Raw genomic sequence first — 57,671 nt, forward strand, 5'->3', positions numbered from 1 at the left:
ATTTACTCTGCGCTGGTCTTTGCCTGGGAACATGCCAAGCACATCGCAGCAGAAAGCAAAATCGATGAAAACGGCAGCAAGGTTTATCACCTCAATGGTCCGCTGTTCTTTGGTTCAGTTTCTCACTTCCTTGAGTTGTTTGATGCCAGCAATGATCCGAAAGATATCATCATTGATTTCGCTGATTCACGCGTTGCCGATCACTCTGCTATCGAAGCCATCGACACCGTTGCAGAGCGCTATGCCAAAGAAGGCAAAACCCTTCACTTGCGCCACCTGAGCCCGGAATGCCGTGGCTTACTGCGCAAGGCAGGTGATCTGGTCGAAGTGAACGTGATGGAAGATCCAACCTATAAAGTCGCCTCCGACACGCTGGGTTAAACTTTCACTTCAGATCCCCAAACGCCCGCAAATGCGGGCGTTTTTTATCGGCTTACAATCAAACCGAATTCAAACGGGCCAGAACGCCCTCTGCGGCTTGTTCAACCAAATCCAGCACATGCTCAAACCCCTGCGGACCACCGTAATACGGATCGGGAACTTCCGTTTCCGCAACATCTGCGTAATCAAGTAACAAGGCCAGTTTAGACACATATTGATCCGGACACATTGCTTGAAGGTCCGCCAGATTTTGCCGATCTGCTGCCAGAATCAGATCGAACCGCTCAAAATCTTCTGGGACCACCTGACGTGCCCGGATGCTCTGAAAACTGTAGCCTCTCGCCTCCCCTACAGCCCGTGCCCGACTGTCTGGCGGATTTCCCTGGTGATAGCCGATGGTTCCGGCCGAATCGATCTCAACCGCCATCCCCGCGGCTTGCGCTTTTGCCCGCAGCACCGCCTCTCCGGTTGGAGAGCGGCAAATGTTGCCCATGCAGACCACCAGCACCGAAGCCTTTTTGCTTGTGTTCATTGATGCCTCTTTCGTTGACTCAATTCATCATTCACAACAGACTATGTATTGAAGGTGCTGGATTGCAAGACAAGCAGACCAAACCTGATAGGTTGGTCTTGGTTCACTCCGTCTTCAGAGGCATCCTCACCGAATCCAACGCAGTGGTTCTATCCCACCGCTTTACTTATCTGACTGAAAAGTCGTGTAACTGTTGATCAGGTTTCGGTAATCCGGAATGTGATTTGAGAACAGATTCCCCAGCCCTTCAATGTCGTTCCGCCAGTCTCGGTGCAGCTCACAGGCCAGGCCAAACCACGTCATCATCTGAGCACCTGCCGCAGACATCCGCGCCCAGGCTGCATCACGGGTCATCGCATTGAATGTGCCTGAAGCATCAGCAACGACAAACACTTCATAACCCGCTTCAATTGCTGAGAGCACCGGGAAAGCAACGCATACTTCTGTCACCACACCCGCAACAATCAATTGTTTTTTGCCCGTGTCTTTAATTGCCTGAACGAAGTCTTCATTATCCCAGGCATTAATCTGGCCAGGACGGGCAATATAAGGCGCCTTCGGAAACATCTCTTTCAGCTCAGGCACCAGCGGGCCATTCGGTCCCTGCTCAAAGCTGGTTGTCAGTATGGTCGGTAACTCAAAGTAAAGCGCACAGTCCGCCAACGCTAACACGTTATTTTTGAACTTGTCCGGGTCGATATCGCGAACCAGAGACAGCAGTCCTGTCTGGTGGTCGACCAAGAGAACAACGGCATCATTTTTGTCTAAACGCACATATGGCTTGTTCATCGCCTTTCTCCTTGATGGGTGAGACTTCGCTATAAAGCCGACGTCAAAACTCATCCAAAAGTTTGCTCTACCGCGACTAAATTTACCTTAAAAATTATGTGAGATGCGTTTGCCGGATTCTCCTCATACACTTCAAGTCAGGCATTGGATGCCCACAGACGAGAACGAACTCAGAATCAGAACTGTATTGATGTCGCTAGATAAAGGAAGAATCAGACCGCGATTTCATCTGCGGAAGGGATCAGACATGCGTCATCAGCAGAATCAACAAAATGGAGGCGAACCTCCATTTCATTCATCTTTTCATTCACTGAACTGCCTAATGACTTTCTGCGGTCACCAGCAAGGCTTCGACCTGATTTGAAGTGCTGTAAACTCTCACTCCTTTTAAATCATTCGGAATGCTCTCCAGCAAATAATTGGCATCCACGGGTGAAATGACCTGCGGTGTCAGTCCGCTGGGGGGTGTTGCAACAAAGTCAAACTCATAAATGCCATCAGCGGGCGGCATTACATAGACAAACGGCACCAGTCGGGCATTTTCCCAACCTAAAGTGGTGGTAAATCCATGGGCGCGTATCCCGAGTTGCGGCGGGTGACTTTTCATCAAAGCAAGTTCAACATGGCTGACTTCAAATATCTTCTCTTCCATAGCAGGGCCCTTCGTGTTGAAGGCGATGACTACCTGACTATCGCGATGACTGTAAGCTGGTGCAGAAACCAGAATGAGTAGGACAGCCACCACATAACCCATCTGTTGTTTCAACCACACCAGCATATGAACCACTTCCCCAGCATAGTCAAAGATTGGCCTGACCATGGCTCAGAGCCCTCAGTCTGTGTTGCGGATCATAGAAATGGGCCGCCACAATTAAAGATGCACGGCCCGGTACACACGCAACGAAAACAAACGAGCTCAAGTGCCTATTGCGGTACCACCCTGGCCGTTCTGCCGGTGATATTAACCCGCACTTTCTGCCCGACGCTGAATAGCATATTCGGGTCTGCTTTCTGAACAATAGCAATGGTTTCACCCGAGTCCAGCCGGATTGTCAGGTTGACCCCGTTACTCTCCGAAAGGTTTTGTGACGCTTTGTTCCCGGCATAACCGCCCAGTACACCGCCACCAATTGCAGCAATATCCGAACCACTGCCACCACCGATTTTTGAACCGAGAATCCCACCAATTGCGGCACCGGCAAGCGTACCCACCACATTTTGCTCACCTTCGATCGAAACCGGATCAATCTGAATGATCGTGCCGTATTTCACCTGTTGGACCTGCTGCGCCTGAGAACGGCCATAGGTATTGCCATAAGGATTACTGCTGCATCCGCTAATGATCAGCGCTGCAATACACAGGGGTAAGAGTAAGTACTTCACAACATCACCTGCTCATTCACGTCATCTGAATCGCTCAAAGTATAGCAAGCTCCGAATTTCGCCAGTGACTAAACCTTGAGAGCCGTACAACCGGAACGGAACAATGCCTCACTTTCTCTGGCGCGATACCACTTCCTTCTGCAATGCTGCAATCAATGCGCTTAGCCCTTGCACCATCCACCCGCCTCCCTCAGAATCAGGGCTTTACTTTCCAACGGCAGTGAAGAGAGATTCATGGCAGACGAGCATCGGAAACAGGACAGATATAAAGCCAGACAGCAAAAAGTCAAAGATGAAGTGGACGCACGGGTCGCCGCAGCGAAAACGGAAAAAGGGCTGCTGCTGGTCATTACCGGCAATGGCAAAGGGAAGTCGACGTCTGGATTCGGCACCATTGCCCGTGCTGTGGGTCACGGCCAGAAATGTGGCGTAGGCCAATTTATCAAAGGCACCTGGGACAACGGCGAGCGCAATCTGCTGGCGCAGCATGAGGTCACTTTTGCCGTCATGGCAACCGGGTTTACCTGGGACACACAGGACAAAACGGCGGACACCCTCGCTGCTGAGAAAACCTGGGCAGCGTGCAAACACATGCTCACCGATGCCAGTTACGATGTGGTGCTGCTGGACGAGCTGACTTACATGCTGACCTATGGGTATCTGGATATTGATGAAGTACTGGAAACCATCGCCCAGCGTCCACCGGAACAGTCCGTGGTCGTGACCGGGCGCGGAGCACACCGGCGTCTGATTGAAATGGCCGACACCGTTTCCGAAGTGCGTAACGTTAAACACGCCTTTGAGAGTGGTATCAAAGCCCGCAAAGGCGTCGACTGGTAAGGATCAGGCGGGCGGATGTACCGCAGCGGTCTGGCAACCTTCAGAGACATGACACAAATCCGCATCAATATCCTGATTGCCAAGCAATCTCAGCCATAAAGAAGGCAAGTGCTTGATTCTGACGGCGGGTCTGTCTAACTGAACTGGCGGCTGAAGCTGCCAGTCAGTTTCAGACGTTTTGCTGGCGAACACAAACCGGAACGGCAGATAATCCACCATTCCCAACCTCAAATCGGTGGCAATCAGCTGGTCTTCCTGTACTTCGTATCGTACAAACTGATGCGTAAAGGTTTCCAGAGACTGCAATGTTGTCGGTTTATCCACTTGTACCGGCCACTCCCCACGGGGTTTGGCAATGAATGTCACTTCGCCAGTCTCATCCAGCAACGACGATAACCCTTCCCAATAATGATCGTCCCCCAGCACCACAATGCGCCAGAGCACGGTATTGAACGGCGTCGGCGTGAGAAACACAGGACGGCCTTCCAGCGCTGTACCTGCCAGCTGTTTTTCCACCCGGTGATCAATCCACTGCATTGCAACCACAGACCAGGCCAGATACAGGCTGGACACTATCAGTCCGGCCCTACACAGCCGGGCCATCCGATCCCGCCAGATCAGCGACGCAATCAGCACAATCAGCAAGGGCAACGTATAGAGCGGATCAATGATGAAGATACTGGCGACGGACACCGGCATTGGGAGCGGCCAGAACAGCTGCGTGCCATAAGCTGTGAAGGCATCCAGAATCGGATGAGTGATCAGACAGGCCGCAATCAGAAACCACAGATGACCAAAAGTGAACGATGATGTTCGCCATCGCTGCCAGCATAAGGTCAGCAAAAACGACAGCGGAAAGAGAACAAACAGTGAATGACTGAACCCGCGGTGTTTCACCATATCTGAAACCGGATCGCCATAATCAACCAGCACGTCCAGATCAGGAACCGTCCCGATCATCGCACCAGCCAGCAGCACTTTTGGCGAAGCCTTTTTTCCGGCAATCATGCCGGCAACCGCAGCGCCAAGGGCTGCCTGTGTTACTGAATCCAATGTCAATTCTCCGCAAAATTTTCACAGATTGTACCAGAAGAAACGGTCCCACAAGGAGCCTGCATTCAGCTCTTGATACAAAAACGGCCAGTGGCAGACACCACTGGCCGTTCAATCCCTGAAAAATCAGGTAATTAGTTAAACAAACCTTTGAGTAATTTATCTGCGGCATCTTTAACTTTGTCATCATCCGCTTTATCACCCAGCAGCTTGTCTAAACCACGCTGAACCTCTTTATTGGCTTTCTCTTCCAGGCGGTCTGCTTCTTTTTTCGCTTTCGCCTCAAGCTCTTTCGCGCGTTTGTCCAGTTCACTGTTCCGTTTAACCAGCTCTTTGAAATTAATGGCGTAATCCGGCGCTGACCAGGTGCCCTTAATATCCAGTGGCACGGTAATATCAGCGACTTCATCCACCGATTTACCGCCTTGTCCTTTACTGGTCGCCACCACAGCGGTGTCAATCTGGAAAGCCAGTGTCTGCTCAATGAAATTGGTATTACCTTTTCCATCAACACGCAGCAGCGGCGAGGCCAGATACATGTTATTGGTAGACGCTTTGCCATCTTTCAGCATGAAGGTCGCTGTCAGTGCAGAGAAATCGGTTTTCTTCGCTTCATCATTCAGCGTATCCGATTTGCCTTTCAGCTTGGCTTTAGCTTCACGAATCACCTTCGGAATATTAATGCCATTCACAGCACCATCGGCAAAGTTGATCGCCACCATTCCGTCCAGATTTTTCTTCAGACGAGATTCAGCCAACCCTCGACCGGCAATTTCGACGTCAATATTCCCCGTTCCCGCCAGCATGTCATTCTCGGCCACATCGACCAGCAGCGGCTGAACCTGCACGCCTTTGATCGACTGACTGACCTGATAAACCGGCAGCTTACCTGTTGCGTCCAGTTTGGCTTTTGCCATGATCGAACCGTCGTACAGATTCGCAGCAAATTTGTTCAGGCTGAACACACCGTTTTTGATTGCAATGGCCAGATCGACCTGACTCAGTTTGGCATTCGCTGCAATGAATCGGCCCACTTTCACGGTGCCAGCCACATCGAACTGTTTCAGCACCGACAGATCCGGCTCCACATCACTGGGTGCCGATTGCGCCGCAGGCGCCGACGCTTTTTCGTCATTTGCAGGTTCCGTCGCAGTCTCTTGCTTGGCTGCATCTTCCCCACCCGTCCAGCGATCCACATTGATTTCATCACTTTGCAGGTTGAAGCGGATCACAGGCACGGTTGCCAGCTGATACGATGCATCACCATTCAACGCCAGTTCATCCGCTTTCAGCGTCAGTTGGCTGAGTTTCGCCAGACTGGTTTGCAGATCGTAAGATGCATCTCCCGCAACAGAGACTTTCATTTCCGGACGCGGCAGCGCTGCACCTTTCAGATCGGTTGCCAAATCCAGCTCCTCAACGGAGATCTGGTTTTTAGCCTGATTCACTTTCAAACGAAGTTGTCCCTGCGCGTCAAAGGCTAAGTCCGGTATTTCCCCTTTTGCCGATAAGCTCAGATTTCCCCAATCGCCCAGTACAAATTGATCCAGTTTTATGGTGACATTGTCCAGTTGGGTGCCCGCCTGCGTCAGTCCCGCCGTCAGTTCAGTCTCGCGCAAGGCCGCATCATCCAGGGTTTCAGCAATACGCAGTCCGGTTTGCCCTTTCGCCGTAAAACGCATCCCGCCGTTCTGTCCGGCCAGATCAAAGCGCAGATCCGCCCACTCCCCCGGGGCAAACTGACTCAGATTCAGGTTCAGTGCATCCAGCGCGGTCACCGTACCGGCTTGATCGTCTCGAATGGTCACACTGGCATTCTCCAGCGCAATCCCCGCCAGACTGATCACCCATTTCTCACCAGTTGCCGTTTCACCTTCTGCAACCACCTCGCCCTGCTCCGAGGACGCCGTTTCGTTTTGCGGCAGATTCTGTGCTGGCGATGGCGGCTCAGCAGCAGCCTCTCCGGTCAGCCCATCAAGGTTGCTGACCCCGTCTTTGCGCGTCTGAATAAACACACGGGCATCTTTCAGCGTCACCTGTCCGATTTCCAACCGGTTCGACAGTAACGGCAACACAGAAACCGACACACCCGCGTCGTTAAACTGAACCAGATTGGATTCTGCAAATCCTGCCGGGTTGCGAAATTCCGTCCGGCCAATGCTAAACCCGATACTCGGGAAAAAACGCCAGCCGATATCCCCTTCAATCACCAGATCACGACCCGTCGCTTTTTTAACCTGTTCAGCAATCAAAGGCTTGAACTGATTCGGATCCACCAGCGTGACCAGCACGCCAATCCCCACGACGATCACCAGTACGATCGCCAGCAGTATATAAAGAATTTTCTTCATGATGTCCTCGGAAGCCTGCGCTTGCGTGTCAGATTGAATGGCTGATGACACAAAAAATGCCAACAAAAAAGTCATAACATTGGCTTCATTAAAGCAAAAAATCAGGCCACCGTTAAGGTGGCCTGATAAAACTGGATGCGATTTAAAGCCAATTTTACAAACTCAGCTGTGTTTTTTCTCGTCTTCGTTGATTCGGCTGGCGACTGCGCCCTGCTGATTCTTATATTTCGCGTTCGCTCGCTTGTTATACGGCTTCTCCGCCGAGCCCGACAGAATTTCGAAACTCAGCGCGCCAATTGGCATATGCGGGCGTAAAGCCAGCGGCAAACGACCACTGTTGTAAAATTCCAGTACAATCCGGCCTTCCCAGCCCGGATCAATCCGATGAGCGGTTACATGGACCATCAGCCCCAGACGGGCCAGTGATGAACGACCGTCCAGCCAGCCGACAATATTGTCCGGCAGCGTTACCGACTCATGAGTGACTGCCAGTGCCAGCTGGCCCGGATGCAGAAAGAACGCATCGCCATCGTTCACTTCAATTTCATCGCTCATGACTTTTTCAAGTTGGGTAGCAACATCTTCTTTTTTCCCGGACAAGTCGATGTATGGCGCACCATGATCATTAAAAATCCGGAACTTATTGCCCAGCGTTACATCGACAGTCAAACCACTGATCACATCGTTTGACGGACGGGGTTCAATACTGATTTTACCTTCATCAAGATAAGTCTTGATGTCCTTGTCACAGAGTCTCATGTTGCGGATTATCTCCAGGGCGAAAATCAAAATCTTTACAAATCTCAGGCGGAACGCCTGCTTTGCCGACACTATAACCAGCAGCATCCGTTCCGTCTATCTTTCAGGCGGTTCGCTGAAGCTGGGTCGCGCTTTCTGCTGAACCACCAGAAAAAGAGACAAAAAAGCTGATCTCAGTCAGCCTTTTGGAATCATTAAGCTTTCAGCAGCCGGGCGATGTGTGCTTTGAGCACATCAATGGCAATTCGGTTTTTGCCACCGCGAGGTACGATAATGTCCGCATATTGCTTAGAAGGTTCAATAAACTGCATGAACATCGGGCGAACCGTTTTCTGATACTGCTGCAGTACAGATTCCATGGTGCGGCCACGCTCAGCCACATCACGCTGCAGGCGGCGCAGTAAACAGATATCCAGTGGGGTGTCCATAAAGACAGTCGCATGCATCAGATTGCGAAGGCGCGGGTCGGTCAGCAGCAGAATCCCTTCCAGAATGATCACTTTTTTCGGGGTCAGTGTGGTGGTTTGCTGCGTACGGGTGTGTTCACTGTAGCTGTATTGCGGTACTTCAACGGCTTCGCCACGGATCAGTGTTTCCAGATGATCGCACAGCAAGTCGTGATCCAATGCATTGGGGTGATCGTAATTCGTTTTGACCCGCTCTTCCATGCTCAGGTGACTTTGATCGTTATAGTAGCAATCTTCCGTAATAACACCGATCTGTTGATCGCCCACTTTTTCTTTCAACTCATGGTATACGGTTCTGGCGATCAGGCTCTTACCGGATGCAGAGGCACCTGCAATCCCGATAATAACGCACTGGTGTGAATGTTCAGACATATCAGAAAGCACCTGTAAGATTATCTAGCGGGTCTTTTACTCAAGTCGGTTCATACCGGACAATTTTTGCCAGCACTATACTGCAAGTAAAAAATAAACCGCCTGATTATAAGGAGTTGATGGCTGGGATGCCAGAGTAAATGCGATCTTAATCGCAATACATTGTGTAAATGCAACGACACCCCAGCCAAAAACAGTTAAATCAGCTGCATTTACAGGGTCGTGATACGGATTTGTTCTGCCACAGGTTGCCCATGCCAATAGAGTCGGCTGGCGACTCGGCCTGCCAGTTCAAGATAAGCCTGCGCATGTTCACTGTCTGGCGCAGCGGCGACGGTCGGCACTCCCTGATCAATATCTTCACGAATCCGGATGTGAAGCGGCAATTGGGCCAGTAAGGGCACAGCATAGTCACGCGCCATTTTCTCTGCCCCCCCTGTGCCGAAAATTGCTTCATGATGCCCGCACTGGCTGCAAATGTGATAGCTCATGTTCTCGACCACACCGACCACAGGAACATGTACTTTCTGGAACATATTTACGCCTTTAATTGCATCTGCCAGCGCAAGATCCTGAGGCGTCGTAATCACCACCGCGCCGGTGACCGGCATTTGCTGCGACATCGTGAGCTGGATATCCCCGGTGCCCGGCGGCATATCCACCACCAGATAATCCAGATCCGGCCACAGGGTTTCATTCACAATCTGCGACAAAGCTTTGGATGCCATCGGCCCACGCCACACTGTCGCATTCTCGGCTGGCACCAGATAACCCACTGAGTTTGTATAAAGGCCATGAGCCGCCACGGGCGACATCAGCTTCCCGTCCGGTGATGTCGGTTTTTCTTCCGCCGCGCCCAGCATTAAAGGGACTGAGGGGCCATAGATGTCTGCATCCAGTAACCCGACTTTCGCGCCCAGCGCCTTTAAGCCAAGCGCCAGATTCACGGCCGTGGTCGATTTTCCGACCCCGCCTTTCGCTGAACTGACCACCAGCACATTCTTCACGCCTTTCAGCAAGGGCTTGTCACCCGCAGCCAGCGGCGACACCCGCACGGCAATGTCGACACTCAACTGTGGGACCAACTGCCGGGCTTGCTGATCCGCAATCCAGTCGGCCAGTGTCTCCGCCAGCGATGCCGCAGCAAAAGGAATCGTAATTTTCAGTTGCGTGGTGTCCTGCTGCCATTGGACGATACCAGGGGTATCAGCCCATTCATGTTGCAGCCAAGGGTGCGAAAACTGATTCAGCCACGCGCAAACAGCGGCCTGACTCTCGAATGGACCTGCTGCAGAAATATTGGCCATTGGAATTACCTGCTCCGTTCAATGATATACGCTGCATTTATCCTAACACTTTCCATCCCGGACAGCGCCACTTGTCAGACTATGAATCACGTCGGCCTTGGGGTAGTATTCAAGGCTTATCATCTTTTTTACCCATCATGAGCGAATAGAGAAAATATGGCTGCAAACCCAAGAAAAATTCTGGTGACCTGCGCCCTGCCGTACGCAAACGGTTCTATCCACCTTGGCCACATGCTTGAGCATATCCAGGCGGATATCTGGGTGCGCTATCAGCGCCTTCGCGGCAACGAAGTTCACTTCATCTGTGCGGACGACGCACACGGCACACCAATCATGCTGAAGGCCCAACAGATGGGAATGGAGCCAGAGCAAATGATTGCCGAAGTGAGCAAAGAGCACCAGGCGGATTTTGCTGGCTTCGATATCAGTTTCGATAACTATCACAGTACGCATTCCGAAGAGAACCGCGAACTGTCTGCATTTATTTATACCGAACTGAAGAAAAACGGCTTTATTACCAGTCGTACCATCTCTCAGCTGTTCGACCCTGAAAAAGAAATGTTCCTGCCGGATCGTTTCGTAAAAGGCACCTGCCCGAAATGTAAAGCAGAAGATCAGTACGGTGACAACTGTGACAACTGTGGCGAAACCTACAGCCCGACTGATCTGATTCACCCAAAGTCTGCAGTCTCTGGTGCGACACCGATCATGAAAGACTCGGTGCACTTCTTCTTTGATCTGCCTCAGTTTGAAACCATGCTGCAAAGCTGGACCAAATCCGGTGCGCTGCAGGAAGAAACAGCCAATAAAATGCAGGAATGGTTCGATGGCGGCCTGCAACAGTGGGATATCTCCCGTGATGCGCCTTACTTCGGCTTTGAAATTCCGGGGGAAACCGGCAAATACTTCTATGTTTGGCTGGACGCGCCGATCGGCTACATGGGCTCATTCAAAAACCTGTGTGACAAGCGCGACGACCTGAACTTTGATGAGTTCTGGCAGAAAGACAGCCAAACCGAGCTGTATCACTTCATCGGTAAAGACATTGTTTACTTCCACAGCCTGTTTTGGCCAGCGATGCTGGAAGGTGCGGGTCTGCGTAAGCCGAGCAATGTTTTTGTGCACGGCTATGTCACCGTCAACGGTGCCAAGATGTCGAAATCCAAGGGCACGTTCGTGAAAGCGAGTACCTACCTTGATCATCTGGATCCTGAATGCCTGCGCTATTACTACGCAGCGAAGCTCAACAGCCGCATTGATGATCTGGATCTGAATCTGGAAGATTTCAGTCAGCGTGTGAACAGCGATGTAGTGAACAAGATCGTCAACCTGGCTTCCCGAAACGCTGGTTTCATCACCAAACGTTTCGACGGCAAACTGGCGGACACATTTGCCGAACCTGCGCTGTATCAGGAATTTGTCGCCGCCGCAGACCGAATCGCAGACTTGTATGAGAGCCGTGAATTTGGCCGTGCGATTCGTGAAATCACAGCGCTGGCTGACAAAGCGAACCAGTATGTTGACGAAAAAGCACCTTGGATCGTCGCCAAGGAAGAAGGTAAAGATGCAGAACTGCAAGCGATCTGCTCTGTGGGCCTGAACCTGTTCCGCGTGCTGATGACCTACCTGAAGCCTGTGATGCCGAAACTGGCGGAACGTGTCGAAGCTTTCCTGAACGAAACACTCACCTGGGAAGGCATTGCACAGCCGCTGACGGGACATGAGATTTCTAAGTTCAAGGCCCTGTTCAACCGTATCGACGGTAAGCATATTGAAGCCATGGTGGAAGCCTCTAAAGAAGATGCTGCCGCCGAAAAAGCCGCGGTTGCCAAACCTGCTGCCGGACCATTAGTGGAAGAGCCAATTGCAGATGAAATCGAGTTCGATGACTTTGCGAAAGTGGATCTGCGCATTGCGAAAATCATCAGTTGTGAGTCTGTACCAAAGGCAGACAAGCTGCTGAAATTCCAGCTGGATATCGGTGGGGAAACCCGTCAGGTGTTCTCTGGCATTAAGTCGGCATACAATCCGGAAGATCTGGTCGGTAAACTCACCGTTGTTGTGGCTAACCTGAAACCGCGGAAAATGAAATTCGGGATGTCCGAAGGCATGATTCTGGCCGCTGGCCCTGGCGGTAAAGATCTGTGGCTGCTTGAACCACATGACGGTGCACAACCGGGCATGCGTGTGATGTAACCCATCGGCTGGACAGTCTGAACCTCTCATCTGAAAAAGGAGCGAAAGCTCCTTTTTTTTATGTATCGGACACACGCAGCACTTTTTCATGCCCGCCCTACCCAAGACGTATCCAGACGCGTATAAAGTCTGCCTGTATCCCAAAGGTCAGACGATATCACTAAAAAATGCTTGCTATATCAGTATATAAAGCAACCAAAGCGTTTCTGATTTGTTAACCAATATGGTCTGTTGATAACAATTAACTCAATAAAATGTGATCTCAGACAAGATTTAAATCATGGCATTGATTTTACATCGCAACTTCGCCAGCGGAACTGGTAATCTGCTCCGCGCTCTGAGGATCAAAGAACAGAGCAATCATACCCAAGTGGCTTCAGGATGCTGACTCAGCAAGATGACACCCATGCTGTGTACGGGTGCGATGAAACCCTCATCGCATCGCAGCGCCGATTCAAGCATGAAGAACTAGCAAGCTCCCCCTATCAGAGCCCGTTCACGAAGCAACATCGCTGCCAGCACTCTATCAAACCACTTGGATATAAAATAATAAGGAGTGTTCTTTCATGAAAACCCAACCTAAAAAACTATCCCTGACTGCCCGGATCATCATCGGTATGATTTTAGGGATAATGACCGGATTCGTGATTCGCGAGTTTCTGTCAGATATCACTTTTGTACACGACTATATCGTCGACGGCTTGTTTGAAGTCGGTGGTTCCATTTTTATTGCCAGCCTGAAAATGCTGGTCGTTCCCTTGGTTTTTGTCTCTCTGGTCTGCGGGACCAGCACACTGAGTGACATCAGCACACTCGGCCGCTTGGGTGGTAAAACCCTGGCCTTCTATCTGACCACCACCGCCATCGCCATTACCCTGGCGCTGACCATGGGGACCATTGTCCAGCCTGGTGCAGGTGCTGATCTGGGTGCTGCAACAGCGTTTGAAGCCAAAGAAGCGCCGACGCTGGGTCAGGTCATCATTGGCATGTTCCCGACCAACCCGATTAACTCAATGGCTCAGGGCAATACCCTGCAGATCATCGTGTTTGCGATCCTGTTCGGTATTGCGATCAGCGCAGCCGGTAAAGCCGGTGAACGGATTGCAGGCGTCTTTAATGACCTGAATGAAGTGATCATGAAGCTGGTCGCACTGCTGATGCACATTGCCCCTTTCGGTGTTTTCTTCCTGATGGCAAAACTGTTCACCACCTTGGGACTGGACGCCATTGAAAGCCTGATGAGCTATTTTGCTGTCGTGAGTGGCACACTGATTCTGCATGCCCTGCTCACCTATGGCCTGATGCTGAAGCTGTTCACCGGTCTGAGTCCGTTGACGTTCTTCAAAAAGATGGAAGATGCAGTCATGTTTGCTTTCTCAACGGCATCTTCGAACGCAACCATTCCCGTGACCATGGAAACGGCGACCAAGCGTCTGGGGGTCAGCAACAAAGTTGCTTCCTTCACGGTACCGCTGGGCGCAACGATTAACATGGATGGCACTGCAATCATGCAAGGTGTCGCCACGGCCTTTATTGCGCAGGCGTTTAATGTAGACCTGACCATGGGCGACTATCTGGCCGTGATCATGACAGCGACTCTGGCTTCTGTCGGCACTGCAGGTGTACCAGGAGTCGGCCTGATCATGCTGGCGATGGTGCTGAATCAGGTGGGTCTGCCGGTCGAAGGCATTGCTATGATTATGGGTGTTGACCGTCTGCTGGACATGATACGTACCGCCGTCAATATCACAGGCGACAGTGTCGTCACCTGTATCGTCGGTAAATCTGAAAAAGAAATGGACATCGCGCGCTATCACGATCCTCACGCCGGTGAGAAAGACGAAGAAGTTCACTTGCACAAAGCTTAATCAGCCAAGCGAACGTGATCAGCAACGCCAGTCTTCCAAGACTGGCGTTTTTTATCAAACGGCTTTCAATCAGAAGTTGATTCAGGGACAACCCGTTTCCAGTCCGGCTTCATGTCAATCACAATCCACTGCTCTTTTGCTGCCACGGGCAACGCTTTCTCCAACCGACCCACCGCTGATTCATTATCGTAGGCCCACTCCCGCTCAGCATCGAAATGCCCTGGAACAGGGGGTTTCAGTCCGGTAACAGGCTGAGTGCTTCACTTCGCCTTTCAGCCCGATCTGACAGGAAATCTATTCAATCAATCAGAGGCTTATCCCAGAGTCAAGGTATCTGGCATGCACCGGATCAACGCACTCCTCCCCGCCACTCGCACCAAAAGAGTGCAACAAAAAAATTCTGGATGGCTGACCCGATTGCGTTCAACCCATATTTCGCGGCATTGGCTCACTTTATCTTCGATTGAAATACTGGCTCAGTTTTTGCGTTAACCCGATAGCAGGCTTTGCCATGACCCTGCGGGCTGGCATGGCGTGCGTTCGGAATCACGTCGTTAAGAAACTGCCGCAAGCTTCAACAAGCTGACTCAAAAACAGAATCAAAACGTCAAAGAGGAACAACAAAGTATCTATGCCGTCCACCGGGCATCTAAGGAGTCGATATGTGGATTATTCTCGGTTTAACACTCACAGTGCTGGCGCTCACCGTCTGGTACTTCTATAACAAGCAACAACTGGCGCAAACCGAAGCCCATTTCGACCAGATCCTCGGGCTGCGACAGCTCATTCAGCTCTTACGCCAGCACAGGCGTCTGACTCACAGCCAGCTGATGAAACACTCAGAGATGACAATCCCTGAATGGACAGAGCAGGACGCCATTCAGCATTTGAGCAACCAGTTGGTCAGCCAGGCCAGCCTGGAACAAAAGCCGATGTACCGGATTCTGCATCAGAACCTGCAACAACTTGCAAATGAATGGCCGCGGTATTCTTTGTCGCGCAATCAGGCCATTCATGGCAAAAGTATCCGGCATGCCATGTACCTGATCGACGATCATCTGACGACATCCATGTTGCTGGCCGATAGACCAAACCTGTTTGAGCAGTATCAGCAGTTCTGGCCGGTAACCCTGAATGCTCTCGATACGCTGGCACAATTCCGGGCAACCGTGGGCTCGTTTCACCCCGAGAGTCATAAAGAAGAAATATTGCTCCGGCGTCATCTGCATTTGCTGCAGCGTCGTCTGGGCCAGATGAATCTGATGCTGAAAGTTCCGGGTCCGTCATTAATGGCCGATCAGTTGGAGCAGGATTTAACAACACTGCTCAACAGCACAACCGCCACCAAAGCCTGCAGACTGGCGCTGTACAAGTTTTCACTGAGTCTGTCGGACCACATTTTTTACCTGTTCGATGCCAAACTGATGGAGATCGCGCACGGACTGTCCATTGAAGACTTCCCCATTGACATCCAGGCGAGCCTGACGCCATTACTCGCAAAATTCAGCCACGAAAAAATCAAGGCTGAGCCAAAGCAACTTCAGGCCTGAATGCCGAACAAAAAAGAACCCAGCCAATTGGCTGGGTTCTTGATTTTCAATTCATTGCGTTGGTGATCAGCCGATATGTGTCTGGCCACCCATGTACGGACGCAGGACTTCAGGGATTTCAATCCGGCCATCCGCCTGCTGGTAGTTTTCCAGCACAGCAACCATGGTACGCCCTACAGCCAGACCAGAACCATTCAGGGTATGAACCAGCTCAGGTTTCTTCTCGCCTTTACGACGGAAACGCGCCTGCATCCGGCGGGCTTGGAAATCACCCACATTCGAGCAAGAAGAGATTTCACGGTACGTATTCTGTGCTGGCAACCAGACTTCCAGATCGTAAGTCTTCATCGCGCCGAAGCCCATGTCGCCGGTACACAGAATCACTTTACGGTATGGCAGTTCCAGCAGTTGCAGAACTTTCTCAGCCTGGCTAGTCAGTTCTTCCAGTGCAGCCATCGAATCTTCCGGACGGGTGATCTGAACCAGTTCCACTTTGTCGAACTGGTGCATACGGATCAAACCACGGGTATCACGACCATAAGAACCGGCTTCTGAACGGAAACATGGTGTATGGGCCGTCATCTTGATTGGCAGCTCAGCTTCATCAACGATGGTATCGCGAACCATATTCGTCAGCGGCACTTCAGCAGTTGGAATCAGCGACATACCAACGCCTTCTTCAGTCGCCGGCTTGGTGTTAAACAAGTCTTCGCCAAATTTTGGCAGCTGGCCTGTGCCATACAGGCTGTCGTGATTCACCAGGTACGGTACATACATTTCGGTGTAGCCGTGCTCTTGTGTGTGCAGGTCCAGCATAAACTGCGCCAGAGCACGGTGCAGACGGGCAAACTGACCTTTCATCACGATGAAGCGTGAACCCGATAGTTTTACTGCGCTGGCGAAATCCAGACCTTCGCCCATCTCACCCAGATCGACGTGATCTCTGACTTCAAAATCAAAAGACTTTGGCTCGCCCCAGCGAGAGATTTCAACGTTCTCGTCTTCGTCTTTTCCAACCGGTGCAGAGGCATCCGCAAGGTTTGGAATCGACATTTCAATCTCGCTCAGCTGTGCCTGAATCTCAGACAGCGCTTTTTTCGCGTCATCCAGCTCAGAACCCAGACCTGCCACTTCAGCCATGACTTTGTCGGCTTCTTCGTGCTCGCCTTTTCCTTTCAGCTGACCAATCAACTTCGAGCGGGAATTACGCTGGGACTGCAGTTCTTCCGTTTTGACCTGGATCGATTTACGTTGCTCTTCCAGGGAACGAAGGGTGTCTACATCAAGGATAAATCCACGTTGCGCTAATTTTTCTGCTGTCGCGTCCAGCTCAGTTCGAAGAAGTTTTGAATCTAGCATGCTAATCCTGTGCTCGTCATAGAATGTTGCACAAAGTTTAACCCGATTGCGGGTTAAATCAGTTGAAATCTGAGTACGTTAGAATTTCTAACGTGAGTTCACAAAAGATACCCAAAAAGCCCGGTTATTGATAGCGTTTCTGCGGGCTTTTTGCATCCAGAGAAGCCAGATAATCCAGCTTTTCACGAATTTTACCCTCGAGACCACGTTCTGTCGGCTGATAATACCGCTGACTTTGCATTTCCGGCGGTAAATAACACTCACCCGCAGCGTAAGCACCGGGTTCATCATGCGCGTAGCGGTACTCGGCACCGTACCCTAAATCTTTCATCAGTTTCGTCGGGGCATTTCTCAAATGGGGCGGCACCTCGAAATCCGGTAAATTGGCGGCATCGGCTTTGGCCTGTTTAAAGGCGGTATAGACGGCGTTACTTTTGGGCGCACAGGCCAAATACACAATCGCCTGTGCAATCGCACGTTCCCCTTCATAGGCGCCCACCCGGGTAAAGCAATCCCAGGCCGCAATCGCAACCTGCATCCCCCGGGGATCTGCATTGCCGACATCTTCTGAAGCAATCGCCAGCAAACGGCGGGCAACATACAAGGGATCGCACCCCGCCTGCAGCATCCGGGCATACCAGTACAGGGCCCCGTCCGGACTCGATCCCCGAATGGATTTATGCACCGCAGAAATCATGTCGTACCAGAGATCGCCTTTGTTATCGAAGCGGGTGACTTTCTCTCCTGCGACTTCGGCCAGCAAATCCAGCGTGATGACTTTCTTGCCCTGCGCTTCCTCCGCCATATCTGCCAGCAACTCAAGATAATTCAGCGACATCCGGGCATCACCGTTCACCAATTCCGCCAGACTCTCTTTCACATCCGGTGCAAATGCCAAATGTTCCGCCTGAATGCCGCGCGTTTGATCGGCCAGCGCCTGATCAATCACCGTCAGAATGTCGTCTTTGGTCAGGGATTTCAGTTTGTAAACCCGCGCCCGGGACAACAAGGCGTTATTGAGCTCGAAAGAAGGGTTTTCAGTGGTCGCGCCAATGAAGGTGACGGTGCCATCTTCAATATGCGGCAGGAAAGCGTCCTGCTGACTTTTATTGAAGCGATGTACCTCGTCTACAAAAAGAATGGTTCTGCGACCGGCATGCTGATTCTGATGTGCTTTATCAATCGCCGCACGAATATCTTTCACCCCAGAGGTTACCGCAGACACCCGCTCCACTTCTGCGTTGGCATAATGTGCGGCAACTTCAGCCAGCGTGGTTTTCCCTGTCCCCGGCGGGCCCCACAGAATCATGGAATGCAAGTGACCGGCTTCCAGTGCACGACGCAGGGGCTTTCCTGATCCCAGAATGTGCTGCTGACCGACATATTCTTCCACCGTTCTTGGCCGCATCCGGGCAGCAAGCGGTCGAAAATCCGAGGAAAAATTAAGACTGAAGTTATCCACGCTGACCTTCCAAAACTGAAAAAGGCGGTATTCCTACCGCCTGAGATGATTCGCCTATTGTATACCCAAAGCGCAATCAGCGCTTGTCGTCCAGCTCCACCCCCGGTGGCGGTGTAAAGCTGTACTGTTTGCGGTCCTGTGTGCCGCGCGCAAATTTCGCAAAGCGGAACTGGCTGCGCTGACCATCCTGTTCCTCAACCGAGAAGCCACGGACCTGACCATCCTGACCGACTGTGACCACAAACTTTCCGGTCACAGCCGCGCTGTCTTTCGGAGTCAGGGTAAAGGTGTCGGCGGTCTGAACAACATGATACTTTGCCCAGTCCCGGTTCTGGTTGCGGATCAGCAGCACAAAAGGCGTCTGTTCAGTCGCATCTTCCAGTTTCATGGCAGTCACCTGCTCAACCATCGGGGTGTAGTACCAGAGGGTACGACCATCAGAAACCAACAGGTTTTCATCCGGTAAATCCGCATGCCAGCGGAACAGGTTCGGCCGCTGAACGGAAACTTTTCCCTGACCTTCAACGAGAACTTCGCCGTCCGGGCTGGTGACTTTTTGCGTAAAGTCCGCACTGAAGGCATCCACTTTCCCTAAACGCTGGCTCAATTCCTGCTGTGCGCTGGCAAACGCCAGCCCCGGCAGCAAGGCAGCAGCCAGTAACAGTCGCTGAATCGTTTTTGTCACGGGTTGAATTGTCATCATTCATTAATCTCCTGTTGGCGCGGGCGCCAGAACTTCCCGGTTCCCGTTATGGCCCGGCGGGCTCACAATGCCATGGGCTTCGAGCTGCTCGACAATACGTGCAGCACGGTTATAACCAATTTTAAAGCGGCGCTGAACACCGGAAACTGAACCCCGGCGGCTTTCTGCAACGAAGGCTGCGACCTGATCAAACAACTGATCCAGATCGTCGTCACCGCCTGCAGAGGATTCACCCGGCAGCATGGCTTCAGCGCCCTGATCCGCATTCAAAATGCCATCAATGTATTGAGGTTTGCCGCGTGCTTTCCAGTCATTAACCACGTTATGAACATCATCATCCGATGCAAACGCACCGTGAACCCGAACGGTATGGCTCTGACCCGCTGGCAGGTAGAGCATGTCCCCCATCCCCAGCAAAGACTCCGCCCCGCCCTGATCCAGAATGGTCCGTGAGTCCGTCTTGGTTGAGACGGTAAATGCCATCCGGCTTGGAATATTGGCTTTAATCAGGCCAGTGATCACATCCACGGAAGGCCGCTGGGTTGCCAGTACCAGATGAATGCCGGAAGCACGCGCTTTCTGTGCCAGTCGGGCAATCAGCTCTTCCACTTTCTTACCAACGACCATCATCAAATCGGCAAACTCATCCACTATGACCACAATACTTGGCATTTTCTCCAACAGAGGGGGATGTTCGTCTAAAGTATCGCCAGGTCGCCACAACGGGTCGTGAATTGGGTGGCCCGCCGCCGCCGCTTCTTTCAGCTTGGCATTGAAGCCCGCCAGATTCCGGACACCCACGGCAGCCATCAGCTTATAACGGCGTTCCATTTCGCCCACACACCAGCGCAGCGCATTGCCTGCGTCTTTCATGTCGGTGACCACTTCCGTCAGCAGGTGCGGAATGCCTTCATAAATCGACAATTCCAGCATTTTGGGGTCGATCATGATGAAACGACAGTCTTCCGGCTTACATTTGTAAAGCAGGCTGAGGATCATCACGTTCACCCCGACAGACTTACCGGAACCCGTCGTACCCGCCACCAGCAAGTGCGGCATTTTGCTCAGGTCCGCCACCACGGCTTCACCGGCAATGTCGTAACCCAGTACGATCGGCAGTGCACTGCGCATATTCTGGAAGCGGTCGCTGGCCAGCACTTCAGACATATAAACCGTTTCACGACCTTCATTCGGTAGTTCCAGACCGATGTAAGGTTTACCCGGGATCACTTCGACAACACGAACCGCAATCGCAGACAGCGCACGAGCGAGGTCTTTCGCCAGACCCGAAATCCGGCTGACTTTAACCCCCGGCGCCAGATCCAGCTCATAACGGGTAATCACCGGGCCCGGATAAATCCCGACAACCTTGGCTTTAATTTTGTAATCGGCCAGTTTGGATTCCACCAGCCGGGCCGTCTGTTTCAGCTCTTCATCACTGGTTGGCTGAACATTCTGCTGCGGAGGCTGCAGCAAATCCAGTGTTGGCATGGGTGAAGTTGGCTTGGGTAAATCCACATCTTTTTTCATCAGGAACGGATTATCGAGACCTGCAGCATAGGCCTGTTGCTGCTGTGCCTCCTGCGCCTCACGAATCTTGCGCTGGAAAGCCTCTTCATCGCTTTCTTCGTCGTCAAAGGTGACATCACCGTCTTCATCGGCATGGGTCTCTGCTGCGGCTCGTTCCAGCTCAGACATACCGTCATGGACGCCAATTTCTATCTCGCCATCCGCAAGCAGATGATCAGCCGTCTCAGGTTCAACTTCATCATCTTCAGAATCCCAGGGCGGCGTATCGGTCACTGCAGGCTGCGGCGGCGCTGATGGCTGAGATTGAGGTTCAAACTGAGATTGCGGCACAGCAGACGGCGTTGGTTGCGGACTTTCATCAACCAGAGACAAATCGCCCAGCACCGGATCCACATCCTCGGGTTCTTGAGGTTTCTCAGCAGCCGGATGGACAGTCTCCGGTGCTTTCTCTGTGTCATAGATACTGAAATCATCATTGTCGGCTAATTGTGACTGCAGCGCTTCAATGCTCAGGTCGGCCGCTTCAGGATTTGTGCCCAGCGGCTGATGATTGGATACAGGCGCTGACTTCGTGCGCTCCGGCATCACAATTGAAGGTTCAGATTCAGGCTGAGGTTTCATGTTGGGTTCAGGCTGAGCCGGTTTCTGCGGTGTCGCAACCGCGATCGCCGGCTCAGGCACCGGAGAGACCTCCGCGGTTCGGATCGGCGTGGGTGTATAAGCAACCCGCTCTGCCGGACGTTTCAACAACACGTCATCGTCATCGATAACGCTTTCCTCTGCTGCTGGCGGCGATAATCGGGCCGCGTAAGCCGTCTGGCTTTCATCCGGAATTTCTGCCGCAAAAGGCGTCAGAGTTTGCACCGGCTCACCGCGAATTTTATTGAGCAGCCATCCCAGCATGCCCAATGTCGTTTCACCGATACCATCGACCACTCGCAGCCAGGAAATCCCCGTCAGCAGCGTAAAACCCACGGCCCACAGGAACATCAGGACCAGCGTAGTGCCGAGCAGGTTGAACAGTGGCAGCGTCAGATTCGCAACGACATCGCCGATCACGCCACCGGAAGAGAAATACCAGATATCATCAAAGTTGAGATCCGCCAGACCACAACTGGTCAGAAATAAAACCAGCAGGCCAAGCAGGCGCGTGCCATAAATCATCAGATCCGGCGATGATGGCTCCTGACGGCGACGGAAAAATATCCAGGTCGTCCCCAGAATGACAATCGGCAACGGATAAGCCAGAGAACCAAATGTGAAAAAGAAAGTGTCAGCAACCAGCGCACCAAAAGCACCGGCTTTGTTCTGGACGGGTCCTTCCCAAGCGGTTTGAGACCATGACGGGTCTGCCGGATCAAAGCTCACCAGCGCGACCATAAGATACACAGCGGCCAAAATACCGATGATCAGAAAACTCTCGAATAAACGCTGCCCACCCGACAGACGTACAGGCTGAGATTTGCCTTTTACCTTCCTCAAAAAAACTCTCCGGTCTTGCTAAAACTGACTGTAAGCCGGGGGAAATCAACAGGAACCCAGCTGATGAAACGTATCAACATGTTTGATGTTACTGGCCTATCTTATACCACTTCACTGGTAATGTTACCCGCCTGAAAAAATGTGGAAGCAAAGTATGAAAACCTGTGGTGCGGCAGGTGTCTCATCCCGCCGTCAGTCCTCATCTACCTTGATTGTAGTGGCTTGATAACACAAATAATTCATCTGAATGTCAATTCAATGATGAGTTGCAGTTTTTTTCAGCAAAATGAGACGAAAAAAGTTTCAGGCCGCAGAAACAATTCAAGCGGCACGAGGGCCGCTTGAATTCATTAGGGAAGCAGGTTCAGGGTCAGTTTGCCCGAGGGACGCTTAACGGGTTTTAATGACCAGGTTATTCGTTTGCTTCACTTCTTCCATCACCACGTAAGTCCGGGTGTCATTCACGCCCGGTAAGCGCAGCAGGGTTTCCCCGAGCAGCTTACGGTATGCAGACATGTCCGATACGCGGGTTTTAAGCAAGTAGTCGAAATCACCGGATACCAGATGACATTCCTGAATGTCTTCCAGCTCCTGAACAGAACGGTTGAACTGTTCGAACACATCTGGCGCGCCACGGTTTAGCGTAATTTCTACAAAAACCAGCAGCGAAGCATCAAGATATTGCGGGTTCAGCAGCGCAGTATAACCACTGATATAGCCCTGACGCTCAAGACGACGTACACGCTCCAGACAAGGGGTTGGTGACAGGCCAACGCGTTTCGACAACTCAACGTTTGAAATTCGGCCGTCTTTCTGAAGTTCATTCAGAATGTTGCGGTCTATACGATCCAACTCCTTGGAGGGTTTCTTTTTGGTATCTACCATTTTTTATTCCACCTTTTTACTTCCTTGCAATAAAATATATTACATCTACGAGTTATTTAGTATCAAATACTCTTTTAGTCAAACTATACTGCCAATAGCTCTGTCATTTCAACCTTGTCCATAGCTAACCCTGCTAAAACGATCAAGGAGCACAGCATGATCATCGGTGTGCCTAAAGAAATCAAAGACCATGAATACCGCGTCGGTCTTGTCACCAGTAGTGTCAGAGAGCTTGTCTCGCTGGGCCATCAGGTATTCGTTGAAACCCAGGCTGGCGCAGGTATAGGGTTGTCCGATTTAGACTATCAGTCTGCGGGGGCAACCATTCTTTCAACTGCTTCAGAAGTTTTTACCAGATCAGAGCTGATTATTAAAGTAAAAGAACCCCAAGCGGTCGAAAGAGCAATGCTTCGCGAAGGACAAATCCTCTTTACTTATCTGCATCTGGCCCCGGATTATGAACAGACAAAAGACCTGATTCAGAGCAAATCTATTTGTATTGCTTATGAAACGGTCAAAGACAACAAAGGGCGCCTTCCCCTGCTCGCCCCCATGTCAGAAGTGGCGGGGCGAATGTCGGTTCAGGCTGCCGCACAAACGCTGGAAAATTCTCAGGGTGGCAGAGGTTTACTGCTCAGTGGCGTGCCGGGTGTCGACCCGGCAAAAGTGCTGATTCTTGGCGGTGGTGTTGTCGGATCCAATGCAGCCCGAATGGCTGTGGGCATGCGGGCGGATGTGACGCTCGTGGATCGCAATCTGGACACACTTCGGGCGCTGGACTGCGAATTTCAAGGCAAAGTGAAGCTGCTTTATTCAACAGAAGATTTAATCGAGCGATTAGTCCCTGAAGTGGATGTGATTATCGGCGCGGTGTTAATTCCGGGCGCAGCAGCACCAAAATTAATCACTGCGAAGCACGTTCAAGATATGAAGCATGGCTCATGTCTGGTTGATGTGGCAATTGACCAAGGGGGCTGTTTTGAAACCTCTCATCCGACCACTCACACCGATCCAACTTTTATTGTGGATCATGTCGTCCATTACTGTGTGGCTAACATGCCGGGGGCTGTCGCAAGAACTTCTGCGTTTGCACTGAACAATGCAACCTTGCCCTACATCATTCAACTGGCCGGCAAAGGTTACAAACAGGCGCTGCAGGATGACCCCGGATTTCTGGCCGGACTGAACGTGATTCACGGCAAAATCACCTGCCGGGAGGTCGCCGATGCCTTCAAACTCCACTATACCGATCCGACCGTTGCTTTAAGTATGCATTAAGCCCAATAACCTGCATTTTTCCGCTCTGGCGCTGAATCTTAGATTTCAGCGCTTTTTACTTCAGAATGTTGCAGAACCCGGGTCTGCTCTTTCTTTACTTCAGTAATTTCCATACAATCGATGCCTTACGAATACGTGATGCTGACTTAGTCTGGAGAAACAATGAGTAACGTCAAACACAGTAAACTACTCATCCTCGGTTCTGGCCCTGCCGGTTATACGGCAGCTGTTTACGCGGCCCGTGCCAATCTCAATCCAGTCATGATTACTGGCATGCAGCAAGGCGGCCAACTGACCACTACCACAGAAGTCGAAAACTGGCCCGGTGATGCTGAAGGCCTGACCGGTCCGGCCCTCATGGAGCGCATGAAAGCGCACGCTGAGAAATTCAATACTGAAATCATCTTTGATCATATTCACGAAACTGATTTCAGCCAGCGCCCGTTCCTGCTGAAAGGCGACAACGGGGAATACACCTGTGATGCACTGATTATTGCCACAGGCGCATCCGCCAAGTACATCGGTCTGGATTCAGAACAAGCATTTCAGGGACGCGGCGTTTCGGCCTGTGCGACCTGTGACGGTTTCTTCTACCGCAACCAGAAAGTGGCTGTGGTGGGTGGTGGGAACACCGCAGTGGAAGAAGCGCTGTATCTGGCAAACATTGCTTCTGAAGTTCATCTGGTTCACCGCCGGGATACTTTCCGGGCAGAGAAAATTCTCATCGACCGCCTGATGGATAAAGTCAACAACGGCAATATCATCCTGCACACCGACCGGACGCTGGATGAAGTGCTTGGCGACGACATGGGTGTGACGGCTGTCCGCCTGAAAGAGACCCAATCCGATGCCACAGAGACCCTGGAAGTCATGGGCGTGTTCATTGCCATTGGCCACCAGCCAAATACCGGTATCTTTGAAGGTCAGTTGACCATGGAAAACGGTTACATCAAAGTTCAGTCCGGACTTGAGGGCAATGCAACACAAACCAGTGTTCCGGGTGTGTTTGCTGCCGGAGATGTGATGGATCACGTGTATCGTCAGGCCATTACCTCTGCGGGTACCGGCTGTATGGCTGCGCTGGATGCTGAACGCTATCTGGATGCACTCGCCAAGTAAGACACACGACGGCCGCGGCATTCGTTCGCGGCCTGTTTACCTTCCCCCATTGGGAAACCGGAATTCGACAAACCATACAGCGCTATTAAAAGATGGATAAACAATTACAGCGCGAGTTGACCAAGTGGTTAAAATCGCAAAGCAAGCTCGCGAAACCGTGGCTGATGCTGAGTGTCGGCATGGGATTTCTCTCTGGCCTGCTCCTTGTTGCTCAGGCTGGTTTGCTCGCTTACATACTTCAGCAACTCGTCATTGAGCAGACGGATAAACACCAGTTGGTGCCGTACTTCATCGGCCTGGTTTTGACTGTCGCCTTACGGGCCGCCTGCAGTTGGGGACGAGAAGTTGCCGGTTACCGATGCGGAGAAGAAATCAGGCTCCACATCCGCACTCTGATCATCAACCGCCTGCATCAGCTCGGTCCAGCCTTTATCAAAGGCCGTCCGGCGGGTTCCTGGGCCAGCCTGATTCTGGAGCAGGTTGAAGAAATGCAGGACTTCTTCGCCCGTTATATCCCACAGATGGCCTTGTCGGTACTCATCCCGTTGGTCATTCTGATCGCCGTCTTCCCGCTCAACTGGGCTGCCGGTCTGATTTTCCTGATCACAGCGCCGCTGGTGCCACTGTTTATGGCACTGGTTGGTATTGGTGCCGCCGATGCCAGCCGCCGTAACTTTACGGCCATGCAACGTTTATCCGGTCATTTTTACGATCGCCTGCAGGGGCTGGCGACGCTGCGCCTGTTTGACCGGGCAGAAGCCGAAGCAGAAAATCTGCACGATGCTGCAGACGTACTGCGTAAACGTACCATGGAAGTGCTGCGACTGGCGTTTCTGTCCTCTGCTGTGCTGGAGTTTTTCACCGCGATTTCCATCGCACTGGTCGCCGTATACTTTGGCTTCTCCTTTATCGGCGAGCTGAATTTTGGTCACTACGGTGTGCCGATTACACTGTTTACCGGTTTCTTCATTCTGCTGCTGGCGCCTGAGTTCTATCAGCCATTGCGGGATCTGGGTACCTTCTATCATGCCAAAGCGCAGGCCATTGGTGCCGCCGAGTCCATTGTGACCTTCCTTAATACGGAAGCGGATAACATGAGTCACGGTGATCAGCCTCTAAATACCCCTGAAACCATTGCTATCCGCCTCCGGGAGGTCAATGTTCTGAGCCCGCAAGGTCAAGTACTGGCTGGCCCCTTAAGTTTTGATTTAAATGCCCATCAGCAAGTCGCACTAGTCGGCCCGAGCGGTGCCGGTAAAACCAGCCTGCTGAACGCCCTCTTAGGCTTCCTGCCCTATGAAGGCAGCATTGTAATCAACGGCACTGAACTGCGCGAACTGGATCCGGTTCAGTGGCGTCAGGCGATCAGTTGGGTGGGCCAGAATCCACTGCTGATTCACGGCAGCATCAAAGACAACATCGTGCTCGGCAACCCGCAAGCCACTGATGCACAGATTCGTCAGGTGGCAGAACAGGCTTTCGCACACGAATTTATCGAGCATCTGGCGCGTGGCTATGACCATCCGGTTGGCGATCGCTCTGCTGGCTTGTCGGTGGGTCAGGCCCAGCGTCTGGCTCTGGCCCGTGCCCTGCTGCAAAACGGCAGTTTCTGGCTGCTGGATGAGCCGACAGCGAGCCTCGATGCCAACAGTGAGCGTCTGGTACAGCAAAGTCTGAATCAGGCGACACAAGGTCAGACAGCGCTGATGATCAGCCATCGTCTGGATCAGCTTGCCGGAATGGATACGGTGCTGGTGATGGAAAACGGCCAGATTGTTCAGCAAGGACACTTCAGCCAGATCAGTCAGGAAGGTTTGCTGGCTGACATGTTATCGCACACTGACAAGAGGGATCTCGATGCGTGATTTAATCCCTTACCTGAAATTATATCGCCGCCATTGGTTCGGTCTGACCCTGGGCATGCTACTGGGCTTGGCCACCGTACTGTCCGCCATGAGCCTGCTGACTTTGTCCGGCTGGTTTCTGGCAGCCTCTGCCGTTGCCGGGTTAACCATTGCCCGCGAAACGTTCAATTACATGTTGCCTGCTGCCGGCGTTCGTGGATTTTCTCTGGCCCGAACTGCCGGTCGATGGGGAGAGCGTGTTGTCAGCCACAACGCGACCTTTAAGCTGCTGGCTGACTTACGGATTTTCTTTTTCAGAAAACTGACACCCTTGATCCCGGGCCGCCAGACCAACTTGCGCGATGCCGATCTGCTCAACCGGCTGGTTGCCGACGTTGATGCCATGGATCACGTGTATCTGCGCCTGATCAGCCCGCTGATCATCGGGGTGATTGCACTGCTGGCCATTTGTGGCTTTCTGTACTGGTTTGATCCTGAACTGGCTCTGATTCTGGGTGCCGTCCTGCTGACCCTGATGTTTGCCCTGCCCGTGCTGTTCTACCTGCTGGGGAAAAAACACGGCGAAACCCTCACCATGGCCAAAGCCGGTTTCCGGATCCGGTTGCTGGACTGGATTCAGGGGCAAGCCGAGCTACTGCTCTTCAATGCTGAACCCGGTTATCGTGAGCAAACACTGAATGAACAGCAATCCTTACTCTTGGCCCAGCGCCGGATGGCCAGCCTGACCGGTCTGGCGAATGCCATGCTGCTGCTGGCAACGGGGTGGACGCTGGTTTTGATGATCTGGCTGGCTGCCGACGGCGTGGGCGGTAATACGCCTGATCCCATGATTGCGCTGGTTGCTTTTGCCACCATGGCCAGTTTTGAACTCATGATGCCTGTTGCTGGTGCGTTTCAGTATCTGGGACAGACACTGACATCAGCCAGACGCTTGAATGAAATTATTCATGCCACACCAGATACGACATTTGCTCCGAACGGTCATCAGTCTCAAGTGAAAGGCGAGATTCAGGTCGAACAGGTTCATTTTGCCTATCACAACAGCACTCAAACCGTTCTGGATCAGGTGTCGCTTGAACTGAAAGCCGGGCAAAAACTGGCTCTGCTCGGTCGGACAGGCTGCGGTAAATCCACCCTGCTGCAACTCCTGACCCGAAACTGGGATCCGCAACAAGGACAAATCACTCTGGATGGTGTGCCATTACCACAGTGGCAGGAAAGTTCGCTGAGAGCAGCAATCAGTGTCGTCAGTCAGCGTGTTGATCTCTTTAACGGCACCGTCCGTGATAATCTGCTGCTGGCTAAACCTGACGCGTCAGAGGAAGAACTGTCGGCGACGCTGACCAAAGTCGGGCTGCAGAAATTGCTGGAAGGCAATGGTCTGGATACCTGGCTGGGTGATGGCGGTCGCCAGATTTCAGGCGGTGAACGACGCCGGATGGGCATCGCACGGGCGTTGCTGCATAACGCCCCTGTCATGCTGCTGGATGAACCGACTGAAGGCCTGGACCGTAGGACAGAGCAGCAAATTCTGGCCCTGCTGTTTGAGCATATGGTCGATAAAACCGTGGTATTCATCACCCACCGTCTTGTGGGTCTGGAAGCCATGGATCAGATTTGCCTGATGGATGAAGGCAAGATCATTGAACGTGGAAACCATCAGGAACTGATGGCACAGCAAGGGCGCTACAGCCAGCTGTGGAACCGGATTTAAGGTTTCAGACCACAGATAAAAAAGGCTCTGGAAAATACCAGAGCCTTTTTTATTTAAGGGTACGTTCGGTCGACACGAACCCCTTCATCAAAATACAGAATGCGGACATTGTCACCCGGTTGAAAAATCATGTCTGGGTCCACATCCTGAATCACATCCACCAATTTCCCGGCTTCCGTTTGAATCAGCAATTCCACCAGTTTGTACTGCCTGATCTTCTGGCCGATATCTTGTTGCTGATAGGCCGCACCCGCGCCAATCATGGCTCCCACTGCAGTGGCAACCTCACGGCCATGCCCACCACCAAACTGGTTTCCGATCAACCCGCCGACGACAGCCCCCAGTAAGGTTTCCCAGCCATTGTGACGGGAGTTGACCATTTCCTGCTGAGTAATATAACGTACTGATTCTAACTGGCCGAAAACGACCTGATTCACCGGTCGGGCCTGATTACGGTTATAGGGTGCTGCTTGCAACATGAGTGGAAGCAGCAACGCGATCAGTAACCACTTTTTCATACGGATTTTCTCCACCTAGATAGTATTGATATGGCTCTATATTTGCCTGAACTCGACCCGGTCGACTTACAATTTCCGCATCCGGATACTGCTCTGGACGATCCCAATGGTTTACTGGCTTTCGGGGGCGACCTCAGTATCCGGCGTCTCATCCAGGCTTACCAGCAAGGCATTTTCCCCTGGTACGCTGAAGGTGAACCCTTGCTTTGGTGGAGCCCGACGCCCCGTGCTGTCATCGTGCCGGATCAATTCAAGCCCAGCAAAAGCCTGAAAAAATTTTACCGGAAGTCAGGCTATCAGGTCACACTGAATCATGCCTGTCATCAGGTCATCGAACAATGTGCTTTCAGCCGTGGCGCGGATGCAACCTGGATAACCCCCGCCATGATTCAGGCATATAAAGATTTACATGACCGCGGCCACTGTCATTCTGTTGAAGTCTGGCAAGACAGCCAGCTCATCGGCGGACTGTACGGGATCAGCGTCGGCGCCGTCTTTTGTGGTGAATCCATGTTTTCGCTGGCCGATAATGCGTCCAAAATCGCACTGTGGCAATTTTGCGAACACTTCAGCGCGCATCAGGGCCAGCTGGTTGACTGCCAGATCATGAACCCTCATCTGGCTTCTCTGGGCGCACAGGAACTTCCCCGTGACGCATTTTTGAAAAGCCTGGCACACATGAAATGCGCCATACTTACAGCAGACTGTTATACACCTCAACTCATTACGTTGTAAAAAGATCATGAGTCTTCCAAGTATTCGCCTGGGTTTTACGCCAGTAATCAATTGCAGTTATCTTCCCGAACAGCAGGAACAGCTGGGCGTGGTCATTGATCATCGTTGGCTGACCGTCTCCGGGTACAGTGCATTACTCGGCAGTGGATTTCGCCGCAGCGGACAGGCGATTTATAAACCGATGTGCGAGCACTGCAAAGCCTGTACGCCCTTACGCATTGATTGTGAGCACTTCACTCCAAGCAAAACGCAAAAACGGCAGCAAAAACAACTGGCTGGTTTCAGGGCAGAATTTAAGCCAACCCTGGATGAAGACTGGTTTCCCCTTTATGAGCAGTATATCCGCCAACGTCATGCACATGGTGCGATGTACCCGGCCAACCGGCAGCAGTTCTTTGAGTTCAGTCAGGCCAACTGGATGGAAACCTACTTTTTACATCTCTATGAAGATGACCGGCTCATCGCGATTGCCGTGACAGATTTTCTTGATCAGGCCCTGAGTGCCGTCTATACCTTCTTTGACCCGAACCATTCTCTCTCACTGGGTACCCTGTGTGTACTGAAGCAGATTGACTACTGTCGGGAAACCGGACGGCGCTGGCTCTATCCCGGCTATCAAATCGATGATTGTCCGGCGATGAACTATAAAACCCGGTATAAGCCCTATCAAAAGCTCGTACAGGGAAAATGGCAGTCCATGATCTGCCCTTAACCCCGCCAAAACACTGGAAAGAAATGAAGTTTGCAACAATAGCTGACAAAGAGAGGCAGCGAGGGTAAAATTGCGGGCCTGAACTTTACACTTAAACAGTTTCAAGGCATTATCCGGCCCAATCAGAAGCAAGGCACGGTAGCCTAAGAGGATTCAATGGCAAAAGAAGACGTAATTGAAATGCAAGGTACTGTACTCGATACACTACCTAATACTATGTTCCGCGTAGAACTGGAAAACGGTCACGTTGTGACTGCACACATTTCCGGTAAAATGCGCAAAAACTACATCCGTATCCTGACTGGCGATAAGGTCACAGTTGAACTGACTCCTTACGACCTGTCTAAAGGCCGCATCGTCTTCCGTTCGCGCTAATTGCTCTGAGCCGGACATTTCTTGCTGGCTTTTTGCTGAAAACATCAGTGCTCATCTTCGATGAGACCGAACGCATAGAAAACGGGACCCTGAGGTCCCGTTTGTTTTATTTCAAACTTCTGACTTAATGCGCAGGTTCCATTTCACTACTGAAGCGGAAATCCAGCGTCCCATCGTCTTTCAGATTGACCCGGACTGAACCGCCATTGGTCAGACATCCAAAGAGCAATTCGTTTGCCATCGGTTTTTTCAGATTTTCCTGAATCACCCGAGCCATCGGACGTGCCCCCATGGATTTGTCATACCCTTTGTTTGCCAGCCATTCACGCGCTTCGTTGGAGACTTCCATCGACACGCCACGGGCATCCAACTGGGCCTGCAACTCAACGATAAACTTATCAACAACCTGATTGATGACATCTTTTTCAAGATGGTTAAACCAAATGATGTTATCCAAGCGGTTTCGGAACTCTGGTGCAAAGACACGTTTGATTTCCGACATAGCATCATGGCTGTGGTCCTGTTGAACCAGACCAATCGATTTACGTACGGTTTCCTGAACACCAGCGTTGGTGGTCATCACCAGAATCACGTTACGGAAATCAGCTTTACGGCCGTTGTTATCGGTCAGTGTCCCGTTATCCATCACCTGCAACAGCAGGTTAAAGACATCCGGGTGGGCTTTTTCAATCTCATCAAGCAGAACGACGGAATGCGGGTGTTTAATCACAGCATCCGTTAACAATCCCCCCTGATCAAATCCGACATAGCCCGGAGGCGCACCGATCAAACGGCTGACCGTATGACGCTCCATATACTCAGACATATCAAACCGCAGCAACTCGATACCGAGTATTTTCGCCAACTGAACCGTCACTTCCGTTTTACCCACGCCAGTCGGACCAGCAAACAGGAAAGAACCCACCGGTTTGTTATCAGCCCCCAGTCCCGCACGGCTCAGCTTGATGACCTCAGTCAGCGCATCGATGGCCGGATCCTGACCAAACACCAGCATTTTCAGTTTGCTGTCCAGTTTTTGCAGCACTTCTTTATCGCTGGATGACACGGATTTTTCCGGTATCCGGGCAATCCGGGCAATCATGGCTTCAATGTCACCGACATTGATCGTCTTCTTCCGCTTACTCGCTGGCGCCAGACGACAACGCGCACCCGCTTCATCAATCACATCAATCGCTTTATCCGGCAAATGACGCTCGTTGATGTATTTGGCTGACAGTTCAACCGCAGCACGAATGGCTTTGTTGGTATAGCGCACTTCATGATGCGCTTCATATTTCGGCTTCAGCCCCATCAGGATTTTGGTGGTGTCATCCAGAGAGGGTTCCACAATATCAATCTTCTGGAAACGACGTGCCAGCGCACGCTCTTTTTCAAAGATATTGTTGTATTCCTGATAGGTGGTCGATCCCATACAACGGATTTTGCCGCTGCTCAATAGGGGTTTGATCAGATTGGCTGCATCAACCTGACCACCGGAGGCCGCACCTGCACCAATGATGGTATGGATCTCATCAATGAACAGGACCGCTTTTTCTTCTTTTTCGAGCTGCTTCAAAATCGCTTTAAAGCGTTTTTCGAAATCACCCCGATACTTCGTGCCTGCCAGCAATGAACCAATATCCAGTGAATAAATGACACAATCGCTGATAATATCCGGCACCTGCCCTTCCACGATTCTCCAGGCCAGGCCTTCCGCAATCGCTGTTTTCCCCACCCCGGCCTCACCCACCAGCAGTGGATTGTTTTTCCGGCGGCGACATAAGACCTGAACAGTGCGTTCCAGCTCATATTCCCGGCCAATCAAGGGATCAATCGCGCCCGCCCGGGCCAGTTGATTGAGATTGGTTGCAAAATTCTCCAGACGATCTTCTCCGCCTTCCGCACGCGGATCGTCAGCATTCACATCCGACTGATTCAGGTCATCGTTTTCGCTGTCTTTGACCGTGCCGTGAGAAATGAAATTCACAACATCCAGACGGCTGATATCACTTTTCTTCAGCAGGTATGCCGCATGGGATTCCTGCTCACTAAAGATGGCCACCAACACATTCGCCCCGGTGACTTCACTGCGTCCGGAAGACTGAACATGGAAAACGGCCCGTTGCAAGACACGCTGGAAGCTCAGCGTAGGCTGAGTTTCACGGCTCTCATCATCCGCAGGAATTAACGGTGTGGTTTGTTCAATGAATGCGTCTAATTCTTTACGTAGGGTGTCAAGATTCGCCCGGCAGGCGAGTAGGGCTTCCTGGGCAGCAGGATTCTCCAGTAGCGCCAGTAACAGATGCTCAACCGTCATAAACTCATGGCGTTTTTCCCTTGCTCTTGCAAAAGCACCATTGAGACTGGTTTCAAGTTCTTTATTTAGCATAAGGCACCTCCCCTAAATACCACTCGATTTGGCGTGCCGGAAAAAGTCAGGCTTTTTCCATCGTACACAGTAGCGGATGTTCATGCTCTCTCGCATACATCATGACTTGAGCCACTTTGGTTTCAGCGACTTCGGCAGTAAAAACACCACACACTGCCTTTCCCTCATAATGTACTGCCAGCATCAACTGTGTTGCTCTCTCCAGGTCCATGGAGAAGAACTTCTGTAACACTTCTATCACAAAATCCATCGGCGTGTAATCATCATTATTTAAAATTACTTTGTACATCGATGGCGGCTTAACCTGAGTGTCCTCCTCATTCAGAATATCTGACTCAGGACTAATCCATTCGCTTAACTTACTCATAATCTCATCTTAGTCATATGTTCAATCGGTTGCTAGATTGCGACGGACAAAAAAGATTTCATCCAAATGTTACAAGACGACCTTGACTGTCTAAGTCTTTTTACTAAAGTGTACCTTGTAGTAGATACTATCTGCATCAAAATAGCATTTATATTCAAGTCATGTTAAAACAGTACTGTTTGATAAATGCTAAATGGAAATTGAATGCGAAGAGGGATGTAAAGCATGGCAACAGGTACAGTTAAGTGGTTTAACAACGCAAAAGGATTCGGTTTCATCTGTCCGGAAAACGGTGAAGGCGATATCTTTGCACACTATTCAACAATCCAAATGGAAGGATATCGGACGCTAAAGGCAGGCCAACAGGTGAACTACACGGTTCAAACTGGCCCCAAAGGCTATCACGCTAGCGAAATTGTCCCCGTTGATGTTGAAAGTGCCAGTAAGTAATGCTCGCTGATACGTTTACATCACTTTCATTAGGTGGGCTATCGCTCACCTAAAGTTCCTCTCCCTACCGTCTTCTCCCTGTAAAAACGGATAACTCCGTCACAGGCGTAGTATTTTTCCCACTGCCCTTTATTGATACAGTAATGAATAAAGGGTGCATAAAGACAAAAAACACAAATTATTCACATTAATTTCACAAGACTGTACTTACAACCCACATTCATCTTCTTTTCACACAACTCATTATGGCTGATCTGCCGCCGGGAACACAATCCCTGCAAAGCCAGATGTATCCCAAAAAGAACAGCTCCCCGAAGTCATGCCAATCAAAGTAAGTCAATGATCAGAAATATCGCAGGAAAAATGTTTGAGAATCAGGCAGATTTTTTAGATAAGTCGTGATTCTACAATCAAAAAATCTAACGCAGTTATCGAACATTTAAACAAGCTAGGATGACCAGTTATTTAATGCGATTGGTATCATTTGCATACAGAGACAAAAAAGGCCCAGCAATCGCTGAGCCTTTTGGACCGAATCAATCGGGAATTACATTTGCTCGACCATGTCGCTAGCAAACTCAGAACACTTACGCAGGGTTGCACCGTCCATCAGACGCTCAAAATCGTAAGTCACTGTTTTATTGCGGATCGCAGCTTCCATTGATTTGATGATCAAATCAGCAGCTTCAGTCCAGCCCAGATGACGCAGCATCATTTCTGCAGACAGAATCAGAGAACCTGGGTTCACTTTATCCTGACCCGCATACTTCGGCGCAGTACCGTGCGTCGCTTCGAACAGGGCAACGCCATCACCAATGTTTGCACCTGGTGCGATACCGATACCACCCACCTGTGCAGCCAGTGCATCAGAGATGTAGTCCCCGTTCAGGTTCATGGTTGCGATCACATCGTATTCAGCCGGACGCAGCAGGATTTGCTGCAGGAAGGCATCTGCGATGCTGTCTTTGATGATGATTTCTTTACCGGTGTTTGGATTCTTCAGCGTCATCCACGGGCCGCCATCCAGCAGCTCAGCACCGAATTCTTTGGCAACTTCGTAGCCCCAGTCTTTAAAGGCACCTTCAGTGAACTTCATGATGTTGCCTTTGTGAACCAGTGTCAGCGAGTCACGGTCGTTATCAATGGTGTACTGCAGTGCAGCACGAACCAGACGCTTGGTGCCTTCTTCAGATACAGGCTTGATACCGATACCACAATCTTGCGGGAAGCGGATCTTGGTTGCGCCCATTTCTTCCTGCAGAAATTTGATCACTTTGTCCGCTTCAGCAGTACCTGCTTTGAACTCGATACCCGCGTAGATATCTTCTGAGTTCTCACGGTAGATCACCATGTCAGTCAGTTCAGGCTGTTTCAGCGGGCTCGGTACACCGTCGAAGTAACGTACAGGACGCGCACAAATGTACAGATCCAGTTCCTGACGCAGAGCAACGTTCAGGGAACGGATACCGCCACCAACTGGCGTTGTCAGTGGACCTTTAATCGCGACTTTGTATTCACGAATGAAATCAAGTGTTTCTTGCGGCAGCCATGCATCTTCACCGTAAACCTGAGTCGATTTTTCACCGGTGTAGATTTCCATCCAGGAAATTTTACGGTCGCCACCGTATGCTTTCTGAACAGCTGCATCAACAACTTTGATCATGGCAGGGCTAACATCAACACCAATACCGTCCCCTTCGATATAAGGGATGATTGGGTTGTTAGGAACGACCAGCTTTCCATTGGCATCGAGGGTAATCTTGTGACCTTCTGCTGGTACAACTACTTTACTATCCATTAAATTCTCCTAGCGTCCGTTTGTTATCTTTTTGTAAGATGCCGGAGAATCATACTTGAAAAATCGTCAACACGCCATGGGAGGATTTTTAGGATATAATGACTCGCTCACAAAACGCCTATCCCCTGAAAATCAGATCAACATGAAAACACACAAACCGCGTATTTCATCCGGACGTACAGCATCTAAACGTACTCCGACACCTCCACGTAAAAGCAACCTGCGCCGACCTTCACGTCAGGCAAATAATCCCAAGCGCCCGCGGGGCCCGAGAAAAATTCTCTTATTTAACAAGCCGTTCAACGTACTCACACAGTTCAGTGGTGAGCCGGGTGATGCCACGCTGGCGGATTATATTCCAGTTAAGGACGTCTACCCTGCCGGTCGCCTGGACAAAGACAGCGAAGGGCTGCTGGTCCTGACGAACGACGGTGTTCTGCAAGCGCGTTTAACCCAGCCCGGCTCCAAGCAACCCAAAACCTACTGGGTGCAGGTTGAAGGAGAACCGGACGAAGCGGCGCTGCAACAACTTCGTAACGGGGTCGAACTCAAAGACGGTATGACGCTTCCGGCGGCCGTAGACATCATGGCTGCACCGCAAGTGTGGGAGCGAACGCCGCCGATCCGTGAACGGAAAAATATTCCGACCACCTGGCTGCGTATCACTCTGATTGAAGGACGCAACCGTCAGGTCCGTCGTATGACGGCGCATATCGGCCATCCGACCTTGCGGCTCATCCGTTACCAGATGGCAGACTGGACCGTCGACGGACTGGCGCCAGGCGAATGGATTGAGCTCGGAGCCAAATCCATCGGACAACATGACAGCGAATCTGCGTAGATAGCAGTCTGCGTGACAAAAGCACTACACTTTCTCAGTCACATCCACTATCATTGCCGACAATTAGCAAACGTTTGCGTCAAGCTGGAGTTCACTGGATTTCGGGTGAATCAGACCGAACGTTTGCAGCGGAAGTATGAATAAAGTGTGAAGGTGCTCCCGATCTGTTTCAGCAGGTTGCTTTCTGTTAGAATCACGCTCTTATCACTTATTCAAGATTGAAGAGAAAAATGTCAGATAACAGCCAGAAAAAAGTTATTGTCGGCATGTCCGGCGGCGTCGATTCCTCGGTATCAGCTTACCTGCTGCTTCAACAGGGTTACCAGGTTGAAGGCCTGTTCATGAAGAACTGGGAAGAAGACGACAACGACGAGTACTGCTCTGCCGCAGAAGATCTCGCAGACGCGCAGGCTGTGTGCGACAAACTTGGCATTCATCTTCATACCATCAACTTTGCCGCAGAGTACTGGGACAATGTGTTCGAGTATTTTCTGGCAGAGTATAAAGCAGGCCGTACACCGAATCCGGATATCCTGTGTAACAAAGAAATCAAATTCAAAGCATTTCTCGAATTTGCAGACGAAGTGCTGGATGCCGATTACATTGCGATGGGTCACTACACCCGCCGCACCTTCCCGACTCAGCCGGACGAAAAACCGCAGATGCTGCGCGGCCTGGATAACAATAAAGACCAGAGCTATTTTCTGTATACCCTGAGCCATGATCAGATTGCCCGCAGTCTGTTCCCGGTCGGTGAACTTGAAAAACCGGAAGTTCGCAGAATTGCGGAAGAACAAGGGTTAATCACCGCCAAGAAGAAAGACTCAACAGGCATCTGCTTTATCGGTGAGCGTAAGTTTACGGAATTCCTCAGCAAGTATCTGCCAGCCCAACCTGGTGAAATCGTGTCTGCGGATGACGGTCAGGTGATCGGCGAGCATCAGGGCCTGATGTACCATACCCTGGGCCAGCGCAAAGGATTGCATATCGGTGGAATGAAAGACAGCACGGATGAGCCCTGGTACGTGGTTGATAAAGATGTTGAGCACAACCAACTGATTGTCGGTCAGGGGAAAGATCACCCGCGCCTGCAGTCCAATGGCTTGATTGCAGCGCAACTGCACTGGGTTGATCGCAACATCATGCGTGAGCCACTCCAGTGTACAGTGAAAACCCGTTATCGCCAGCAGGACATTCCGTGCACCATCATCCCGATTGATGATGAGCATATTAAGGTCATCTTTGATGAGCCACAAACAGCAGTCACCCCCGGCCAATCGGCCGTGTTTTATCAGGGTAACGTGTGTTTGGGCGGCGGTATCATCGAGCAAAGATTCTAAGGAAGACGGAATATGGCGTATTCACTTTATGACAGGACGGTCGCGTTTGCAGGCATTTGCCAGGCAGTCAAACTAGTGCAGACCGTCGCACGAAGCGGCACCTGCGATGAGGAATCCCTCACCACTTGCCTGCGCAGCCTGACGGCAACTGATCCGAAAAATGTCATTGAAATCTATGGCCAGGAGTCCGACCTGCAACTGGGTCTCAGCACCATGGTCCATGAAATTGACAATACACCGACCGGCAGTGAAATTACCCGCTATCTGGTGAGTGTCATGGCGCTTGAGCGCAAGCTGGCCAGCCGCCGGGACAGCATGTCACAACTGGGCGATCGCATTGATATGGTCAAACGCCAGCTCGATCATTTTGAATTGCTTGATGATCAGATGATCAGCAACCTTGCCAGTGTGTACCTTGATGTTATCAGCCCGTTGGGGCCACGCATTCAGGTCACAGGCACCCCCGCCCAGTTACAGCAGCAACAGGTTCAGCACAAAGTCCGTGCGCTGTTACTGGCCGCAGTACGCAGTGCGGTTCTGTGGCGTCAGGTTGGCGGCAAGCGACGCCACCTGTTGTTCGGACGGAAGCAAATGCTTGAGCAAGCCAAAATTATTCAGGCCAGAAGCTAAATCTATTTCATTGAGCGCCCAAAGCAGGCGCTCTGTAACTCAGCTATAACCCCTAATCAGGAGAGAGACAACATGGAACTGTCAGCATTGACTGCTGTTTCCCCGGTAGACGGCCGCTATGGTAGCAAGACCAGCGCCCTGCGCAGTATCTTCAGTGAATTCGGTCTGCTGAAGTATCGCACCATCGTCGAAATTCGCTGGCTGCAAAAACTGGCAGCAACTGACGCTATCGCGGAAGTTCCAGCGTTCAGCGCTGAAGCCAACGCCTTCCTGGATCGTATTGCTGCAGAATTCAGCGAAGAAGATGCCCAGCGCATCAAAACCATTGAGCGAACCACGAACCACGACGTGAAAGCCGTGGAATATTTCCTGAAAGAAAAAGTCGCTGGCGTACCTGAACTGCATGCTGTCAATGAATTCATTCACTTTGCCTGCACATCCGAAGACATCAACAACCTGTCTCACGCCCTGATGCTGAAAGAAGCACGTGAAACGGTAATGCTGCCAGAAGTCCGCGGCCTGATTGATGCAATCAGAGGTCTGGCAAATGAATATCGTGACATTCCTCTGCTGTCCCGTACCCATGGTCAGCCTGCTTCCCCAAGTACGATGGGGAAAGAAATGGCCAACGTTGCTTACCGTATGGAGCGTCAGTATCGTCAGATCGCGCAAGTTGAATTGATGGGTAAAATCAACGGTGCAGTCGGTAACTACAATGCGCACCTGTCGGCTTACCCGGAAATCGACTGGCACCAGTACAGTGAGGAATTTGTCACCTCACTGGGCCTGACCTGGAACCCGTACACCACGCAAATCGAGCCGCATGATTACATTGCAGAACTGTTCGATGCCTTTGCCCGTTTCAATACCATTCTCATCGACTTCGACCGGGATGTCTGGGGTTATATCGCGCTGGGCCATTTCAAGCAGAAGACGATTGCCGGTGAAATTGGTTCTTCGACCATGCCACACAAAGTGAACCCGATTGACTTCGAAAACTCCGAAGGCAACCTGGGTCTGGCAAACGCCATTTTTGGCCACCTGGCACAAAAACTGCCGATTTCCCGCTGGCAGCGTGACCTGACCGACTCAACCGTTCTGCGTAATCTGGGTGTTGGTTGTGGCTACGCACTGATTGCTTATACCTCCACCATGAAAGGTATCAGCAAACTGGAAGTCAACCAAACGGCACTGGAAGCAGAATTGGATCAGAACTGGGAAGTGCTGGCTGAGCCAGTTCAGACCGTGATGCGCCGTTACGGCATTGAAAAGCCGTACGAAAAGCTGAAAGAGCTGACGCGTGGCAAACGTGTTGATGGCGAAGGCATGCGCCAGTTCATTGATAGCCTGGATCTGCCGGAACATGAGAAAACCCGTCTGAAAGCCATGACACCTGCGAACTATATTGGTGACGCAGTGAAGCTGACCGACAAGCTGTAATCGCTTTTCTCTCCCCAAAGGCCAGCGCTTGCTGGCCTTTTTGCTTTCTGCAGATCTCCCGGCAGAACTGATATAATCCCGCTAAATTCCAAAAGATTGAAGCTTATGTACTCATTTACGTTCTCGTTCAGCGATTTCTTATCGACATACTGGCAAAAGCAACCCACTGTGATCAAAGGTGGATTCTCCAATTTTGAAGACCCGATCAGCCCCGATGAACTGGCCGGTCTGGCCATGGAACCGGAAGTCGATTCCCGCTATGTCGCTCGTCAGGGAGAAAACTGGCAGGTGGAGCAAGGGCCGCTGACATTTGACAATCTGCCGGAAGATCACTGGTCTTTTATGGTTCAGGCAGCCAATCACTGGCACCCTGGAGCAGCCCGATTAGTGAGCCCATTCCGCCAGATGCCGGGGTGGTTGTTTGATGATCTGATGATTAGCTACTCCACACCCGGTGGCGGTGTGGGCCCTCACTTCGATCAGTATGACGTCTTTATCATTCAGGGCAGCGGAAAACGCCGCTGGCGGGTTGGTCCGCGTAAAGACGATTATCAGGAGTGCTTCCGTCATCCGAGCCTGCGTCAGATCACTGGCTTCGAACCAATCATCGACGAAGTCCTCGAACCGGGCGATATTCTCTATATTCCGGCCGGTTTCCCGCATGATGGATATGCGCTGGAAAACGCCATGAGTTACTCCATGGGATTCCGTTCACCGAAACAGCAAGAGCTGCTCAGCAGCTTTGCCGATTTCATCATTGAGAACGAACTGGGTGACGTCCACTACGAAAATCCAGACTTACCTGCGCGGGCACACTATGGCGAATTACCAGCCGCCGAAAGTCAGGGACTGATTTCAATGATGCAGAATCTGATGCAAGACCCGGTTGTGATGCAGCAATGGTTGGGTGAATACCTGAGCCTGAGCCGCCACAATATGGATGTCATTTCTGCCGATCCGCTATGGCAGGGTGAAGAACTGGCCAGCCTGCTGATGCAGGGAGAAACCCTGTTTAAAATTGGCGGGCTGCGCGCGTTTTATCATCAGGGTAATCCACAGATCGTGTACATCGATGGCGAACAATATCCGCTGCCGGAAGGATGTGAATCTGCGGCTCACTGGCTATGTAACCAAGACAGCTTTTCCATCCAGGAAGTCGGTGCCTTGATCCATCAGCCGGAGCTGCTTGCTTTGCTGACAAAGCTGGTGAACATGGGTTACTGGCATCCGGCTGAGTAAATTCAGCGGTTGAATTACGGTATGGCTGAGAAGTGCGCTGAGATTCCAGCAAGATAAAACAGCCCGCAATCAAGCGGGCTGTTTTCGATGCAAAATCGCTGTGACGTCATCAGACTCGGAACTGACCAGCCAGTTCCTGCTGTTTGTGTGACAGAGATGTCAGTCGCTGACCAATGACTGCAGAGTGCTCTGCCTGTCCCAGAATCGTTTCGCTGAGCTCACGAATATTCGACACATTCCGGTTCACTTCTCCGGCCACAGCACGCTGCTCCCCTGCAGCATTCATGATCTGTTCATTCATCTGCTGAATCGCGCGGACAGCCTGTGTGATCCGCTCCAGACTGGTCACGGCTTCACTGACCTGCTGGGCGGTATCGCCCGCCAACTGATTTCCTTCTTCAATGGCAGACACCACACTGCGGGTGCCTTGCTGCAGCACTTCAATCACATTACGGATCTGACCGACAGAATCCTGGGTCCGGCGCGCTAACTGACGCACTTCATCCGCCACCACAGCAAAGCCACGACCTTGCTCACCAGCACGGGCTGCTTCAATGGCTGCATTCAACGCCAGTAAGTTGGTTTGCTCAGAAATGCCAGCGATGACTTGCAGGATCTGATCAATATCTTCACTGTTTCGTTCCAGATCCCGTGCCATCGGCACCGCAGTTTCCATCCGGGAGACTAAGTGATTCATCGAATCTGCAGAGGTATGAATCACCCCCTGCCCTTCTACCGCAGCTTTATCTGCGTCACGAGCAGCATCTACCGCAGTTTCGGTGTGGCTCACCACCTGCTCAGCAGTTTGCGCCATTTCTTCGGAAGCTGTCGCAACCATATCGACTTCTTTAAACTGCGCCTGGCTGCCATCCCGGGTATGACTGGCAATCTGTGCCGCCTCATTCGCGGTGGTGCCAACCTGATCAACCGCGATAATCACCTGAGAGATCGTGTGTTGCAATTTGTCGAGGAAGCGATTGAACCAGGTGGCCAGTTCACCCAGCTCGTCCTGATTTTCAACCTGCAAGCGCTGAGTGAGATCACCCTCTCCGGATGCAATATCTTTCAGCCGATCCGCCACCTGACGAATCGGCGCCACCAGTTTCGCTGCGGCAAACCAGAGTATCAGCAAACCCGCTGCAGCAATCAGCAAACTCACAAAGAGCTGAACAACAGAAGATTCATCCCGCTGAGCCTGAATAGCATGATCCAGCGCAGTTGCCTCTGCCAGGACTTTCTCTGCCGGAAGCTGAATGACAACTCCCCAGGTGGTCTGGCCCAGCTCCACAGGATTGTATGCCGTCAGTAATGACTGATCCTCATTCCAGCCAATGACTTGCTTGCCTTCTTTCAGCCAGCGATTAATGGCATCGGGCAAGCCGTCCGAATTTTTGAATGTTGTCCCGACCCGATTGAGGTCCTGATCCCAGGCAACCACGGTGCCATTCTGACTGAGCAGCGACACTGTTCCGCTGCCGCTGTACAAATGCTCATCCACAACTTGGATCAGACGTTGCAAGTAATCCAGCTTCACATCGATGCCCATCACGCCGATCGTTTTCCCGGAGACCGTCAGAGGAATCGTGATTGAGCTCAATAAAACCTGTTGTCCGTTATCCGGAGCAAAAATCGGATCCTGTATACAGGAAGCGCCACGCTGAAGACTACAGGTGTACCACAGGTTCTGACTGTCGTCCTGCAGCTGTGCTTCCGAAATGATACGCTGCTCAGCTTCTCCGCTTTCTCCGCGATACCAATATGGCGCAAAACGCCCCGTGCTGTTTGCCCCGACATAAGCCGCATCGATATAATTTCCATCTTCACCATCCAGAGCATCAGGTTCAAAGACCACAAATGCGCCATGAATATTGGTGAAATCATTGACAGAACGGCGTAATAATTCAGTGATCGATCCCCGGAGTTCAGCACTATTGGTGTAGTTTTCTTCCGCGTTATATTTCAGAAACAATACGCTCTGAGCAAGCATCTCTGCGCGGTACGATGCCTCATCCAGAAATTGCTGAACTGAAATTGCCTGTCTTTCTGCCTGCGACTTCACCAGTTCCTGTGACTGGTTTCGAAGCGAGCTGAACGACTGCTGGCTGACCAATTGCTGACTTTGTCCTGAAAAATAAAATGAAAGACTGGTGAGAACTGCTGCTGTTGCCAGTAAGGCAAACCCTGCCATGAGGGTAATTTTCCACTGAACAGAGAGTGACCGCATAATACCTTCCTTGTAATTCATATCAGTCAAAATGTATCCATTGGCGACAATTACATCAACAAACTGTTAACAAAGTATTGAAAAATTTGATGTTGATTCAGTGTATTATTCTGGGTGTTACAAAAAAAGCGCGGGTTTTACGCCGCGCTTAAAGCCTGTCACAGGCTTAAATCAGTGTACATTCAAACAAGATACCGAATGGACATCACTGCCTTCCAGCTGCGGTTTTTTCTGAGCGCAGCTTTCAGTCGCCTGTGGGCAACGGGTTCTGAAAACACAACCTGAAGGTGGGTTCATGGGTGACGGCAGGTCTCCTTCCAGTAACTGAATCGTCTTGCTTCGTTCCAGTTCCGGATCCGGAATCGGGACTGCAGACATCAGTGCTTTGGTGTAAGGGTGCTTCGGCTCGGAAAACAATGCCTCTCCTTCCCCAATTTCTACCGCATTGCCCAGATACATCACCAACACACGGTCTGAAATGTGCTTCACTACCGATAAGTCGTGTGCAATGAAGATCAGGCTCAGGCCCATTTCTTTTTGCAGTGACTTCAGCAAGTTCACCACCTGTGCCTGAATCGAAACATCCAGTGCCGATACCGGCTCATCACAAATAATCAGTTTCGGCTTAAGAATCAGCGCACGAGCAATGCCGATTCGTTGACACTGACCACCAGAAAACTCATGCGGATAACGGTTGATTACGTTTGGCAGCAAACCAACTTTATTCATCATTTCTTTGACACGCGCTTTTACATCATCATCCGACAACTCCGGATAAAATGTTTTCAGCGGCTCTGCAATGATATCACCCACCGTCATCCGTGGATTGAGCGAGGCCAGCGGGTCCTGGAAAATCATCTGAATTTCTTTGCGCTTCTCACGCAGCGCATTGTGCTCAAGCTTGGTCAGATCCTGACCTAGCCAAACGACATTCCCTTCAGTGGCTTCAACTAGCCCAATCACCGCACGAGCAAAAGTGGACTTGCCGCAGCCAGACTCGCCAACAACTCCCAGTGTTTCCCCTTCGTACAAACGAATCCCCACACCGTCGACCGCTTTCAGCTTCAGTGGCTTGGTCCACGGCCAGGCAGATTTCGGCGCAATGTTAAAGTGAACTTTCAGGTTTTGAATATCGAGTAAAACTTTCTTTTCTGCTTGCATTACCAGGTCCCCGCATCAGAAAAACATGCACGTAAACGACCTTCTGCAAACGGCTGCAGGGAAGGTGCCTCTTGTGTACAACGGCTCGTTGCGCGATGGCAGCGCTCCTGATATGGACAGCCAACCGGTAAGCGCAACAGGTTCGGCGGATTGCCAGGGATTGTTGGTAAATCTTCCCCTTCAGTATCCAGTCGGGGAATCGCTTTCAGCAGGCCTTCGGTATACGGATGCGCAGGCTGGTAGAAGATTTCATTAATCTTGCCGTATTCCATGGTCCGGCCCGCATACATCACCAGGACTTTGTCACAGCTACCAGCCACAACGCCTAGATCGTGCGTGATCATAATGATCGCGGTGTTGAAATCGGATTTCAGTTCATTGAGCAAATCCATGATCTGCGCCTGAACGGTCACATCCAGAGCTGTGGTTGGCTCATCAGCAATCAGCAGCTTTGGACGGCACAGCAGTGCCATTGCAATCATCACACGCTGACGCATGCCACCTGAGAACTCATGCGGGTACATAGTAATCCGCTTCCGGGCTTCAGGAATTTTCACCGCGTCCAGCATCCGGACACTTTCTTCAAAAGCTTCTGCCCGGCCCAGGCCTTTGTGCAGCATCAGCACTTCCATCAGCTGATCGCTGACTTTCATATAAGGGTTCAGCGAGGTCATCGGATCCTGGAAGATCATTGCAATTTGTTCTGCCCGAATCTTATTCAATTCGCGCTCAGACAAATTCAGAATCTCACGGCCTTCAAACTTCGCGCTGCCGCTAATCTGACCGTTTTTGGCCAACAGGCCCATGATGGCGAATACCGTCTGGCTTTTGCCCGAACCGGATTCACCCACAATACCCAGAGTTTCACCCTGATTCAGTGAGAAGTTCAAATCGTTCACTGCGGTTACAATCCCGTCCTGGGTTGTAAATTCGACACGCAGATCTTTGACATCTAATAGGCTCATAACTTGCTTCCTTTTCCTGCCACTGTACGGTCCGTAAATCAGTAGGGGGAACCGTACAGCGGCAATGAATATTGCTTGGTTTTATCTGTCTTTTGGATCCAGTGCGTCACGCAGACCATCACCAACATAGTTAAAGCAGAACAGGGTCAGAACCATGAAGGCTGCCGGGAACATCAACTGCCAGATGGCAATTTCCATTGTTTGAGCACCTTCCTGAAGCAGTGCACCCCAACTGGTCATTGGCTCCTGAACACCCAAGCCAAGGAAACTCAGGAAAGATTCAGTCAGAATCATTTGCGGCACCAGCAAGGTGGAGTAAACCGCAACAATCCCCAGCACATTCGGAACGATGTGACGGGTAATGATGTTCCAGCGGCTGACACCACAAACATGTGCTGCTTCGATAAATTCCTTACTACGCAGCGACAACGTCTGACCACGGACGATACGCGCCATATCCAGCCAGGAGATCGCACCAATCGCCACAAAGATCAGCATGATGTTTCGGCCAAAGAAAGTTACCAGGACAATCACGAAGAACATGAATGGGATGGAGTACAGAATCTCCAGAATCCGCATCATAATGCGGTCCGTCCGGCCACCAATAAAACCAGAAGTCGCACCGTATAAGGTACCGATCACCACAGCAACCAGCGCCCCCAGAATCCCCACCATCAGCGAGATCCGGCCACCAATCAGCGTTCGGGTATAAAGGTCACGTCCCAAGCTGTCGGTCCCAAAGAAATGCCCTTCTGCGCCCAGACTTGGCGCAGCATGCAAGGCATACCAGTCTGTATCATCGAATGCGTACTGACTGAACATCGGGCCAAAAATCACAGCCAGACAGATCAGAAACAAGATCGACAGACTGACCATGGCCGCTTTATTACGCATAAAGCGGGTACGGGCATCCTGCCACAAACTACGGCCTTCAATTTCCAGCTGTTCTGAAAACTTCTCAACCGCTTCTACGTTTTCTTTTTTAGTCAACATCATCGGTCAGTTTCCTTAATAGCGGATTTTCGGATCGATATACGCCAGCACAATATCAACAATGGCGTTAAACAAAATGGTCAGCGTACCAATCAAAATCGTGACGCCAAGGACCAGTGAATAGTCACGGTTAAAGGCAGCGTTCACGAACAACTTACCAATGCCTGGCAGGCCGAAAATGGTTTCAATGACCACAGATCCGGTGATGATGCCTACAAATGCCGGTCCCATATAAGACACAACGGGCAGCAATGCGGGTTTCAGGGCATGTTTGACGATGATGTACGGATAGCTCAGGCCTTTTGCACGAGCGGTCCGGATAAAGTTACTGTTCAGGGTTTCAATCATACTGCCGCGTGTGATCCGGGCAAAAGTCGCTACATACAACAGCGCCATACCAAACATAGGCAGCAGCATGAATTCAATTGAGCCCCCCTGCCAACCGCCCGCAGGCAGCCAATGCAAATTAATCGCGAAGATATAAATCAGAACGGGTGCAAGAATAAAGGAAGGCATCACCACACCGGCCATCGCGGTCGACATGATGAGATAATCCATCCAGGTATTTTGTTTCAACGCGGCAATGGTTCCAACCGTGACCCCCATAACTAACGCGAAGATAAACGCAAAGAAACCAATCTTCGCTGAAACAGGCAATGCATCTTGAATCAATTCATTCACGGTAAAGTCTTTATATTTAAAAGACGGACCAAAATCGCCATGAAGAATATTCACCAGATACGTTGTATATTGTTCAAAAACTGGCTTATCCAGGCCATATTTTGCTTCAATATTTGCCATGACTTCCGGTGGCAGTGGGCGCTCACTTGAGAAAGGGTTACCCGGTGCGAAGCGCATCAGGAAAAATGAGATCGTAATCAGTACCAGCAAGGTAGGGATCGCCTCAAAAATCCGTTTTGCAACAAATTTAATCATAATTGTTACCGACTAATAGCTGTGACAGATGAGCACCACCTTCAATTAGAAGGTGGTGTATATTTATAATTTTTTAACTTTATTTATCTGAAACAAAATAAAGATCTTTTGTGAAGATATTATCTTCTGGATTTTTCATTGGATACCCTTCTAGATGAGGGTTAACCAATCGAGCATTAACATAATGGTAAATAGGGAGGATAGGCATGTCTTTCGCTAAGATAGACTCAGCCTCTTTATATACCAAAGATCGCTGAGCATCTGACTTAGAGTTTAATGCATCATCAACTGCTTTATCATAAGCCTTACTTGAATAGTTTGGATAGTTCTGAGAGTGACCAGTTTTCATAATACCCAAAAATGTTGATGCTTCATTATAATCACCACACCAACCAGCTCTTGATACGTCAAAGTTGCCCTGACGCTTTGAATCTAAATAACTTTTCCATTCTTGATTTTCAAGTTCAGCAGAGACACCAAGATTCTTCTTCCACATTGAGGCGATAGCAACAGCAACTTTTTTGTGGTTTTCTGATGTATTATAAAGCAGCTTAAAACTCAAAGGATTGCTTTCATCGAAGCCAGCAGAATTTAATAACTCTTTCGCTTTCGCGATGCGCTCTTGGCGAGAAAGCGTTGAATATTCTGGCATTTCCACCTCAAGTCCATTGGTTGCCAGAGGTGTGAAGTTGTATGCTGGTGTTTCGCCCTTCGCTACAACGAGATTAGCAATAATTTCGCGATCAACCGCATATGAAAGTGCCTTTCGAACATTAACATTATCGAAAGGTTTACGTTCCGTATTAAATTCATAATAGTACGAGCACAAGTATGGGGTAACTTTTACATCTTCAGGATATTCTTTCAAAAGACGTTTGAAGTGCTCATTAGGCATTTCGTAAGTTACATCAACTTCACCAGCTAAAAAGCGGTTCATCTCAGCGACTTGGTTTTCAATCGGTAAATAGGTAACCTTATTGATTACAGTGTTGCTATTATCCCAATATTGCTCATTACGAATTAGCTCAATTCGCTCGTTAACTACCCAGTTACTTAGCTTATATGCACCATTCGAAACATAGTTTTTAGGGGCCGTCCAATCATCACCAAATTTTTCAACAACCTTTCGGTTAACTGGTTTCATTGAAGTATGAACAAGCATTGATGCAAAGTAAGGTACTGACTTTTCTAGGCTTACTTTTATCGTATGCTTATCTAGTGCTTCAACACCTAAGCTATCTACAGGCTTATCACCTTTCACGACAGCTTCAGCATTTTTCATGGTGGTCATTTCTAGATAAGAAGCGTAGGGTGAGCCCGTTTTAGGGTCTGCTAAACGTTGCCATGCATATACGATGTCTTCAGCTGTAACAGGATCACCATTTGACCATTTAGCATCTTCTCGCAAATGGAAAAGCCAAGTTTTGGAGTCTTCTGTCTCCCAAGATTTAGCTACACCTGGAACAAGATTCCCTTCTCCGTCCTGATTCACTAATCCTTCCAGCAAATCACGTATCACATTTGATTCAGGTACCCCTGAAACCTTTTGTGGGTCAAGTGATTCAACCTCAGTACCATTACCGCGTACCAGTTCCTGCTTATCAGCCAGTTTGACACCGGCAGGAACTTGCGCAGCCATTGTCGAAAAAGAAGCCGCAGCAACAGAAACACCTGCGCCCAGTAGAAGTGCCTGAGTAATTTTATTCTTAAACATGCATTATCTCCAATACATTATTTCATTGCGTCCATGGCGTTCTTCAGTCAGTTAAACGAGAAGTTTTTTCATGCATTGTTATTCCAATCAACAATACAATTTTGACCGAAGAATTGATTGGGAACTTTAACAGTAACTAACAATATTTGCCATAAAATCATCACAAAAACAGAGATCACACCTCATAAAATCGATTAGATAAGATAATAAAACCAACAGGAATCACCAAAACAGAGAGATAAGCCACAATCACTGCTTCAAACAGTCGATACAGCCAAACATACTGATAACACCAATAATCAAGCAAATAAAATGCATAAAAACCCAATAAATCGCTATTTTAATCGGCGTGCTATCAATTGAAATTTTTTATTCAATCTGGAAAGTATAAAATCTTGATCAATGCCCACAAAAAAAGCGCCAAAAATGACGCTTTTTGAAATGAAATCATCTTATTTTCGATCAGACTCAATCGTAAAATCTTTATCATTGCCCTGCTGACGCTGTTGATGTTCGCGCATCGTGTCAGAATCGTGACGTATTGCGTCCTGATGCGGATCTCTGATTCCGGCTTCTTCCAGCAATTGCTTCACTCGCTTGTTGGATACTCGTCTGTGCTTCATAACGCCTCCCTTGTTTAACAAAAGAAATCGCCGTTGTGAGCTGTAACCACATGACTTTTAAACGAATGCCTGACTGTTACAGTACCATTCAGCGTTTTCGCAATTCGCTCAGTTGATATCAGCCACAATGATTAACTATGGCACAAAATATCCTGCTCTGCTGAACGCTGTTTTTAAGAACAAAAGCATATAAAAAAAACGCTGTTAGATTTTGTTTTCACAATCGCATTTCGCTGTCATTTTCGAGTATCTCAACCGAACTTTTAGCGCTAATATCTGCGTTATTGGCAGGGTTATTCAATCAGAAGCAGTGATGACACTTCCAATACAACCTGTTCCTGTAAAACCGTGAGTGATCGAGAGTAAACTATGAGACCAGCAGGTGGCGCTTCACGCCCCAGCCCTTCACGAGTTCGTCATGGCTACATGCCACCCGCACGAAAAGTGAAAGACGAAGAAAGCATCAAATAAAGTCGACTGTTATCTGAGATTTTCTGAAATGAAATAGCCCCGAACGGGGCTATTTTTTTGCTTGCTTTTTTCTGCTGCCTGATAGACATAAACCCGGCACCAAGGCACCGGGTTCAGGCAGTCGTGTTTGCAAGTTACGCACTGCGGTCAAACGTCGTGATTACCAGTAAACGCGGTAACCAACAGCGAATGAACTTTCAGCATCTTTCACGCCACGAGCAACAGTGGTATTTGCTGCGTCATTCTTATAACCGATGGTTGCGCCGTCTGCATAGCCATACTCAGCATACACGCGTGACCAGCTGTTCAGGTGATATACACCACCCAGATAAATCACGGTGTAGTCATCAGACATGCTCTGAGTACCATTTTCTGCTTCAAAATCAGAGAACTCATAACCACCGTAGATGCTGGCATTGCTCGCAACACTGTAAGTTCCCGCCAGCATGAAGCTGTCTACGTCAACAGTACGCTTTGTGCCAGTATTCTTTTGCTCAAATGAGCCATTGTTGTACGTGAAGCCAACCGTTGCAGGACCGAAAGTACGCTCGACTGTACCTTCAAAGTAAGTGCTTTCGATGTCAGCAGTTACTTCTGCATCATTGTTGTTTTCGTTTTTACCAACTGTAAAGCTTGCGTCATTGTAGTAACCACCACCTGCGTGCAGGTTAAAACCAGCGACAGAAGTACCAATGTACAATTCACCCAGCTCGGCGTTTGTGTCGTCTTCAGACAGGCCAAACGTTGAGTTTACCCAGAAGCTTTCGCCTTCGAATTTGTACTTGATAGCAGAGTCATGGCGACCGCCGGAAAGTTTTTCAGAAGTCTGACTGATACCAGTCCCCCCGAAGAAGTAAGAGTAATCAGCGCCCCAAACGTCATCAGTAGAGATCCACTGGCGACCAAAAGTGAAAGTACCCACCTGACTAGCAAAACCTGCGAAATGCAGACGGTTTGCCATGTCGTATGAACCTTCTTTATAGCCCACACCGAATTCTACGGTACCGACAACATCCAGATCATCGTTCACTGCGTATTTGGCGTTCACACCAGCACGAGATGAACCCGCGTTCAGTGTTACGTCTTTATCTTCATATTTTTCGATTTGAGTACGAAGTTGACCGTAGAAGTTAACGAACTTTCCTTCTTCGTTAACGAGTTCATAAGCATTCGCTGCGTTTGCAATCAGTAAGGTAGGAATTGCTACTGCTAAAAGTGTCTTTTTCATTTTACATTCCTGTAACGATTTTGTGTTATTCGGCCCCATCCAAGGACGACAAAAACTTAACAGGCACTGAATGACCACGCAATAGAACATTTCAACAATACAGCAACAAAATAGAACAAAAAACCACCAAAACCCGAAATGTGATCACGATCCACCATGAATATAAACCCATAAGATTAGAATAAAAAATCACAGTTAATGGTTTTCAATGAATAGTATCAGTCTGTATATTCACAAAACCGAACAGCAGATTAATCGTTAAAGGTTATAAGAAGGTAAACAATCGAATAAAAATGATATAATAGTTTTTGGGAACTTTTGCCGGAGCTCGATTTTCGATTGCCACAAAAAAGTGTCGAATTTCACACTTTATGTTGTTAATGCAATGTATGAGACCGTCAGCGGTGCAAAAAGCTGCCTCTCAATGATTCGTTAACTCACAATGCTTTCAATGCATTTATTTCGAAAAATTATGCAAACACAATCAAAGCATTATTCCACTTCCGATCAAATGAACAGATGAAAATATCAAAAAATACTTTAACTTTAAGAGGTAAAAACCACTTCTGGGTGTGAGGTGGGTGTTTTTCTCTATCTTCTCGGGAAGCTAGAGAAAAACAGGGGGAAGGAAATTATTTCACAACATTTTTACCAGCGTTGCCGCGCTGCTTGATCACTTTCTCGGGCATCCACCCATTTCGACTCTCCTTCCCTGACTTCTTTTTTCCAGAATGGGGCTTCGGTTTTCAGATAATCCATGATGAATTCACACGCCTGAAAGGCTGCGCCACGGTGTGCACTGGACACACCCACAAACACGATCGGGTCTCCGGATATCAGATGTCCGATACGATGGATGACGGTCACTGCCTGCAAAGGCCAGCGTGTTTTTGCCTGAGCCACAATACCCACCAGAGATTTCTCCGTCATGCCCGGATAGTGCTCCAGGGTCAGGCTCGTCACCGATTCCCCTAAATTCATATCGCGGACCTTACCGGTGAACGTCACGACAGCCCCCGCCTGTGACCCCTGGGCCAGAAGGTCATACTCCTGACTCACGTCAAAGTCTTCCGTTTGCACCCGAATGCTGTCGTTCACGATTTGATCATTCTCCATCATTAACCTCCGGTGACCGGTGGAAAGAACGCCACTTCATCGCCATCCTGTAAAGGTGTATCGAAAGCGGTAATCGTCTGATTGACAGCCACCAGCAAACGTTGCGCATCGAGCGCCAACGCCCATTTCTCTCCTTGAGAGGATAAATAGGCACGCAAGGCTTCCGCATCAGAAAAATCAGCGGCCACCTCGATTCGCTCCGCGCCAACAAGCTCCCGTACCTGAGCGAAGAACATCACGGTAATCATGAGCATTCTCCCTGTTGTGCCGTGCCAGCGAAGAAATCACCGGATTTGCCCCCTCGTTTTTCCAGCAATCTGACGGGTCCGATCACCATGTCTTTCTGGACCGCTTTACACATGTCATAAATCGTCAGCGCAGCAACTGAGGCTGCAGTCAGGGCTTCCATTTCCACCCCCGTTTTCCCCGCAAGCTTACAGGTTGAGACAATCCGAACCTGATTGTGCTCCAGGACGGGTTCAAGCTGAACTTCCGCTTTCGACAATAAAAGCGGGTGGCATAATGGAATCAAATCCCAGGTTTTCTTGGCAGCCTGAATCCCCGCAATTCTGGCTGTGGCGAAGACATCGCCTTTATGATGCTGACCAGAAAGAATGAGGGTCAGTGTTTCCTCCGACATCGAGACAAAAGCTTCCGCTCTTGCCTCCCGAACGGTGTCCGCTTTGGCAGAAACATCAACCATGTTGGCTTCACCGGAAGCATTAATATGAGTCAGTTCAGTCATTGAAATCTCTTCTTTTATTCTGTTGAAAGACATCAGCCGCCGATGGAAGCCAGGTGCGGTGTCATGCCTGTATTGCCGTCCAATAAATAGTGGCTCACGGATTTCTCATTCAGTCCGCCGCGAATCCGGGCAATCAGCGCATCGCGCTGGTGATCATCACTCAGCAGATCACGCAACTCAACGCCATGATCACCAAACAAACACAGGTGCAGTTTGCCCCGTGCAGAAACACGCAGACGATTGCAGGTGGTACAAAAACCTTTTTCATAAGGCATGATCAGCCCGATTTCCCCGAGGTAGTCGGGGTGATAAAACACCTGTGCCGGGCCATCATTCAGACTTTTGGCTTTGAGTAACCAGCCATTTGCAATCAACGTATTGCGGATACTGACACCCGAAACATGATGATTCTGAAACAGAGTATCCATCTCCCCTGTCTGCATGAGTTCAATAAACCGGAGTTGAATCGGACGTGTTTTGATCCAGGCCAGGAACTGGGGTAATTGCTCAGCATTCATGCCTTTGAGCAACACCGTGTTCACTTTGATCTGCTCATAACCTGCGTCAAAAGCGGCATCAATCCCAGCCATCACCTGATGGAAAAGATTCTCGCCGGTAATTTGATGGAATTGACGGGGATCCAGGCTGTCCACACTGACATTAATGTGGGTCAGACCTGCAGCACGCCATTCATGGACATGCTTAGCCATCCGGTAACCGTTGGTGGTCGTAGCCACCTTTTCAATACCGGGTTGCGAAGCAACAGTACGGATAATGTCTGTATAGTCCCGCCGCAAACTCGGCTCACCGCCGGTGATCCGAACTTTGGTTGTCCCACAGTCCGCAAAAGCGGCAGTGACACGACGGATTTCATCCAGCGTCAGGAAGGAAGGTTTCCTCCCTTTTTCAGGGTGATAGCCATCGGGCAGGCAATAGGTACACCTGAAATTACAGACATCAGTGATCGACAGGCGCAAGTAATAAAACTTGCGCTGAAAATTATCTTCAAATTGTTGAGCCACGGAACACCTTTCCAAATACGGGAGGCGAGTCCATTTCTGAACTTGCCCTGAGCAGTCCGGCACATGCCGGCTACTGGCGCCAGCCTCATATCACAAGTGACTTAGAGACATACCGCTCGGAGTTATGATGGCAGTTATGCGTATGTGTCAGATATTTTTACAAAGAACTTTCACACTCTTTACAGAAAACACACAACAGCGTTGTAAATTTACACTACCAGAGTTTCACTCTGATTGACAAATAATTGAGAATTACCTTTATAAGTCTACCCCTCACTCAGAGTTGCGACAATACTACTATGGAGTAGCGTTTTATTGTCCTTGATCAGGTTGAGGGGGAGTTATGTCAGACATTGTTGAATGCGCAACGCTCGAAGACATTGCTGTCTACTTGCAGCGAGAAGAAGGCATCGATGCACAACTGGCCCGCGTACAAGCCAAACAGGTCATTGATGGCTTTGTTGACATGAGAGCCAAAGGGCTCATCAAGGGGTGGTATTTTGATGAACAGAATCATCTTGAATTACTGCCCAGCGATGCTGCCATGAAAATAATCGCGAACCAAAAGTAACGCTTACCCTGTTCGTGAAACGCAAGATATGACGCAAATTGCACGCTGATTTTGCATTTTGCAAAGCGAATTGCATATCGAATCGGTGGCATTTTCATGAGAGCGTGATTCTGGGCAAAAAAATCCGGCATCTAATTTGCAGTGTTATGAGTGAGCATTACCGAAAAGACAAAAAGTCCAATGAAAATGAAAAAAATTGGAGCCGACTATGAGTGACATGATCCCATTGATATTTCAACAGCGTCACATCCTGCCTGGCGGTCGGATCCCAGTGCGAATCCCACCTGGCAGCCAGATGGAAACGTTTAAAGTTGCCCTGGCCTCAGAAAATGGGTTTGGTATCTGCATGTTTGATGAAGACGAACATGGCCAGCATTTTTGCTATATCGGTACCCGAGTGACTGTCGAGGATTTTGACATCTCCAGTCAGGACGGCGCCCTGATCGCTACGCTGTATGGTCAGAACAATTTTCGAATCAAGGCATTGCATCAAGCGGATAATGGTGTGTTCTATGCTGAACCGGAAGAAATTCCGCAATGGCCGGATATGGCTTTGAAACAAGATCAGCAACAACTGGCTGAAAAACTCAATGTGATGTTTAAGAACCACCCGGAGCTGGATAAACTGCACCAGACCAAACATCTGAATAATCTGAGTTGGTTGTGTCAGCGCTGGCTAGAACTTTTACCGATGCCGGCATTCCAGAAGCAAGCATTACTGACTGCACCGGACTGTCTGGATACCTATGATTATCTGCAAAGTATTATGCAGCAAAATCATTGATCTCTAAGGTATGGCGCCCATCATGTGACATTCTATGGGCGCCCAATTTTATCTTTATTGCTGTGCTGGCCTTCGGTACACTCTGTTCGCAGAATATTCACTCTCAGGCACAAGCACATGACCAGCCAACCCTCTTCTGATTCTCAATTATCACGCGCAAAAGTTGTTGCTATTGGTGGCGGCCACGGGCTTGGACGAATCCTTTCTTCACTTTCTGACTTAGGTTCCAATGTCACCGGTATTGTCGCCACGACAGATAACGGCGGTTCCACGGGCAGAATTCGTGCTTCCATGGGGGGCATTGCCTGGGGCGATACCAGGAACTGTATTAATCAGCTCATTACGGAACCTTCTATCGGATCCATGTTGTTTGAATACAGGTTCAGAGGCAACGGGGATCTCAACGGTCACAATCTGGGAAACCTGATCCTGAGCGCCTTAGATAATCTGTGTATCCGTCCCTTAGAAGCCATCAACCTGATCCGGGAAATTTTACACGTCGACACCTATATTCTGCCGATGTCCGAACATCCGACTGATCTGGCAGCCTGGCTCCCGGATGGCTCAATTGTCAGCGGCGAAACCAGTATTGATGAACTCCAACAGATCCCCAAGCGCTTACTGATCGAGCCATCCGTTCCGGCAACCAAAGAAACACTGGTTGCCATCAAACAAGCTGATTTGATCCTGCTGGGGCCAGGCAGCTTTCTGACCAGCATTATGCCGCCATTACTCCTGAGCGATCTTGCCCATGAATTAAAAGTGTGTGACGCGCCGATTTACTTCATTGCCAATCTCGACAAAGAAAAAGGACCGGCGGGGAAAATGTCGCTGGAAACCATGCTGCACTGGTGTGAACGTGCAATGGGGGGAAGAAAAATCGATGGCATTCTGTCCGCACAACACCATCCGGAGCTTGCAGCGGATTATGAACAAGTGGTTGGGGAGTTTGCCTCCCGCAACCACGAATGGCGTCATGACAGACAGAAATTAAAAAATGCGGTTGAAAGCCTCCTGATTCGAGGCTAAATGTCGATAC

General features: G+C 50.2%; 52 protein-coding genes and 1 riboswitch (2 of these 53 only partly in view). Of the genes, 21 read left to right on the forward strand and 31 right to left on the reverse strand.

The window, feature by feature from the left end:
- Positions 1-381: the 3' end of a SulP family inorganic anion transporter gene (locus Q4579_RS06010; protein WP_303562464.1), read on the forward strand. It extends 1,176 nt beyond the left edge of the window; the window shows 381 of its 1,557 coding nt (coding positions 1,177-1,557); the start codon falls outside the window, past its left edge; it ends in the stop codon at positions 379-381.
- 58 nt (positions 382-439) lie between these two features.
- Here Q4579_RS06010 and Q4579_RS06015 read toward each other — a convergent pair whose 3' ends face one another.
- The 4 genes from Q4579_RS06015 to Q4579_RS06030 form a co-directional block, all read right to left on the reverse strand.
- On the reverse strand, positions 440-913 hold the full coding sequence (locus Q4579_RS06015) for a low molecular weight protein-tyrosine-phosphatase (RefSeq protein ID WP_303562466.1): 474 nt from the start codon (positions 911-913) through the stop codon (positions 440-442).
- A 162-nt stretch (positions 914-1,075) separates the two neighbouring features.
- Positions 1,076-1,702, reverse strand: coding sequence for an isochorismate family cysteine hydrolase YcaC (gene ycaC / locus Q4579_RS06020; RefSeq protein ID WP_303562468.1), 627 nt, complete (start codon positions 1,700-1,702; stop codon positions 1,076-1,078).
- A 319-nt stretch (positions 1,703-2,021) separates the two neighbouring features.
- Positions 2,022-2,522, reverse strand: coding sequence for a hypothetical protein (locus Q4579_RS06025; protein WP_303562469.1), 501 nt, complete (start codon positions 2,520-2,522; stop codon positions 2,022-2,024).
- Between the two features lie 104 nt (positions 2,523-2,626).
- Positions 2,627-3,085, reverse strand: a complete 459-nt coding sequence (locus Q4579_RS06030) for a glycine zipper 2TM domain-containing protein (protein WP_303562470.1) — start codon at positions 3,083-3,085, stop codon at positions 2,627-2,629.
- Positions 3,086-3,319: 234 nt separating this feature from the next.
- Here Q4579_RS06030 and cobO point away from each other — a divergent pair, with 234 nt between their 5' ends.
- Positions 3,320-3,925: a cob(I)yrinic acid a,c-diamide adenosyltransferase gene (cobO, locus tag Q4579_RS06035; RefSeq protein ID WP_303562472.1), complete on the forward strand. Its 606-nt coding sequence runs from the start codon at positions 3,320-3,322 to the stop codon at positions 3,923-3,925.
- A 3-nt stretch (positions 3,926-3,928) separates the two neighbouring features.
- Here cobO and Q4579_RS06040 read toward each other — a convergent pair whose 3' ends face one another.
- The 5 genes from Q4579_RS06040 to apbC all read right to left on the reverse strand — a co-directional run bounded on the left by Q4579_RS06040 (position 3,929) and on the right by apbC (position 10,234).
- The gene (locus Q4579_RS06040) at positions 3,929-4,978 is read right to left on the reverse strand and encodes a metal-dependent hydrolase (protein ID WP_303562473.1); all 1,050 of its coding nucleotides are present in this window, start codon (positions 4,976-4,978) and stop codon (positions 3,929-3,931) included.
- Between the two features lie 134 nt (positions 4,979-5,112).
- Positions 5,113-7,404, reverse strand: coding sequence for an AsmA family protein (locus tag Q4579_RS06045; RefSeq protein WP_303562475.1), 2,292 nt, complete (start codon positions 7,402-7,404; stop codon positions 5,113-5,115).
- A gap of 87 nt (positions 7,405-7,491) precedes the next feature.
- A complete protein-coding gene (gene dcd, locus Q4579_RS06050) occupies positions 7,492-8,088 on the reverse strand; it encodes a dCTP deaminase (protein WP_211647543.1) in 597 nt (198 codons plus the stop codon).
- A gap of 194 nt (positions 8,089-8,282) precedes the next feature.
- The gene (gene udk, locus Q4579_RS06055; protein WP_303562478.1) at positions 8,283-8,927 is read right to left on the reverse strand and encodes a uridine kinase; all 645 of its coding nucleotides are present in this window, start codon (positions 8,925-8,927) and stop codon (positions 8,283-8,285) included.
- Between the two features lie 212 nt (positions 8,928-9,139).
- Positions 9,140-10,234 carry an iron-sulfur cluster carrier protein ApbC gene (gene apbC, locus Q4579_RS06060; RefSeq protein ID WP_303562479.1) on the reverse strand — a complete coding sequence of 365 codons (1,095 nt, stop codon included), beginning with the start codon at positions 10,232-10,234 and terminating at the stop codon, positions 9,140-9,142.
- Between the two features lie 156 nt (positions 10,235-10,390).
- Between apbC and metG the strand changes: the two genes are divergently transcribed.
- From metG to Q4579_RS06075, 3 genes are all read left to right on the forward strand, one after another.
- Positions 10,391-12,430, forward strand: coding sequence for a methionine--tRNA ligase (gene metG / locus Q4579_RS06065; protein WP_303562481.1), 2,040 nt, complete (start codon positions 10,391-10,393; stop codon positions 12,428-12,430).
- Positions 12,431-12,996: 566 nt separating this feature from the next.
- Entirely contained in the window at positions 12,997-14,298 is a 1,302-nt protein-coding gene (locus Q4579_RS06070; RefSeq protein ID WP_303562483.1) for a dicarboxylate/amino acid:cation symporter, read from the forward strand.
- A 662-nt stretch (positions 14,299-14,960) separates the two neighbouring features.
- Positions 14,961-15,848, forward strand: a complete 888-nt coding sequence (locus tag Q4579_RS06075; RefSeq protein ID WP_303562484.1) for a hypothetical protein — start codon at positions 14,961-14,963, stop codon at positions 15,846-15,848.
- A 66-nt stretch (positions 15,849-15,914) separates the two neighbouring features.
- On the opposite strand, the gene serS is transcribed toward Q4579_RS06075, so the two are convergent.
- The 5 genes from serS to lrp all read right to left on the reverse strand — a co-directional run bounded on the left by serS (position 15,915) and on the right by lrp (position 23,269).
- Positions 15,915-17,207: a serine--tRNA ligase gene (serS, locus tag Q4579_RS06080; RefSeq protein WP_303562486.1), complete on the reverse strand. Its 1,293-nt coding sequence runs from the start codon at positions 17,205-17,207 to the stop codon at positions 15,915-15,917.
- Positions 17,208-17,331: 124 nt separating this feature from the next.
- Positions 17,332-18,669, reverse strand: coding sequence for a replication-associated recombination protein A (locus Q4579_RS06085; protein WP_303562488.1), 1,338 nt, complete (start codon positions 18,667-18,669; stop codon positions 17,332-17,334).
- Positions 18,670-18,745: 76 nt separating this feature from the next.
- On the reverse strand, positions 18,746-19,372 hold the full coding sequence (lolA, locus tag Q4579_RS06090) for an outer membrane lipoprotein chaperone LolA (protein WP_303562489.1): 627 nt from the start codon (positions 19,370-19,372) through the stop codon (positions 18,746-18,748).
- 3 nt (positions 19,373-19,375) lie between these two features.
- The gene (locus Q4579_RS06095) at positions 19,376-22,384 is read right to left on the reverse strand and encodes a DNA translocase FtsK (protein WP_303562491.1); all 3,009 of its coding nucleotides are present in this window, start codon (positions 22,382-22,384) and stop codon (positions 19,376-19,378) included.
- 390 nt (positions 22,385-22,774) lie between these two features.
- Positions 22,775-23,269, reverse strand: coding sequence for a leucine-responsive transcriptional regulator Lrp (gene lrp / locus Q4579_RS06100; protein ID WP_027252761.1), 495 nt, complete (start codon positions 23,267-23,269; stop codon positions 22,775-22,777).
- A gap of 156 nt (positions 23,270-23,425) precedes the next feature.
- Here lrp and ald point away from each other — a divergent pair, with 156 nt between their 5' ends.
- The 4 genes from ald to cydC all read left to right on the forward strand — a co-directional run bounded on the left by ald (position 23,426) and on the right by cydC (position 29,245).
- The gene (ald, locus tag Q4579_RS06105; protein WP_303562493.1) at positions 23,426-24,547 is read left to right on the forward strand and encodes an alanine dehydrogenase; all 1,122 of its coding nucleotides are present in this window, start codon (positions 23,426-23,428) and stop codon (positions 24,545-24,547) included.
- A 162-nt stretch (positions 24,548-24,709) separates the two neighbouring features.
- On the forward strand, positions 24,710-25,666 hold the full coding sequence (gene trxB, locus Q4579_RS06110; protein ID WP_303562495.1) for a thioredoxin-disulfide reductase: 957 nt from the start codon (positions 24,710-24,712) through the stop codon (positions 25,664-25,666).
- Between the two features lie 92 nt (positions 25,667-25,758).
- Positions 25,759-27,531, forward strand: a complete 1,773-nt coding sequence (gene cydD / locus Q4579_RS06115; protein WP_303562497.1) for a cysteine/glutathione ABC transporter permease/ATP-binding protein CydD — start codon at positions 25,759-25,761, stop codon at positions 27,529-27,531.
- The gene (cydC, locus tag Q4579_RS06120) at positions 27,524-29,245 is read left to right on the forward strand and encodes a cysteine/glutathione ABC transporter ATP-binding protein/permease CydC (RefSeq protein ID WP_303562499.1); all 1,722 of its coding nucleotides are present in this window, start codon (positions 27,524-27,526) and stop codon (positions 29,243-29,245) included. The genes cydD and cydC overlap by 8 nt, the downstream gene beginning before the upstream one ends.
- Before the next feature lie 53 nt (positions 29,246-29,298).
- On the opposite strand, the gene Q4579_RS06125 is transcribed toward cydC, so the two are convergent.
- Entirely contained in the window at positions 29,299-29,763 is a 465-nt protein-coding gene (locus Q4579_RS06125) for a glycine zipper 2TM domain-containing protein (protein WP_303562500.1), read from the reverse strand.
- A gap of 30 nt (positions 29,764-29,793) precedes the next feature.
- Between Q4579_RS06125 and aat the strand changes: the two genes are divergently transcribed.
- The 3 genes from aat (at position 29,794) to infA (ending at position 31,585) form a co-directional block, all read left to right on the forward strand.
- Positions 29,794-30,498, forward strand: coding sequence for a leucyl/phenylalanyl-tRNA--protein transferase (gene aat / locus Q4579_RS06130; protein WP_303562501.1), 705 nt, complete (start codon positions 29,794-29,796; stop codon positions 30,496-30,498).
- Between the two features lie 7 nt (positions 30,499-30,505).
- Positions 30,506-31,210: an arginyltransferase gene (locus Q4579_RS06135; protein ID WP_303562503.1), complete on the forward strand. Its 705-nt coding sequence runs from the start codon at positions 30,506-30,508 to the stop codon at positions 31,208-31,210.
- 156 nt (positions 31,211-31,366) lie between these two features.
- Positions 31,367-31,585 (forward strand): translation initiation factor IF-1, encoded by a 219-nt coding sequence (gene infA, locus Q4579_RS06140; RefSeq protein WP_027252769.1) that lies wholly within the window; start codon positions 31,367-31,369, stop codon positions 31,583-31,585.
- Between the two features lie 124 nt (positions 31,586-31,709).
- Here infA and clpA read toward each other — a convergent pair whose 3' ends face one another.
- Both clpA and clpS read right to left on the reverse strand, forming a co-directional pair.
- Positions 31,710-33,974, reverse strand: a complete 2,265-nt coding sequence (clpA, locus tag Q4579_RS06145; RefSeq protein WP_303562504.1) for an ATP-dependent Clp protease ATP-binding subunit ClpA — start codon at positions 33,972-33,974, stop codon at positions 31,710-31,712.
- A gap of 46 nt (positions 33,975-34,020) precedes the next feature.
- Positions 34,021-34,341 (reverse strand): ATP-dependent Clp protease adapter ClpS, encoded by a 321-nt coding sequence (clpS, locus tag Q4579_RS06150; RefSeq protein ID WP_211647523.1) that lies wholly within the window; start codon positions 34,339-34,341, stop codon positions 34,021-34,023.
- A gap of 225 nt (positions 34,342-34,566) precedes the next feature.
- Here clpS and cspD point away from each other — a divergent pair, with 225 nt between their 5' ends.
- Positions 34,567-34,791 carry a cold shock domain-containing protein CspD gene (gene cspD / locus Q4579_RS06155; protein ID WP_211647522.1) on the forward strand — a complete coding sequence of 75 codons (225 nt, stop codon included), beginning with the start codon at positions 34,567-34,569 and terminating at the stop codon, positions 34,789-34,791.
- Positions 34,792-35,338: 547 nt separating this feature from the next.
- Here the strand turns inward: cspD and icd are convergent.
- The gene (gene icd / locus Q4579_RS06160; protein ID WP_303562506.1) at positions 35,339-36,589 is read right to left on the reverse strand and encodes an NADP-dependent isocitrate dehydrogenase; all 1,251 of its coding nucleotides are present in this window, start codon (positions 36,587-36,589) and stop codon (positions 35,339-35,341) included.
- A gap of 142 nt (positions 36,590-36,731) precedes the next feature.
- On the opposite strand from icd, the gene Q4579_RS06165 reads away from it, so the two are divergent.
- From Q4579_RS06165 to Q4579_RS06185, 5 genes are all read left to right on the forward strand, one after another.
- Complete coding sequence (locus Q4579_RS06165) at positions 36,732-37,430, forward strand: pseudouridine synthase (protein ID WP_303562507.1); 699 nt, start codon at positions 36,732-36,734, stop codon at positions 37,428-37,430.
- Between the two features lie 230 nt (positions 37,431-37,660).
- The gene (gene mnmA / locus Q4579_RS06170) at positions 37,661-38,770 is read left to right on the forward strand and encodes a tRNA 2-thiouridine(34) synthase MnmA (protein ID WP_368501963.1); all 1,110 of its coding nucleotides are present in this window, start codon (positions 37,661-37,663) and stop codon (positions 38,768-38,770) included.
- A 12-nt stretch (positions 38,771-38,782) separates the two neighbouring features.
- Positions 38,783-39,400 carry a high frequency lysogenization protein HflD gene (gene hflD, locus Q4579_RS06175; protein WP_303562509.1) on the forward strand — a complete coding sequence of 206 codons (618 nt, stop codon included), beginning with the start codon at positions 38,783-38,785 and terminating at the stop codon, positions 39,398-39,400.
- A gap of 72 nt (positions 39,401-39,472) precedes the next feature.
- On the forward strand, positions 39,473-40,840 hold the full coding sequence (gene purB / locus Q4579_RS06180) for an adenylosuccinate lyase (protein WP_303562511.1): 1,368 nt from the start codon (positions 39,473-39,475) through the stop codon (positions 40,838-40,840).
- A gap of 105 nt (positions 40,841-40,945) precedes the next feature.
- Positions 40,946-42,079: a cupin domain-containing protein gene (locus tag Q4579_RS06185; protein ID WP_303562513.1), complete on the forward strand. Its 1,134-nt coding sequence runs from the start codon at positions 40,946-40,948 to the stop codon at positions 42,077-42,079.
- Between the two features lie 109 nt (positions 42,080-42,188).
- On the opposite strand, the gene Q4579_RS06190 is transcribed toward Q4579_RS06185, so the two are convergent.
- The 12 genes from Q4579_RS06190 to moaA form a co-directional block, all read right to left on the reverse strand.
- Entirely contained in the window at positions 42,189-44,303 is a 2,115-nt protein-coding gene (locus Q4579_RS06190) for a methyl-accepting chemotaxis protein (RefSeq protein ID WP_303562515.1), read from the reverse strand.
- A 171-nt stretch (positions 44,304-44,474) separates the two neighbouring features.
- Positions 44,475-45,464, reverse strand: a complete 990-nt coding sequence (oppF, locus tag Q4579_RS06195; RefSeq protein ID WP_303562516.1) for a murein tripeptide/oligopeptide ABC transporter ATP binding protein OppF — start codon at positions 45,462-45,464, stop codon at positions 44,475-44,477.
- Entirely contained in the window at positions 45,464-46,429 is a 966-nt protein-coding gene (locus tag Q4579_RS06200) for an ABC transporter ATP-binding protein (RefSeq protein ID WP_303562517.1), read from the reverse strand. The genes oppF and Q4579_RS06200 overlap by 1 nt, the downstream gene beginning before the upstream one ends.
- Before the next feature lie 81 nt (positions 46,430-46,510).
- The gene (gene oppC / locus Q4579_RS06205; protein ID WP_211649522.1) at positions 46,511-47,422 is read right to left on the reverse strand and encodes an oligopeptide ABC transporter permease OppC; all 912 of its coding nucleotides are present in this window, start codon (positions 47,420-47,422) and stop codon (positions 46,511-46,513) included.
- A 15-nt stretch (positions 47,423-47,437) separates the two neighbouring features.
- Complete coding sequence (oppB, locus tag Q4579_RS06210; RefSeq protein ID WP_211647511.1) at positions 47,438-48,358, reverse strand: oligopeptide ABC transporter permease OppB; 921 nt, start codon at positions 48,356-48,358, stop codon at positions 47,438-47,440.
- 79 nt (positions 48,359-48,437) lie between these two features.
- The gene (locus tag Q4579_RS06215) at positions 48,438-50,072 is read right to left on the reverse strand and encodes an ABC transporter substrate-binding protein (protein ID WP_303562520.1); all 1,635 of its coding nucleotides are present in this window, start codon (positions 50,070-50,072) and stop codon (positions 48,438-48,440) included.
- Between the two features lie 452 nt (positions 50,073-50,524).
- Entirely contained in the window at positions 50,525-50,695 is a 171-nt protein-coding gene (locus tag Q4579_RS06220; protein WP_303562522.1) for a hypothetical protein, read from the reverse strand.
- Positions 50,696-51,326: 631 nt separating this feature from the next.
- Positions 51,327-52,394: a porin gene (locus Q4579_RS06225; RefSeq protein ID WP_303562524.1), complete on the reverse strand. Its 1,068-nt coding sequence runs from the start codon at positions 52,392-52,394 to the stop codon at positions 51,327-51,329.
- Between the two features lie 648 nt (positions 52,395-53,042).
- Positions 53,043-53,492 (reverse strand): molybdopterin synthase catalytic subunit MoaE, encoded by a 450-nt coding sequence (gene moaE / locus Q4579_RS06230; RefSeq protein WP_303562552.1) that lies wholly within the window; start codon positions 53,490-53,492, stop codon positions 53,043-53,045.
- A gap of 20 nt (positions 53,493-53,512) precedes the next feature.
- Complete coding sequence (moaD, locus tag Q4579_RS06235) at positions 53,513-53,758, reverse strand: molybdopterin synthase sulfur carrier subunit (protein WP_303562526.1); 246 nt, start codon at positions 53,756-53,758, stop codon at positions 53,513-53,515.
- Positions 53,755-54,255, reverse strand: a complete 501-nt coding sequence (gene moaC / locus Q4579_RS06240; protein WP_303562528.1) for a cyclic pyranopterin monophosphate synthase MoaC — start codon at positions 54,253-54,255, stop codon at positions 53,755-53,757. Before moaC ends, moaD begins: the two co-directional genes overlap by 4 nt.
- A gap of 32 nt (positions 54,256-54,287) precedes the next feature.
- Positions 54,288-55,277, reverse strand: a complete 990-nt coding sequence (gene moaA, locus Q4579_RS06245; RefSeq protein ID WP_303562529.1) for a GTP 3',8-cyclase MoaA — start codon at positions 55,275-55,277, stop codon at positions 54,288-54,290.
- Positions 55,266-55,411: riboswitch (molybdenum cofactor riboswitch) on the reverse strand. Its footprint overlaps the gene before it by 12 nt.
- 209 nt (positions 55,412-55,620) lie before the next feature.
- Between moaA and Q4579_RS06250 the strand changes: the two genes are divergently transcribed.
- From Q4579_RS06250 to yvcK, 3 genes are all read left to right on the forward strand, one after another.
- Complete coding sequence (locus tag Q4579_RS06250; protein WP_211647504.1) at positions 55,621-55,848, forward strand: hypothetical protein; 228 nt, start codon at positions 55,621-55,623, stop codon at positions 55,846-55,848.
- A gap of 208 nt (positions 55,849-56,056) precedes the next feature.
- Positions 56,057-56,632 (forward strand): LON peptidase substrate-binding domain-containing protein, encoded by a 576-nt coding sequence (locus tag Q4579_RS06255; RefSeq protein WP_211647503.1) that lies wholly within the window; start codon positions 56,057-56,059, stop codon positions 56,630-56,632.
- Between the two features lie 117 nt (positions 56,633-56,749).
- A complete protein-coding gene (yvcK, locus tag Q4579_RS06260) occupies positions 56,750-57,661 on the forward strand; it encodes a uridine diphosphate-N-acetylglucosamine-binding protein YvcK (protein WP_303562530.1) in 912 nt (303 codons plus the stop codon).
- Here yvcK and Q4579_RS06265 read toward each other — a convergent pair.
- A protein-coding gene (locus Q4579_RS06265) for an Hpt domain-containing protein (RefSeq protein ID WP_211647501.1) crosses the window boundary here: on the reverse strand, positions 57,623-57,671 show its final stretch. The gene runs 311 nt beyond the window's last position; 49 of the gene's 360 nt are visible here — the last part of the coding sequence; its start codon lies beyond the right edge, outside the window; its stop codon occupies positions 57,623-57,625. The genes yvcK and Q4579_RS06265 overlap by 39 nt on opposite strands.

Source organism: Photobacterium sp. 1_MG-2023, assembly GCF_030547945.1.
Taxonomy (GTDB): Bacteria; Pseudomonadota; Gammaproteobacteria; order Enterobacterales; family Vibrionaceae; genus Photobacterium.

Bases quoted from the DNA above. Each gene is read 5' to 3' on its own strand.
- Q4579_RS06015 (WP_303562466.1), bottom strand. From the start codon at position 913: ATGAACACAAGCAAAAAGGCTTCGGTGCTGGTGGTCTGCATGGGCAAC.
- ycaC (WP_303562468.1), bottom strand. From the start codon at position 1,702: ATGAACAAGCCATATGTGCGTTTAGACAAAAATGATGCCGTTGTTCTC.
- Q4579_RS06025 (WP_303562469.1), bottom strand. From the start codon at position 2,522: ATGGTCAGGCCAATCTTTGACTATGCTGGGGAAGTGGTTCATATGCTG.
- cobO (WP_303562472.1), top strand. From the start codon at position 3,320: ATGGCAGACGAGCATCGGAAACAGGACAGATATAAAGCCAGACAGCAA.
- Q4579_RS06045 (WP_303562475.1), bottom strand. From the start codon at position 7,404: ATGACTTTTTTGTTGGCATTTTTTGTGTCATCAGCCATTCAATCTGAC.
- dcd (WP_211647543.1), bottom strand. From the start codon at position 8,088: ATGAGACTCTGTGACAAGGACATCAAGACTTATCTTGATGAAGGTAAA.
- udk (WP_303562478.1), bottom strand. From the start codon at position 8,927: ATGTCTGAACATTCACACCAGTGCGTTATTATCGGGATTGCAGGTGCC.
- apbC (WP_303562479.1), bottom strand. From the start codon at position 10,234: ATGGCCAATATTTCTGCAGCAGGTCCATTCGAGAGTCAGGCCGCTGTT.
- metG (WP_303562481.1), top strand. From the start codon at position 10,391: ATGGCTGCAAACCCAAGAAAAATTCTGGTGACCTGCGCCCTGCCGTAC.
- Q4579_RS06070 (WP_303562483.1), top strand. From the start codon at position 12,997: ATGAAAACCCAACCTAAAAAACTATCCCTGACTGCCCGGATCATCATC.
- Q4579_RS06075 (WP_303562484.1), top strand. From the start codon at position 14,961: ATGTGGATTATTCTCGGTTTAACACTCACAGTGCTGGCGCTCACCGTC.
- serS (WP_303562486.1), bottom strand. From the start codon at position 17,207: ATGCTAGATTCAAAACTTCTTCGAACTGAGCTGGACGCGACAGCAGAA.
- lolA (WP_303562489.1), bottom strand. From the start codon at position 19,372: ATGATGACAATTCAACCCGTGACAAAAACGATTCAGCGACTGTTACTG.
- lrp (WP_027252761.1), bottom strand. From the start codon at position 23,269: ATGGTAGATACCAAAAAGAAACCCTCCAAGGAGTTGGATCGTATAGAC.
- ald (WP_303562493.1), top strand. From the start codon at position 23,426: ATGATCATCGGTGTGCCTAAAGAAATCAAAGACCATGAATACCGCGTC.
- trxB (WP_303562495.1), top strand. From the start codon at position 24,710: ATGAGTAACGTCAAACACAGTAAACTACTCATCCTCGGTTCTGGCCCT.
- cydD (WP_303562497.1), top strand. From the start codon at position 25,759: ATGGATAAACAATTACAGCGCGAGTTGACCAAGTGGTTAAAATCGCAA.
- cydC (WP_303562499.1), top strand. From the start codon at position 27,524: ATGCGTGATTTAATCCCTTACCTGAAATTATATCGCCGCCATTGGTTC.
- Q4579_RS06125 (WP_303562500.1), bottom strand. From the start codon at position 29,763: ATGAAAAAGTGGTTACTGATCGCGTTGCTGCTTCCACTCATGTTGCAA.
- aat (WP_303562501.1), top strand. From the start codon at position 29,794: ATGGCTCTATATTTGCCTGAACTCGACCCGGTCGACTTACAATTTCCG.
- Q4579_RS06135 (WP_303562503.1), top strand. From the start codon at position 30,506: ATGAGTCTTCCAAGTATTCGCCTGGGTTTTACGCCAGTAATCAATTGC.
- infA (WP_027252769.1), top strand. From the start codon at position 31,367: ATGGCAAAAGAAGACGTAATTGAAATGCAAGGTACTGTACTCGATACA.
- clpA (WP_303562504.1), bottom strand. From the start codon at position 33,974: ATGCTAAATAAAGAACTTGAAACCAGTCTCAATGGTGCTTTTGCAAGA.
- clpS (WP_211647523.1), bottom strand. From the start codon at position 34,341: ATGAGTAAGTTAAGCGAATGGATTAGTCCTGAGTCAGATATTCTGAAT.
- cspD (WP_211647522.1), top strand. From the start codon at position 34,567: ATGGCAACAGGTACAGTTAAGTGGTTTAACAACGCAAAAGGATTCGGT.
- icd (WP_303562506.1), bottom strand. From the start codon at position 36,589: ATGGATAGTAAAGTAGTTGTACCAGCAGAAGGTCACAAGATTACCCTC.
- Q4579_RS06165 (WP_303562507.1), top strand. From the start codon at position 36,732: ATGAAAACACACAAACCGCGTATTTCATCCGGACGTACAGCATCTAAA.
- mnmA (WP_368501963.1), top strand. From the start codon at position 37,661: ATGTCAGATAACAGCCAGAAAAAAGTTATTGTCGGCATGTCCGGCGGC.
- hflD (WP_303562509.1), top strand. From the start codon at position 38,783: ATGGCGTATTCACTTTATGACAGGACGGTCGCGTTTGCAGGCATTTGC.
- purB (WP_303562511.1), top strand. From the start codon at position 39,473: ATGGAACTGTCAGCATTGACTGCTGTTTCCCCGGTAGACGGCCGCTAT.
- Q4579_RS06185 (WP_303562513.1), top strand. From the start codon at position 40,946: ATGTACTCATTTACGTTCTCGTTCAGCGATTTCTTATCGACATACTGG.
- Q4579_RS06190 (WP_303562515.1), bottom strand. From the start codon at position 44,303: ATGCGGTCACTCTCTGTTCAGTGGAAAATTACCCTCATGGCAGGGTTT.
- oppF (WP_303562516.1), bottom strand. From the start codon at position 45,464: ATGCAAGCAGAAAAGAAAGTTTTACTCGATATTCAAAACCTGAAAGTT.
- Q4579_RS06200 (WP_303562517.1), bottom strand. From the start codon at position 46,429: ATGAGCCTATTAGATGTCAAAGATCTGCGTGTCGAATTTACAACCCAG.
- oppC (WP_211649522.1), bottom strand. From the start codon at position 47,422: ATGTTGACTAAAAAAGAAAACGTAGAAGCGGTTGAGAAGTTTTCAGAA.
- oppB (WP_211647511.1), bottom strand. From the start codon at position 48,358: ATGATTAAATTTGTTGCAAAACGGATTTTTGAGGCGATCCCTACCTTG.
- Q4579_RS06215 (WP_303562520.1), bottom strand. From the start codon at position 50,072: ATGTTTAAGAATAAAATTACTCAGGCACTTCTACTGGGCGCAGGTGTT.
- Q4579_RS06220 (WP_303562522.1), bottom strand. From the start codon at position 50,695: ATGAAGCACAGACGAGTATCCAACAAGCGAGTGAAGCAATTGCTGGAA.
- Q4579_RS06225 (WP_303562524.1), bottom strand. From the start codon at position 52,394: ATGAAAAAGACACTTTTAGCAGTAGCAATTCCTACCTTACTGATTGCA.
- moaD (WP_303562526.1), bottom strand. From the start codon at position 53,758: ATGATTACCGTGATGTTCTTCGCTCAGGTACGGGAGCTTGTTGGCGCG.
- moaC (WP_303562528.1), bottom strand. From the start codon at position 54,255: ATGACTGAACTGACTCATATTAATGCTTCCGGTGAAGCCAACATGGTT.
- Q4579_RS06250 (WP_211647504.1), top strand. From the start codon at position 55,621: ATGTCAGACATTGTTGAATGCGCAACGCTCGAAGACATTGCTGTCTAC.
- Q4579_RS06255 (WP_211647503.1), top strand. From the start codon at position 56,057: ATGAGTGACATGATCCCATTGATATTTCAACAGCGTCACATCCTGCCT.
- yvcK (WP_303562530.1), top strand. From the start codon at position 56,750: ATGACCAGCCAACCCTCTTCTGATTCTCAATTATCACGCGCAAAAGTT.